Origin of the sequence: Streptomyces sp. NPDC001401 (assembly GCF_042895385.1) — a bacterium.
Taxonomy (GTDB): domain Bacteria; phylum Actinomycetota; class Actinomycetes; order Streptomycetales; family Streptomycetaceae; genus Streptomyces.
The window spans coordinates 1462262-1517376 of sequence record NZ_JBIAWI010000001.1; the positions used below are offsets into that span (position 1 = coordinate 1462262).

The following is a 55115-nucleotide window of genomic DNA, read 5'->3' on the forward strand; positions in this document are numbered from 1 at the left end:
GAGCCCGACGAGGCGTTCGCGACCCTCAGGCAGTACGCACGCCGACGCCGACTCCCGGTGAACCGGGTCGCGCAGGCGGTGATCGAGCGGGTGGCGGACGACGAGCTGCGCCGGGAAGGGCCGGGCGGGTCCGGAGAATCGTCGTAGAAACCTCAATGAACCCTCATCCACCAGCGCGTATGACGGAGAGCCACCGTAACGGAACCTGGCGTCATTCAGCCTCTAGGATCTGGCGCTCATCCGAACTAGAGTCTTCTCAGACGGCCCCAGCCCCCGGCCAGTCCCAAACCTCCCGCGCCGGTCGCCGGGTTACTCCCGCAGCCCGTGCGCGCGCGGTTGAGGACCAGCCCGGTCGGCGGCTTCGGGGGGAGCAGGCCGCCGACCGGGCCAGGTGCAGCCAGGCCCCGGTGAGGGCAATCAGAGACCCGCTCCGGCGAGGTACGCCGAAACGATCACATTCGCCGCGCAGCCGCGGCTGAACCTCCCGCGCCGGTCACCGGGTCACTCAGCCCTGCCTCCCGATCCCCGCGCCGGAGATCCCGGCCAACCCGCTCTTCTGCTGGGGGTCCGGGGGTCATCCCCCGGGAAAAAGCAGCACTCCCGCAGCCCGTGCGCGCGCGGTTGAGGACCAGCCCGGTCGGCGGCTTCGGGGGGAGCAGGCCGCCGACCGGGCCAGGTGCAGCCAGGCCCCGGTGAGGGCAATCAGAGACCCGCTCCGGCGAGGTACGCCGAAACGATCACACTCGCCGCGCAGCCGCGGCTGAACCCCCCGCGCAGGTCACCGGGCTACTCAGCCCTGCCTCCCGATGTCCGCGCCCGCGATCCCGGCCAACCTGCTCTTCTGCTGGGGGCCCGGTCAGGGCAATCACAGACCCGTTCCGGTGAGGTATGCCGAGACGATCACGTTCGCCGTGTAGCTGTGGCTGTCCCGGTCGAAGGTGCCCCCGCAGGTGATCAGGCGAAGCTCGGCGTGCCCCGGCCGGTGCTGGCCGTAGGCCTGCCGGGGGTCGAAGCGGTCGCGGTCCTGGACCTGGACGTCGTCGACGGTGAACTCGGCGACCTTGCCGTCGTCGCGGATGACGCGGACGGTCTCGCCGGGCCGCATGGCGCTCAGCTTGTAGAAGACGGCGGGCCGGGTCCGGGTGTCGACGTGGCCCACCATCAGCGCGGCTCCGGCGGCCCCCGGTCTGGTCCCGGCCGCGTACCACCCCACGGCGCCCGCCTGGTCGAAGGGCGGCGGATCGATCGCCCCCTGCCGGTCCAGGCCACGGGCCACCACGGGCGCCTGGACGCCCAGGTCGGGAATGTCGATGCGCTGCGGCAGCGCGTCCCCCAACGGGCGGGCCGCAGGCGGGAGTTCCGCATCCGGCGGCCGTCCGACCGCGGCCATGTCGCCGGTGACGGTCGCGGATATGCCCTGCCCTACGTCGGTCACCTGCCGCCCCCACATCCACAGCCCGAGCAGCAGCACCGCCCAGGCCAGGCCCATCAGAAGACGCCCGGAGCCGGAGGAGTGTTCGTCGTCGGACATGGGGTCAGTCCGTTCCGCGGCTCCGGCGCGCGCTCAGAACCGCCACGGCGGCCGCGGCGACGCCCACGAGCACCAGCCCGGTGACCGCCTGCGCCGCGCCGGGTCCGGCCTCCCGGACATCCACGGAGGCGAAGTGCGTGGAGCCACCGCCGCCCGCGTGGACGGGGGCGACGGGGGACGCGTGGGCAGTGGGCCAGGCAGACGACTGCGACTGGGACTGCGACTGGGACTGGGACTGCGATACGACGGTGATGCTGCCCGTGATCACGGCGCCGGCGCAGGTGACCTTCACGTCGTAGAGACCGGGCGCGGCGGACGCGCGGACCCTGGTGGCCCCGGTGAGGGTGCCGTCGGCGCCCGCGAGCCGTGCGTCCGTGACGAATGCCCTGGACGTGGCGCCGGCCGCCTTCGCGGAGCACCCGGCCACCCGGAGCGTGACATCGGTGCCAGGGGCGGGGGACGACGGAGTCACCGTGATGCCCGCACCGCCCCCGTCGGCCGCGTACACCGGCGGGGTGAGGGCGCAGACGGCCAGGAGCCCTGTACAGAGAGTGAGACGTAGTGAGCCCATCGTGAAACCTCCAGACAACTGGAGGCTCCCCCTCCGACCCTGGCCCCGCATCCTCATTCGGGGCCTTATTACTCCATATGGGTTGATAAAGGTTTATAGGCCGAGAAAGGTTTCAGATCGGGTCGGATCCGGTCGCCGGTGTCCATGCGGTCGCCGATCACCGCGCTGGTCTCGGAATCGCGGCGAAAGCCCTGGTCCAGCCGACGGTATTCATCCTGATGAATGAATACCATGGCCGTCTCGTAGACAGACAGAGCAGGAGTCCGCACCCATGACCCAGCGCAAGCCCATCGAATCGTGGCTCACCGACATGGACGGGGTGCTGATGCATGAGGGCATCCCGGTGCCCGGCGCGGACGCTTTCATCAAGAAGCTCCGCGAATCGAGTCGTCCGTTCCTGGTCCTCACGAACAACTCGATCTACACCGCGCGTGACCTCCACGCCCGGCTGAACAGGATCGGCCTCGATGTGCCGGCGGAGAACATCTGGACCTCTGCCCTGGCCACCGCCAGCTTCCTGGACAACCAACATCCCGGCGGCACCGCCTACGTGATCGGCGAGGCCGGCCTGACGACGGCCCTGCACGACGCCGGTTACGTACTGACTGACTCCGACCCCGATTTCGTGATCCTGGGCGAAACCCGGACGTACTCCTTCGAGGCTCTGACCAAGGCCATCCGCTTGATCAACGGCGGCGCCCGCTTCATCGCCACCAACCCGGACAACACCGGGCCCTCCTCGGAGGGTGTCCTCCCGGCGACCGGATCCGTCGCCGCGCTGATCACCAAGGCGACCGGCAAGGAGCCGTACTTCGTCGGCAAGCCGAATCCGCTGATGATGCGGACCGCGCTGAACACCATCGGAGCCCACTCGGAGACCAGCGCCATGATCGGCGACCGCATGGACACGGACGTACTGGCCGGACTGGAGGCCGGCATGGAGACCTTCCTCGTGCTGACCGGACTGACGGCCAAGTCCGACGTCGATCGCTACCCCTACCGGCCGACGAAGGTCGTGGACTCCATCGCTGACCTCGTCGACCTCGTCTGACCGCCACAGCACCTGGGCCCGCCGCAGGAGCGGGCCGTGCTGGCGGTGAGCTCGAGGAATCAGCTGCCGGTGGCTTGCTTCCAGGCCTCGACGTACGACGACAGGTTCTTGTCGATCTCGGTCCAGTCCGGCTCGAAGATCTCGACGCCGTCCATCAGCCTGGCCAGGGCGGTCGCGTTGGCGTCGCCGGCCTTGATGTCCTGACGTGCGGCGAAGCCGCCACCGATCTCGCTGATCTGCTGCTGGGCCGACCGACTCAGCATGAAGTCGAGGAGCTTCTTGCCGTTGGCGGAGTGCGGCGCCTTGGTGACCAGCCCGGCCGCGTACGGCAGCGCGAAGCTGGTCGGCTTCCCGCCCTCCTTCGCCGGGAACCAGATGCCGAGGCCGGGCATGGTCTTCGACTGGGCGTAGTTCATCTGGACGTCGCCGTTCGCGACGAGCAGCTCGCCCTTGTCGACCTTGGGCGCGAGCTTGCCGGTGGAGGCGGAGGGGCCGACGTTGTTGGCCTGGAGCTTGCCGAGGTAGTCCAGGGCGGCCTTCTCGCCGCCGAAGTCGTGCATGGCCTTGATGAGGACGGCGGTTCCGTCGCCTGCGACGCCGGGGGTGGAGTACTGGATCTTGTTCTTGTACGCCGGCTCGAGCAGCTCCTGCCAGGTGGTCGGGGCCTGCTTCAGCTCCTTCTTGTTGTAGACGAACCCGAAGTAGTTGTTGACGACGGAGGTCCACGTCCCGTCGGTCGCCCTGCCGGCGCCGTCGACCTGGTCCGATCCCTTCGGGGCGTACTTCTGCAACAGGCCCTTGCTGTCGGCCTGTTGGATGAAGGGCGGGAGCGTGACGAGCACGTCGGCCTGCGGGTTGCTCTTCTCGCGGACGGCTCGCTGCACCATCTCGCCGGAGCCGCCCTCGACGTACTTCACCTTGATGCCGGTCTGCTTCTGGAAGTCGGCGAAGACCTTGTCGTACCAGCCGTCGCCGTTCTCGCCCTTGAGGCCGTCGGCGCTGTAGACGGTGACGACGTTCGCGTCGGAGGCGGCTGAGGTGCCGGAGCAGGCGGTGAGCAGGGGGCTTGCGAGGAGGGAGAGGGCAAGGGCGAGCTTGTGACCGTTTCTGGGCATGGCGGGATGAACTCCTTGCGCTGGAAAGGTGACTGGCAGGGTGACTGGAAGCGTGGTCGGTCAGCGGTACGCGGCTCTGGTGCGGACGCGGGAGACGGCGAGCAGGACGATCAGGGTCGCCGCCATCAGCACCATCGCCAGGGCGGAGCCGGCGAAGAGGGCGCCCCGGTCGGTGGCGGCGTAGATCAGGACGGGCAGCGGGGTCCAGTCGGGCGGGTAGAGCATGACGGTGGCGCTCAACTCGCCCATGGACAGGGCGAAGCAGAGGCCCGCGGCGGCGGTGAGGGACGGCAGGAGCAGGGGGAGCCTGATCCGCCACAGGACGTACGCCGGCCGTCCGCCCAGCGAGGCGGCGGCCTGCTCGTACGCGGGGTCGAGCCGGGTGATCGCCGCCGAGACCGACTGGTACGCGAAGGCGGTCACCAGGACGGTGTGGGCGAGGACCACGATCCACCGGGTGCCGTTGAGCAGCATCGGCGGCCGGGAGAAGGCGACCAGGACCGCCAGACCGACCACGACGGACGGCACGGCGACCGGCAGCACGAACAGGGCGTCCAGCACACGGCGCAGCGGCCTGGGCAGGGCGTGCGCGGCGAGCGCGGCCCAGGTGCCGACGGCGAGCGCGAGCAGGCTCGCCGCGAGGGCGGTGACAAGGCTGGTGGTGAGGGCCTGCAGGGCCTCGCCGCGGGTGGCCGCATCGTAGTGGGCGGTGCTGAGGCCGGACGGGAGGACGCCCGACCAGTTGGTGGCGAAGGAGGCGCCGAGGACGACGAGGAGGGGCAGCACGAACAGGGGCAGGAAGAGCACGAAGAACACGGCCCATACGGCCCACTTCGCCCCGCGGCTATGCACCAGCACGACGGCTCACCACCCGGTACAGGCCGTAGAGGCCCACGGAAACAAGGACGTTGACGACGGCGACCACACAGGCGCCCGGGTAGTCGGACTCCAGGATCGCCTTGCTGTACACGAGCATCGGCAGGGTCGTGACGCCTTTCGCGCCGGTGAACAGCACGATCCCGAACTCGTTGAGGCTGAGCACCAGCACAAGACTCCCGCCGGCGGCGAGCGCGGGCAGCGCCTCGGGCAGCACGATCCGCCGCACGATGCGGGGTGCACGGGCACCGAGGCTCGAAGCCGCCTCCAACTGGGCGGTGTCCAGTTGCGAGAAGGCGGCGAGCAGCGGCCGCATCACGAAGGGCGTGAAGTAGGTGACCTCGGCGAGGAGCACGCCCCATGGGGTGGTGAGGAACTGGAAGGAGCCGACGATGCCGGTCGTGCCGTAGACGAACAGCAGGGCGAGGGTGATGAGGAAGGACGGAAAGGAGAGGTAGACGTCGACGAATCCGGCAACCGCCTTCGCCCCGGGAAACGGCACGAAGGCGATGACCAGCGCGAGCGCGAACCCGAGAACCAGACAACCGACGGTGGAGGCGAGGGCCAGCCACACGGTGGTCCAGAGAGCGTGCCGGAAGGCCTCCGAGGCGAAGACGTCGGCGTACGGCTGGAGGGAGGTGCCGCCGGTGTCGGGGCGGAAGGACTGCTGAAGGACGAGGGCAAGGGGGTAAAGGAAGAAGAGGCCAAGCAAAACGACTGGCGGGAGGGCACCCACCCAGGGGCGCGGGGAACTGCGCGACCAGCCACGACGCACTCGCAGCGACCGAACAACCTTAGTCACGGCTCCCCCCTGCGGCCAGCAGCACCGCGTCGTCGGGTGCGAAGTGCAGTGTTACCGCGTCCCCGTGCGCGGGAGGGTCCTTCAGCTCCCGTACGTCGGCCATGACCCGGTGGCCGTCGACGTCGACGTAGAGCCGATGGGTGGACCCCCGCCACTGGATCTCGCGCACCGTGCCCGCGAGTTGGTTGGGCCCGTCGCCGAGGCCGACGAGATGCGGCCGTACGCACAAGGTGTCCGCGACTTCCGGAGCCTGTCCCGACACCTTGATCCGCCGCCCGCCGAAGAAGACCCCCTCCTCCCCCACGGTCACCGGCAGCAGATTCGCGCCGCCCACGAAGGACGCCGTGAACTCGTCGGCCGGCGCCCGGTACAGCTCCCTCGGCGTCCCGCAGGCGCGCAACCGCGCCTTGTCCATGACGGCGATCCGGTCGGCCAGGGTGAGGGCCTCCACCTGGTCGTGGGTGACGTAGAGGATCGAGACTTCGGGCAACTCCCGGTGCAGACGGGCCAGTTCGGCGAGCATGCCGGAGCGGAGGCGGGCGTCGAGTGCGGAGAGGGGCTCGTCGAGGAGGAGTACGCCGGGCCGTATGGCAAGCGCGCGGGCGATCGCGACGCGTTGCTGCTGGCCGCCGGAGAGCTCCCGGGGGTGGCGGCGCGCGTAGGCGGCCATCCCGGTCATGTCCAGCGCCTGCGCCACCCGCCCGCGGATCTCGCCCTTCGCGACCTTCTGGGCCTTGAGCCCGAACGCCACGTTCTCCTCGACCCGCAGGTGCGGGAAGAGCGCGTACTGCTGCACCACCATCCCGACGCCCCGCCGGTACGGCGGCAGGTCCGTCACATCGCGCCCGCCGAGGAACACCCGCCCGGAGGCGGGCCGCACGAACCCGGCGACCGCCCGCAGCGCGGTGGTCTTCCCGGACCCGGACGGCCCGAGCAGCGCCATCACCTCGCCGGGTTCGACGGTGAGGTCGAGGGCGTCGAGGACGACGTTCCCGTCGTAGGCGACGGTGACGGAGTCGAAGCGGATGCCGCTGTTCATGCGAGCACGCCCGGCAACTCGGCCACGGAGCCGAGCACATGGGTCGCCCCGGCCGCCCGCAGCGCGTCCGCGTCGTGCGCCCCGGTCCGCACACCGGCGACCACGCCCGCGCCCGCGCGGACACCGCTGAGCATGTCGTACGAGGTGTCGCCGACGACGGCGATCTGCTGCACCCCGTCCGCGGCCGCCGTGCGCAGGAACGCGGTGAGGACCATGTCGGGATACGGGCGGCCCCGGCCCCCGGCGTCGGCGGGGCACAGCGTCAGCTCCACCAGGTCCTGCCAGCCGAGTGCGGCGAGGATCGCGTCCTGGGTGGTGCGCGCGAAGCCGGTGGTCAGTACGACGGTGCGGCCCTGCGCATTGAGTTCCTCGATGGCCTCGCGTGCGCCGGGGAGGGCGGCGACCCGCCCGCCGTCGACGAGTTCGGCGTAGGCCTCCTCGAAGGCCTTGTTGGCCTGCTGCGCCCTCGTCTCGTCCCCGAACAGGTGCCGGAAGACGGAGATCTTGGACTCGCCCATGGTGGCGCGGACGTAATCCAGCATCGAGTCGGGATCGGTGTCCAGCCGTCGTGCCGCCGCCGCGAAGGCCTGCTCGACGAGGCCGCCGTCGGCGACGGTGGTGCCGGCCATGTCGAGGACGACGAGCCGGATGTCGTGGGCATCGTGCGTGTCCGTGGTCAACTTCCTCACCAGCCAAGTTCGTTCGCGGTGGTTTCGGCTATCGCGGGCGAGCAGGTCATGCCGCGGCCGCCGGGCCCCGTGACCAGCCACACCCCGTCGCCCACCTGCTGCCGGTGCACGACCCGCGCCGGGTCGGTGCACTGCGCGTACACACCCGCCCAACGGCGCCGGATCCTCGGCAGCGGGCGGCCGAGGAGGGACTCGACGACCTCGGTGAGGTGCTCGTAGGGGTCTTCGAGGGTGTCGAAGGCGAAGGGGTGCCCGTACTCGTGGGTGTCGCCGATGGTCAGGCCGCCGTCGGCGCGCTGGACCATCAGCAGCTGCATTCGGTGGTCCCGTGCCGTGGGGGTCTGCGGCTGCCGGGCGTTGAGCTCGTCGAGGGCCGTGGATGCATAGGCGGGGTAGTAGCGGAAGCTGTCCGCGTCCGCGACCGACGTGGTGAGCGGCTCGCCCAGCGGGTCGGTCTGCATCATCTGCAGGCGTACGCGGCGAACGGGCAGGCCGGGTCCGGCGAGTTCGCGGACGAGTCCGCTGAGCCAGGCGCCGGTGCACAGGACGACGGCGTCGGCGTGGTGCACCTCCCCGTGATCGTCCCTGACCGTCCCCGCACCGGTCACCTCGCGCACTTCCCTTCCCGGCAGGAAGGTGTAGTTGGGCGACTTCAACAGCTCGGCTCGCAGGGCGAGTTGGGCGGTACGGGGTTCGACGGCCGCGTCGCGTTCGCAGTACAGAGCGGCGGTGAACTCGCCGCGCAGGGCGGGGTTCAGGGCGCGGGCCTCGGCGGGTGTGAGGAGCTTGTAGCCACGGGCCGCGGAGTCCTCTCGCGCTACGGCGGCCTCGGCGACGGCGAGTTCGAGGTCGCCGCGGACAGGGGTCAGTGACCCGTTCGCACGGAAGCCGAGGCCGGGCACGCGCCCGCCGATCTCCTCCCACAACTCCCGTGCCCGCAGGGCGGTTTCGAGCTCCTCGCCGCCCGCTCGCCCACTCACCCAGATCTGCCCGAAGTTGCGCAGCGAGGCGCCGCGGGCCTCGGCCTCGCGCTCGATCTGCACGACCTCGTGGCCGCGTTCCACTGCCTGCCAGGCGTGCATGGTGCCCACCACGCCTGCTCCGACGACTGTCACTTTCACGGCGGTCACGCTCCTCGCGCAGGGGGAACCGGAGGAATCCGGCCGACAACGAGAGCCTGAACGAGCCATCACGTTTGGGCTAGACCCGTTATCTTTTCGTGATCCCAAAGGAGGGTGGCCGATGGGGTGGGCTCAGCCCTGGAGATGGGTGGTGAAGGAGAAGCGGTCCCCGCGATAGAGCGTCCGCACCCGCTCCAACGGCCGTCCGGCCGTATCCCTGGACACCCGGTGAATGAGCAGCATCGGAAGGGCCGGCGGGGTCCCGATGAGCAGGGCCTCGCGGGGCGTGGCCAGCACCGTTTCGATCCGTTCGTCGGCGTCGCCGAAGGTGATGCCGCGGTCGTGGAGGTAGCCGTAGAAGGAGGAGTCGGGCTCGAAGTCGGTGTCGAGGCGAGGGACACGGGCCACGGCGACGTACGTGCTCTCCAGGCCGACCCGTTCCTCGTCCGCCAGCAGCACGCGCTCCAGGTGCCAGACGGGTTCGCCGCGTTGGAGGCCGGTCTCGGCGGCGAGGGCGTCGGGGCAGGGGAAGCGGTCGAGGGTGACGAGGCTGCGGCCGGGGGTGCGGCCCTGCCGTCGTACGCCCTCGGTGTAGCTGGCGAGGGAGAGCGGCTGTTCCAGCTTGGGCCCCGCGACGACGGTGCCGCGCCCCTGTCGCCGCAGCTTGCCCTCCAGCACCAGCTCGCGCAGCGCCTGCCGTACGGTCTCCCGCGCGACCCCGTACTCCTCCGAGAGGTCGCGCTCGGTGGGGATGAGGTCCCCCTCCCCCAGCTCGCGGACGAGGTGGTCGATCCGCGCCTTCACCGCGTAGTACTTCGGGATACGGCCGTGCTCCGGGATGCCGGAGCGGACGGGGGCGCCGGGGGCCTGGTCGTTCGGGTAGTCCACGTGAGCGATCGTCGCAGACGCCGGGGGCCGGCTCAGCGGCGCCTGCGGGCCAGCAGCACGGCGCCGCCGGTGACGCAGAGGACGGCGGTGGCGGCGAGGGCCCCGCCGGGGGTGACGAGTCCGGTGCGGGCGAGTTCGTCGGCGAAGGGGAGGCGTGGGCTGCGGCTGGGCGGGGTGCTGCCGGTTCCCGTGGTGGTCGGGGCGGGCGTGGGGGTGGCGCTCGTGTCGTTCTGGATGCGGAAGGCGTAGTCGTTGGACTGCCCGACCCAGTCGCCGTCGTCGCCCCGCCGCTGGACGACGGCGGCGTCGGCGGTGACCCCGTTGGGTGCGGTGTCCGAGGTGAGGGCGAGGCGGACCTTCACGCTGACGGTCTTTCCGGCGCCGACCGAGAAGCCGGGGAAGCCGTCGTCGAAGGCGCCGACCAGTTCGTCCTCGTCGGTGGTCTCGAAGCGGACGGGGTGCGGGCGGGTGCCCTCGTAGAACTCCAGATGGGGCTGCGAGGGCCGCAGCTCGTGCTTGTCGTCGACGAGGACGACGACCGGGTGGATGTTTCCGCAGGTCCGGGTGGTGGTGTTGGTGAGGTCCAGATACCAGATGCCGTATCCGCCGCCCGCTTCGTAGGTGTCGGGGCCGCCGTGGATGCGGGTGGTGAGGGGGAAACGGCGGTCGTCCTGGGCGGCGCAGGTGGGGTCTGCCTTCCGGACCGGGTCGGGAGCCGCGTGCGCCGGGGGCGCCGCGGGGAGGAGGGCGGCTGCCGCCAGGAAGAGGGAGACGGGCGTGCAGAGTCGCATAGACACGTGACTCTGCCGGGTCCCGGCGAGCGGGGAGCGGTGCCGCTCCGTACGGCCCGTCAGATCCGCTCGTTCAGCGCAGCGCCCTGAAGGGGCGCGGGGCTGTATCAATTTGCGGCTCCGCCGCGTGGGCGCGACCAGCCACGATGGTGCCGCAGACGATCGACAGCACACCCTGCGGAGCGTCCCTCAGCCGTCGGCCCGTCCGAACAGCGGCGCCAGCACCAGCTGTGCCGCCCCCTCGGCGATCCCGCCGGAGGCGACCCGCACCGGCACCGTGTCCTCGCCGAGGCGCCGGGCGCACTCGTCGAGGACGGCACGCACCCCTCGCAGGAAGGCGTCCGGGGCGGCTTCGACGGTACGGCCGCCGAGGAGCACGAGGTCGATGTCGAGCAGCGCGACCAGGTTGCCGGCGCCGATACCGAGCACACGCGCCGCCTCGTCCACCTCGCCGCGCGCCACCGCGGCCAGACACAGCGCCTCGACGCAGCCGCGGTTGCCACAGCCGCACGGCGGCCCGTCCAGCTGGACCACCTGGTGCCCGAACTCCCCGGCCCCGGTACGGGCGCCCCGGTGCACGGCGCCGCCGATGACCAGCCCGGCGCCGAGCCCCGTACCGAGATGCAGATAGGCGAAGGACCCGCCCTCGCCCCCGACGGCGAGTCCCAGCGCGGCCGCGTTGGTGTCCTTGTCGACGACGACCGGCCCGCCGAGCCGCCGCGCGAGCGCGTCCCGCAGAGGGAAACCGTCCCACTCGGGGAACCCCGTCACGCGGTGCAGGACACCCCGGGTGTGATCGAGGGGGCCAGGGAGAGCGACACCGACGCCGAGGAGAGGCGCCGTGAGGAGGGCCCCCGCAAGCGATCCCGTCTCCCCCGCCACCGCGGACAGCACCTCCTCCGCGCCCGCCCCGAGGTCCAGCGAGGTGCGCCGCTCCCCCACGACGGCCCCCGTGAGATCGACCAGTACCGCCCGCAATCCGTCCCGGTCCAGGTGCAGGCCGACCGCGTGGCCCGCCTCGGGCACCAGCCGCAGCACCGTACGGGGCTTGCCTCCCGTCGAGGCGCGGCGCCCCGCCTCCGTCACGAGACCCTCGTCCCGCAGCCGGGCGGTGATCTTGCTGACGGCCTGCGGGGTCAGCCCGGTCCGCTCGGCGAGTTCGAGCCGGCTGATGCCGTCCGCACCGGCCGTGCGCAGCAGATCGAGCACGAGCGCCATGTTGTGGCTGCGCAGCGCCGGCAGGTTCGCACCGTCGGCCGTCATCCTCTTCACACTGCCATCTTCCTCGCCCTGCCATCCTCTTCGCCCTGCCATCCTCCTCACCTTGCATTCTCCCTTCCGCTTGCGCTTTGGCAACAGCGTTGCGAAAGTGGAGGACATGACTGGACGCACGACTCGCACCCCCCTCCGCGTGGGCCTCGTCGGCTACGGCCTCGCGGGCTCCGTCTTCCACGCCCCGCTGATCGCCGCCACCGAGGGCCTCGCCCTCGACACGGTGGTCACCTCGAACCCGGAGCGGCAGCAGCAGGCCCGCGCCGAGTTCCCGGACGTACGCGTCGCGGCGACCCCCGACGAGCTGTTCGAGCGCGCCGCCGAACTGGACCTGATCGTCGTCGCGTCCCCGAACAAGACCCACGTCCCGCTGGCGACCACCGCCCTGAAGGCCGGCCTCCCGGTCGTCGTGGACAAGCCCGTCGCCGGCACGGCGGCCGAGGCACGCGAGCTGGCCGCCCTCGCCGAGGACCGCGGCCTGCTCCTCTCCGTCTTCCAGAACCGCCGCTGGGACAACGACTTCCTGACCCTGCGAGGACTGCTGGCCGAGGGCGAGTTGGGCGACGTATGGCGCTTCGAGTCCCGCTTCGAGCGCTGGCGTCCGCAGCCGAAGGGCGGCTGGCGCGAGTCCGGCGACCCGGCAGAGATCGGAGGTCTGCTCTACGACCTCGGCAGCCATGTCGTCGACCAGGCGCTGGTCCTCTTCGGCCCGGCGGCGCAGGTCTACGCCGAGTCGGACATCCGCCGCCCGGGCGCCGAGACGGACGACGACACGTTCATCGCGATCACGCACACGGGCGGCGTCCGCTCCCACCTGTACGTCTCCGCGACGACTGCCCAACTCGGCCCGCGTTTCCGGGTGTTGGGCTCGCAGGCGGGTTACGTCAAGTACGGCCTCGATCCCCAGGAGGCGGCCCTGCGAGAAGGCAGGCGTCCGGCGACGTCGGCCGACTGGGGCACGGAACCCGAGTCGCTGTGGGGCCGCGTCGGATCCGGCGACTCCCCGCTGACCGGCGGCGGCCGACCCGAGCCCACCCTCCCGGGCGACTACCCCGCGTACTATGCGGCCGTGACCAGGGCCCTCAACGAAGACGGTCCCAACCCGGTGACCGCTCTCGAGGCGGCCGCAGCCCTCGACGTGCTCGAGGCGGCCCGCCGTTCGGCCCGCGACGGAGTGGCGGTGGCGCTGTGACGCACAACCAGGAGATCACCCCGAAGTTCCACCCGGAACTCACCCCGCCTCTGGAGGAACTGGAGGCGCAGGAACGGCACCTGGTCTTCAGCCAGTTCACCTACGACGACGCCTGGGCGCTGGGTTCCCTGCTCGTGGAGATGGCCCGCGAGCGCCAGGCCCCGGTCGCGATCGACATCCACCGCGCGGGCCAGCAGCTCTTCCACGCGGCGCTCCCCGGCTCCACCCCCGACAACGACGCCTGGATCGCCCGCAAGCGCCGCGTCGTCGAACGCTTCGGCTCCGCCTCCTACCTGGTCGGCGCCCGCTTCCGCGCCAAGGGCAGCACCTTCGAGGACTCCTCCCGCCTGAACCCCGACGAGTACGCGGCCCACGGCGGCTCCTTCCCGATCAACGTCCTGGGTGTAGGCGTGATCGGCGCGGTCACGGTCTCCGGCCTACCCCAACTGGCAGACCACCGCTTCGTGGTCGAAGCCCTGGAGGAGTTCCTGCACAAGGGCTGACCCTTTTGGGGGCGCGGGGAACTGCGCGTTTTTAGGGGCGCGGGGAACTGCGCGAGCAACCACAACGCACCCGCAGTCGCAGAACAAGCGCAGTCCCCCACCCTTTAGGCGTCCTTGAACTCCTGCCGTTGCCGACCAAGCCCCGAAATCTCCAACTCCACAACATCCCCGGCCCGCAAAAACGGCTTCGGCTCAGGCGCACCCAGAGCAACCCCCGCCGGCGTCCCCGTATTGATGACATCCCCGGGGTACAGCGTCATGAACTGGCTGACATACCGCACAACCTCCCCCACGGAAAAGATCTGCTCAGCCGTAGTCCCGTCCTGCTTCAACTCCCCGTTGACCCAAAGCTTCAACGACAGATCCTGTGGATCAACAACCTCATCCGCCGTCACCAACCACGGCCCCAGCGGATTGAACGTCTCGCAGTTCTTCCCCTTGTCCCACGTCCCGCCCCGCTCGATCTGGAACTCCCGCTCGGACACGTCGTGCGCGACCGCGTACCCGGCGACGTACGCCAGCGGATCCTCGTCGTCCGACAGATACCGGGCCGTACGCCCGATGACGACGGCGAGCTCGACCTCCCAGTCCGTCTTCACCGACCGGCGAGGGACCAGCACCGTGTCGTAGGGCCCGACCACCGTGTCCGCGGCCTTGAAGAAGATCACCGGCTCGGCGGGCGGCTCGGCCCCGGTCTCGCGCGCGTGGTCGTGGTAGTTCAGCCCGATGCACACGATCTTGCCGATCCGTGCGAGGGGCGGACCGACACGCAGCCCGGTGGCATCCAGCGCGGGCAGCTCGCCGGCGTCGGCGGCGGCGCGGATCCGGCCGAGCGCCGCGTCGTCGGCGAGCAACGTCCCGTCGATGTCGGTCACGACACCGGACAGATCCCGCAGAACCCCCTCGGCGTCGAGCAGCGCAGGCGTCTCCGATCCCGCCGTACCGACTCGCAGCAGCTTCATGATCACAATCTCCCTCGATCGCGGGGCGCCGACCGATGGGTGCAGCCATCGGAGGACTGGTCGATCCTCCAAGGTCAGCGTCCAGTCCGCAATACCCGGTTCACGGACTGGACCGTAACCACTGGATCAGAAGCGTGAGCACCGTCTCACGAGTAGAGCACCGCCCGCTCGACGGCGCTCCACGCCGTACTGGTCACCACATACAGCGCGGCCGCCAGCGGCACCACCGCCACCGTGAACAGCGTGAAGAAGGACATGAACGGCATGACCTTGCTGACCGCCCCGAGCCCCGGCACCGACTCGCCGCCCTGCACGGAGACGGGGTTGCCGGCAACCATCATCCGCTTCGTCCGCCGATAGTTGAACGCTGCGACAACCGCGACGAAGACGAACAGCCCGAGATAAACCAGCCCCGCACCGCCGAACACCCCACCACCCCCGAGCGCATCCGCCCACCGCCCGCTCAGCGGCGCCGCAAACAACTGATGAGCGAGCAGCCCATTGCTCTCCCCGCCGATCGTCGTGCTGGAGAACAGGTGGTACAGCAGGAAGAACGCCGGCAGCTGCAGCAGAGACGGCAGGCACCCGGACACCGGCGACACCTTCTCCTCGGCATGCAGCTCCAGCACCGCCTTCTGGAGCTTCTCGGGGTCCTTCTTGTGCTGCTTCCGCAGCTCGGCGATCTTCGGTTGCAGCGCGGTACGGGCCTTCTGCCCGCGTGCGGCGGCCCGGGACAGGGGATGCACGAGCAGTCGTACGAGAGCGGTGAACAGGATGATGGCGGCGGCCGCCGCCGAGGCGCCGAACAACGGCTGGAGCAGGTCGGCGAAGTGTCCGACCAGGTCGGCGAACACAGAGAAGACGGACATGGGTGAGCCCTCCGGGGGTCTCGTCGTGCCGGTACTGGGACATGGCGGCATGACGACCCGCGCGGGGTCACTTATGTGTGCGGGTGAGCCCTACGCGGCGGTCGCCGGAAGGGCGGATCCGGGCGCCCGGGGCCGGGTGCGCCCCTTGGCGTCGGGGTCGCGTTGGGACAGGAAGGCCGTGCGGCGGGCCCGGTCGCGGATGGCCGTACGCACCCGCGTGGGCGGCACCGCGGGCGCGCAGCGCGCGGTCAGCAGAGCGCAGGCGGCGAGTGCGGAGCCGGCCGCGGCGGTAGCGGCGAGCGCGACGGTGGCGGTGAGGCTGCCGGTGTCGAGCAGGGCGACCTGGAGGAGCAGGAGGAGGAGTACGGCGGCAAGGCGCGCGTTGACCCAGTTGCGGATCATGCTTCACTCCCCCCTCTCGTATGACCTCGTACGACGTGGTACGACCTCGTACGACTATTCGCCTGCCCTCGTTTATACCTGACCGGTCTCCACGGAATGCTCCCCGGGCTGCTCAATGGGTTCAAGCAGCCGCCTGGGCCTGAGCAGCGCCCGGCTGACCGGATCTGCCGGGTCCGGATCGAGTCCGGGTCCCGGCTCCACGAGGACGTCCTCCACCGGTACGACGGTTGCGCAGGCGGGGCATTCGCCGTACGGCCCGAGTTCGGTGCCGCAGTCCGCGTGCCGGAAGTAGCGCAGTTGGGTCTCCATGTAGTGCTCGCGGCCCCAGAGGCCGAGGGAGCGGAGGGTCGGCCACAGGGCGATACCGCGCTCGGTGATGACGTACTCGTCCCGCGGCGGCGACTCCTGATACCGCCGCTTCTCCAGGATCCCCTCCGCCGTGAGCGCCTGGAGGCGGGCGGCGAGGACCGCGCGCGGGATGCCGAGGTGGAGGAGGAAGTCGTTGTAGCGGCGGACGCCGTAGAGCGCGTCGCGGATGACGAGCAGCGTCCACCGCTCGCCGATGATCTCCAGCGCGCGGGCGATGGAGCACTCCTGTGTCGCGTAGTCCTTGCCGAGTGCCATGACTCCCACTGTAACCATTTTTCGAGGTCTTGGTTCAGTGAACGAACCTACGGTGCTACGGTTCAGGACATGGCTAGGTTCAATGAACGAACTCTCACCGGCACCGAGGCGCAGGACGCCGTCGGCGACGCGCCTCGTACAAAGCAGCCGGCACCCCACGCGGAGGCGCCCCCGCACCCCCGCGCCACCCTCGCCCTGACCAGCGCGGCGACGGCCGTGACCCTGATGACGTACACCGCCCCGGTGGTCACGCTCCGGGACACCGCCATCGCCCTGCACACCCCGCTCTCCGCACAGGCCTGGCTCATCAACGGCACCCCGCTGGGCCTCGCCGCACTGCTTCTGGTCGTCGGCAGCCTGGCCGACGACTACGGCCGCCGCCGGATCTTCCTCATCGGCACCCTCACCCTCGGCATCACCACGGCCCTCGGCGCCCTGGCCTCCTCCACGCTGCAGTTCACGCTGGCCCGTATCGCACAGGGCGCGGCGAGCGCGGCGATCCTGGCGAGCAGCCTGGGCCTGCTGGTCCACGCCTTCCCGACGCCACGGGGCCGACTGCACGCGACGGGCGTGTGGGGAGCCTTCGTGAGCGGCGGCATCGCGGCGGGGCCACTGCTGGCGGGCGCGTTGCCCGACTGGCGGGCGGCATACGGCGTGCTGGGCGCGGCGGCGGTGATCGTGGCGGCTCTTGGGACGCGGACGTTGACGGAATCCCGCTCACCGAGGGGCGGCCGCCCGGACATCCTGGGCGCACTGGCCTTCGGCCTGGCGCTGGTGTCCCTGGTCGCCGCCCTCACTCTCGGCCGGGACGGCTGGCTGCGCCCGGAGGTGGGCCTGCTGTTCCTGGCGGCGGTGGTGCTGGTGGGCGTGTTCGCACTGGTGGAACACCGCACCACGACCCCGATGATCGACCTGAGCCTGCTGCGCCGCCCGGGCTTCCTGGCCTCGTCCGCCGGCGGCCTGTTCACGGGCCTCGCGGTGATCGGCCTCTTCAGCTTCCTCCCGGTGCTGTTCCAGCAGGTGCTCGGCCTGTCCCCCATGGACACGGCCTGGCTGTTCCTCCTCTGGTCCGGCCTGTCCTTCACTGTGGCGCTGCAGGCCAAGCGCCTCGCGGGCCGCGTCCCGCCCCGCCAGCAGCTGGCCGTCGGCTTCGCCCTGCACGCGGCGGGCGTCCTGACCATGCTCGGCGCGATCGACTCGGGCTCCTGGCAGCGCCTCCTCCCCGGGCTGATCCTGGGCGGCATCGGCAGCGGCCTCCTGAACGCCGCCCTGCCCCTGCTGTCGGTGGAGTCGGTACCGGCGGCCCGCGCGGCCATGGGCTCGGGCGCCCAGCAGACCTTCCGCTACATCGGCTCCTGCGCGGGCGTCGCCCTGACGATCGCGATCGTCACGTCCACGAACGGCGGCCTGGGACACGGCGCGAACATCGCGCTGCTGGTGTCGGCGGGACTGGCCCTGCTGGCGGCGGTCGCCGTACTGGTGCTGCGCGAGCGGACGGTCCGGGCGTGACCCGACGAAGCTCGACAAGGGCTCAACAGCAGCTCAACGCGGGGCTCAACGGGGCCGCATGGAAACGAGCTTGCCCCAGACGACCAGCCGGTACCTGGAGGTGTACTCCGGAGTGCAGGTCGTCAGCGTGATGTAGTAGCCCGGCTCGGAATACCCGTACGCGGGCCTGACGATCGAGCGCGGAATCGGCCGTACGACACCCGAGTCGCGAGCCGAGGTCTGCGGCAGCGTCCTGTCGACGGCGTACGTGTACGTCGCGGCCCTGGTCTCCACCTCGACGACGTCCTTGGCCCGCAGCCGGTTGATGTACCGGAAGGGTTCCCCGTGGGTGTTCCGGTGCCCCGCGAGGGCGAAGTTCCCTGCCTGGCCCGGCTGCCCGGTCCCGCGGTAGTGGCCGACGTACCCCTTGTTGAGGACGTCCTGCTTGCTGACGCCCTCGGCGACGGGGACGCGCAGGCCCAGGCGCGGGATGGTGAGGATGGCGTAGGCCTGGGACCAGTCGGGGCGGGACTGCCGGGCGGTGGCGGCCTGTTGGCGGGTACGGGTGCCGGCGCCGGTGCCGCTGTTCGGCCGGGGGGACGCCGACGGGACGGCCGTACCGGCGCCGCCATCCCCGTTGCCGGTGGTCCCGTCACCCCACTCCCGCTCCAGCGCCTCCACCTTCCGCTCGGCGCCGCGCCGGGCCTCGCGGTTGGTCCACCACAGCTGATGCACGACGAGCAGCAGGAGTACGAGGCCTACGGTGACGAGGAGTTCGCCGCCGGTCCACAGCGCATGCCGGCGTCGCGCGCGCTGCCGCCGGGTGGTCTGCTGCACGACGGGCACCCGCATCCGTACGCCTCCTTCGCCGGGCCGCCAGCACCATAGGGGGCACATCTGCAAGTAACCAGGCGTAAGCAGTGTTCGGCACTTCGTACAAAGGTTTTCGAAAGGGCTGAGAAAGGGCTGTCGCAGCTCTCGACAACCCCATGCGTCACACCCGATGCTTCGTCGTGCCATGAGTGGCATGGCTGGCATGAACGGGACATGCAGCGAAGCGGAGTAGCCATGATCCGACGCAGAACCCTGCTGACCGCAGCGGGCGGCACCCTCCTCGGCAGCGCCCTGGCGACCGGCACCGCACGCGCGGACGCCACGATCGCCGTCAACCCCGGGACGTCGTACGGCACTTGGGAGGGCTGGGGCACCTCCCTGGCCTGGTGGGCCAATGTGTTCGGCGCCCGGGACGACTTCGCCGACATCTTCTTCACCACCAAGTCGACGACGTACAACGGCACCTCGCTCCCCGGCCTGGGCCTGAACATCGCCCGCTACAACCTGGGCGGATGCAGCTGGAACACGGTGAGCGGCGAGAGCATGGTCGCCTCCGCCAACATCCCCTCCTTCAAGCAGATCGAGGGCTACTGGCAGGACTGGAACAACGAGGACCCGACGTCCTCGGCGTGGAAGTGGACGGCGGACGCCACCCAGCGCGCGATGCTGGTGAAGGCGACGGCACGCGGCGCCACCACCGAGCTGTTCGCCAACTCCCCCATGTGGTGGATGTGCCTGAACCACAACCCGTCCGGCGCCTCGGACGGCGGCAACAACCTCCAGTCCTGGAACTACCGCCAGCACGCCTCCCACCTGGCGGCGGTGGCCCTCTACGCGAAGAACAACTGGGGCGTGAACTTCGCAACGGTGGAGGCCTTCAACGAGCCGAGCTCCAGCTGGTGGACGGCGACGGGCACGCAAGAGGGCTGCCACATGGACTCGACGGTCCAGTCGGCCGTACTGCCGTATGTCCGAAGCGAGTTGGACAAACGCGGCCTGACGTCGACGAAGATCTCGGCCTCGGACGAGACGAGCTACGACCTCGCCCGTACGACGTGGAACTCCTTCTCGTCGACGACGAAGGGGTATGTGAACCGGGTCAACGTCCACGGCTACCAGGGCTCGGGCGGTCGTAGGGACTTGTTGTACACCGATGTCGTGACAACGGCCGGCAAAGCCCTCTGGAACTCCGAGACCGGCGACAACGACGGCACGGGCTACACCCTCGCCTTCAACCTCCTCTACGACTTCCGCTGGCTGCACCCCACCGCCTGGGTCTACTGGCAGGTCATGGACCCGTCCACGAACTGGGCGATGATCGCGTACGACGCGAGCACGCTGCAGGCGGGCGCGGTGCAGACGAAGTACTACACAATGGCGCAGTTCAGCCGCCACATCCGCCCGGGCATGAAGATCCTCGACACGGGCGTGAGCAACGCGGTGGCGGCGTACGACGCGAGCGCGAAGCGCCTGGTGATAGTGGCGCTGAACACCTCGTCCTCCGCCCAGACCCTGACCTTCAACCTCTCCAACTTCACCACCGTGACAGGCGGTTCGGGCGGTCTGGTCCCGCGCTGGAACACGGTCACGACGGGCGGCGACCTGTACAAGTCGTACTCGGACACGCACTTGAGCGGGAAGAGCGTGTCGGTGTCGTTCGCGGGGAAGGCGGTGCAGACGTTGCAGATCGACGGGGTGACGATCTGACGCCGTCGCCGTCCGCTCCCTCCGGGAGGATGCCTGCCGGGCTGGTGGCACTGGCGCTCGGCGGTTTCGGGATAGGCCTGACCGAGTTCGTGATCGCGGGGCTCCTGCCGCAGGTGGGCCGGAGCCTCGCCGTGTCCGAGGCAGCGGCGGGCCGGCTGATCTCCGGATACGCCCTGACGGTCGCGGTCGGCGCGATAGCGCTGACGGCCGCAACGGCCGCCCTGCCCCGCAAGCCCGTCCTGACCGGGCTGTTGCTGCTGTTCGTCCTCGGCAACCTCATCTCCGCCCTCGCGCCGGACTACCGGGTGATGATGCTGGGACGGGTGATCGCCGCGTTGTGCCACGGCTCGTTCTTCGGCATCGGCTCCCTCGTCGCCCGCCGCATGGTCGCCCCGGAACGGGCGTCGAGAGCGGTGGCGGTGATGTTCGCCGGCCTGACGGTCGCGAACGTGCTCGGAGTCCCCTTCGGTGCCTTGATCGGCGAACGCTGGGGCTGGCGCGCGACGTTCTGGGCGATCACCGGGATCGGCGTGGTCGCGGCGGTGGCGATCGCGGCGCTGGTACCCGGGTGGGCGGGGAAGGCCGGGGTGGAGGGTGGTGCAGCGGGCGCACTCTCCGCCCAGTTACGGGCCATGCGCTCCGCGCAGGTATGGCTGACCCTCGCGGCGACCGCCCTCAGCTACGGCGGAATGTTCGGCGCGTTCAGCTACCTCGCGTACACCTTCACCGAAGTCACCGGCTTCTCGGACACGGACGTGGCCTGGCTGCTGGTCATCTACGGCAGCGGCCTGGTCCTCGGCAACCTGATCGGCGGCCAGGGCGCGGACCGCAACCGCGACCTGACCCTGATCGCGTCCCTGGCCGCACTGGCCACCACCCTCGCCGTATTCGGCCTGCTGGCAGGCAGCCCAGCCGCCTCCGTGGCCCTGGTCTTCCTCACGGGAGTGTTCGGCTTCGCCCCGGTCCCCGGCCTGATCACCCGTGTCACGGACCACGCCCACGGAGTCCCGCTGGCGGCGAGCGCGAACGTATCGGCATCGAATGTGGGCAATGCGCTGGGGGCGTGGCTGGGCGGGGTGGCCATCAGCGCGGGATTCGGTTACACGGCTCCGCTGTACGTCGGGGCGGCGATCGTCCTGGCGGGCCTGGGGACGATGCTGTTCGCGGCGCACGGGACGCCCGGGCAGGAGGGGCAATGGTGAGCCATCTCCCGATCCCGCCCTTTGACCAGCACATACCTCTTCTTCGTCAGTGATGGGCAGTACGGTTTCCCTCATGCGCCCCGACACGCCTGCCGAGAACGTCGACCACACCGCCGAAGCGGCCCGCCTGGAGCGAACCGCCGGCCTCTACCCCGAGGACGCCGAAGCCCTGCTCCTCCAGGCCGCGGCCCACCTGGAACTGTCCGGCGACCGCCCCGCCGCGACCACGCTCTACGACCGCCTGCTGTCGTCCCAGGCGGGCCTGGAGAACCCCTACCTGGTACGGGCCCTCAAGGCCTCGAACCTCTGGGAGTACGGCCACGAGGCCGAGGCCCGAGCGATCATCGACGGCGTCAGGGCGGGCTCCCCGCGCGACCCGGCCCCCTGGGTGATCGTCGCGGAGGCCCTGGAGTCCCACGACGAGCTGGAAGCGGCCCAGGAGACGTTCACGGAGGGGGCGAGTTTGCTCCTGACGGGCGTGGAAGAGCCCCCGTACTCGACACATCCGCTGCTGTTCGGCCGCCACAGGGTTCGGCGGATGCTGGGGGTCGCCCACGACGAGTGGGACACGGTGGCAGACCTGCTGCATTCGTCTCCGGTCTCGTTGGACGAGCTGCACGACCCGAAGCGGGTGTGGTCGCTGGGGTCGGACAATCCCGCGGAACTGGCGGCGGAGATCTCGCGGCTGCGGGCGGAGTTGGGGACGTATCGGGAGGCGTTGTCGCGCCCGTTCCCGGTGGCGGTGCTGCACTGGCCGGCGGGGGAACTGGCGGAGCTGGTTGAGGCGTACCCGACGCTGGCGGTGGAGTACCCCTCGCACGAGGAGCACCTGACGACGATAGAGGGGTCCCTGCGGGAGCTTGCGGCCTCCGGAACGCCGAACCTGGGGATCGTAACGGGGACGGTGCCGTCGTACGAGGCCTTCGCGGCGTCGGAGGGGGCTTCGCCGGGGGAGGCAGAGTTGCTGCCGCAGTATGCGACGACGCTGGCGGCTCGGGGGCGGGCTGTGGAGTGGCCGCCGCAGCGGGGGGCGGTCTGCTGGTGCGGTTCGGGACGGGTCTACGAGGGGTGCCACGGCGCGTAGCCGTATCGGCCGCCTGGCCGCCCGTCAGCCGCCTTCACCCTCGTCGAAGCGGCGCCGGGCGGCCTCGATGCGCTGGAAGTACCGATACGTCCACACGCACATCCCATCAACAGTCGCCAGCAGCCCCTGCCCCGCCTCGGTGAGGGTGTACTCCACCCGCGGCGGAACGGTCGGATACACCCGCCGCTCAACGAGCCCATTGCGCTCCATCATGCGCAGATTCTGGGTGAGCATCTTGTGGCTGACGCCCTCGACTTCGTTCCGCAACTCGCTGAATCGCAAGGTGCGTTCGCCAAGAGCCTCGATGATCAGCAACGCCCACTTGTTGGCGACGTCGGAAAAGATCTCCCGACCGAGTGAGTCGGCGCGCCGCAGATCCGCATCGGCATCCGCTTCCTCGCCCAAACCCCTGACCTGCTTGGTCACCATAAGGTTCCCCAGTCACTGAAAAGTGCGTTCTTCCATGTCAGAGCTCACTCTCCTATGGTTCCAAAGTAACCACAAGAGAGCACAGCACGCAGGAGAAGAACAACATGCCCATCACCCTGGTGAACCCGGCCGGACTACCCAAGATCGACGTCTACAGTCAGGTGTCGATCGCAACCGGCTCGAAGCTCATCTACATAGCCGGCCAGGTCGCCTGGAACGCCGAGGGCACCACCATCGGCAAAGCCGACCTCGCCACCCAGGTAGAACAGTGCTACCTCAACATCGCCACGGCCCTGACCGAGGCCGGCGCCTCCTTCACCGACGTAGCAAAGCTGACCTTCTACGTCGTCGACTGGACCCCGGACAAGATGCCCGCGCTGCTGGAGGGAGTGTCTCGAGCATCCGCAAAACTGGGGGTCACTCCGACTCCACCGACCACACTGCTGGGCGTCGCGGCGCTGGATGTCCCTGACCACCTGGTCGAGATCGAGGCGACCGCAGTTCTCGACTGAACCCTCACCCAGCGCAAACCGCTAAACCAACTCGGCGTGCCCCGAACTGCTGACGCGCTCACGCCCCCGGTCAACTGCCCAGCCCTCGGCACTCCTGCCCGCCCTGAGGCGGACCGCGGGGCACGACACTGCAAAAGAAGCGGGCAGCAATCCTGTCTGAAAACGATCACCTTTCAGCAGAAGAGCTTCGCTTGTCAGTGACTGCTGTTAGAACTGATCCATATCGGCGCTCGCAAGCGCGAACGAGGACCACGAGGGATCAGAGGAGCGGTCGTGACGGAACCGGGGGGCCAGTCGAAGCCGATTGCGGGTGTCTACGAAAAGCTGATCACCCGCGGCGTGCACGACGAGCTACGGCAGTTCGAGGCTGCAGGCTGGAAAGCCATCGATGCCGAGGTCAGCGCCGAGTCCACGCCTCACGTTCTGGCTCGATACATCGGTGACGCCGTCGGGCGTCGACTGAGCCAGGTCGCCCCCGAAGATCAGGTCACCGTCGCCAACCAAATCCTGGAATCCTTGACTTCGGGTGTACCGGATCCGGACGAAACGGAGGCCGTGGGCACCATCGTCGAGGGCCCGCGGCAACTCCTCGCCCTCGCCAAGCAAGAAGCTCCAGGCGCCTACTCTCTCCGTCCCTTGACACCTCTGTCCGAAACATCCCTCATCACGAACTCCCCCGAAGACCCCAATCTCGGCGCAGAGTTGCGGGCCGAGCTCGCGACCGCAGACCGTATCGATCTGCTCTGCGCGTTCGTGAAGTGGTACGGCATCCGCGTTCTGGAAGACTCACTGCGCGCCGCGAGGGAACGGGGCATACCGATCCGCGTCATCACGACGACCTACATGGGTGCCACCGACCGGCACGCGCTCGACCGCCTCGTTCGTGATTTCGGTGCCACCGTAAAGGTCAACTACGAGACCCGATCCACGCGGCTGCATGCGAAGGCCTGGCTGTTTCGACGCGAGACCGGCTTCGACACCGCGTACGTCGGCAGCTCGAACCTCTCGAAGGCCGCACTCCTGGACGGCTTGGAGTGGAACGTACGCCTGTCGTCCGTTGCCACTCCAGCAGTACTGAACAAGTTCGAGGCCACCTTCGACGCGTACTGGAACGACACGGCATTCGAGCTCTACGATCCGGATCGCGACGCGCTCAAGTTGGACGAAGCTCTGGGCGTGGCAGGCGGCCCGACGTCCGGCCAAGATTCCAAAATCAGCCTCTCGGGCCTTGAGGTTCGGCCGTACCCGCACCAGGCAGACATGCTGGAGCGGCTGCGCGTTGAGCGCGAAGTCCGCGGTCATCATCACAACCTGCTGGTCGCCGCGACCGGAACAGGCAAGACCGTCATGGCGGCCCTCGACTACCGCAATCTGCACAAGCAGTGGGGCGGCAAGCAGTACCCGCGGCTGCTCTTCGTGGCGCACCGCAAAGAGATCCTGAAGCAGTCGCTGCGCAAGTACCGTGAAGTGCTCGATGACGCGTCTTTCGGTGAACCGCTCTTCAGCGGCGAGCTACCGCGCGACTGGCAGCACGTCTTTGCCAGTGTCCACTCGCTGACCGACCAGCGACTCGACCAGTTCGACCCGGAGCACTTCGACATCATCGTCGTCGACGAGTTCCATCACGCTACAGCTACGACGTATCGCCGCGTACTCAACCACTTCAAGCCGAAACAGCTCCTTGGCCTGACCGCTACTCCCGAGCGTGCCGACGGGCTCAACGTGCAGGACGAGTTCTTCGAAGGCAGGATCGCCGCCGAGATGCGACTGTGGGAGGCACTCGACAACGACCTCTTGTGCCCGTTCCACTACTTCGGTGTGCCTGACGGGACGGACCTCACTCGCCTCAACTGGCGTTCAGGGACGTACGACCAGAGCCAACTCGGCGACTTCTTCTCCGCCGACCATGCCCGGGCTCGCATCGTCATCAAGCAGGTGCGAGACAAGGTATCCGACCCGATGAGCATGCGGGCGCTCGGCTTTTGCGTCACCAGGAAGCACGCTCACTTCATGGCGCAGTGCTTCCAGAAAGCAGGCTTCAAGGCTGAGGCCTTGGACAGCGAGTCGAAGCCCGAAACCCGTGACCGAATCCTGTCCGAACTCAAGGCGGGACAGATCCAGGTCATCTTCTCCGTGGACCTGTTCAACGAGGGCTTGGACATCCCCGACGTCGATACGCTGCTGCTCCTCCGTCCGACGAACAGCGCCACCGTCTTCCTGCAACAACTCGGCCGAGGCCTGCGCCGTACACAGGACAAGCCCGTGCTCACGGTGCTCGACTTCATCGGCCAGCATCGCGCTGAGTTCCGGTTCGAAGAGCAGTTCCGCGCCATGACGAACCTGTCGCGCAACCGGCTCCTTGAGCACGCTGAGCACGACTTCCCTCTACTCCCGTCGGGCTGCCAGATCATCCTTGAGGGCAAGTCCAAGGACCTCGTGCTGGGCAACATCCGCACCCAGATCAAGGCAACTGTCCAAACCCTGTCCAAGGAAGTCAGGGTCTTCAATACGCCGTACCTCGCCGACTACCTCAGGGAAAGCCGCCGCGAGATCAAGGAGCTGTACAAGTCGAGCAACTCATGGACATCCGTCCTGCGCCGCGCCGGCTTGGCGGACCAGCCTGAACAGGCAGATGAGGAAGGGCTGTTGAAGCGCGTGCAGGCGTTCCTACACGTCGACGACCTCGAGCGGCGTGACACGTACACCCGCGTGCTGAGCGATGACGCGCCGACGTATGAGGCTCTGAGCCCGAAAGACAAGACGTACGCACGCATGCTCTTCTTCAACCTCTGGGACAAAGCCGGTGGTTTCGACTCCTACGCGCAAGGCCTTGAATCACTCCGTGAGCAGCGAGCCTTCCGTAGCGAACTGCGGCAGGTGCTCGACCACGTGATGGGCCAAGCCGACCACTTCCCCATTCCCCTGGAGGGCCCGCACGCGCACATCCCACTGAAGATCCACAGCGCGTACAACCGCTCGGAGATCCTGGCCGCACTTGGCGTCGCCCGCCTCGGCGGGCAGATGCCTGGTTCCTTCGCGCAGGGCGTCCTGTGGGACGAGCCGAACAACACAGACGCGCTGTTGATCACTCTTGAGAAGAACGAGAAGGACTTCTCTCCCACCGTCCGGTACAAGGACTACGCGTTGAGCCCTTCTCTCTTCCACTGGGAGTCACAGAGCACGACCGCCGATACCTCGCCCACCGGTCTCCGCTATCAACAGCACGCCCAACGCGGCAGCCACGTGCTGCTGTTCATGCGGCGCTACAAGGACACCGACATCGGCAAGGCCCAGCCTTGGATGCTGCTCGGCCCTGCGACCTATGTCCGGCACGAGGGCAGCAAGCCCATGGCCATCACCTGGCAGCTGCATCATGAGCTGCCTGCGGATGTGTGGTCGTACTCCGCCATCGCCGCGGGTTAGAGGACTCGACGACCGTCATGCGACCTCGCTGATCTCAGCCTCAAAGTGAGTCTGGGCTCGGTCAAGTACGTCATCGGGGTCATGCCCGTGTGCATGCAGCCAGTGCAGTACGTCGGCCATGACCCCGATGGCGGCCTCTTCTGCCGCTGTCATGCTCAGCAGACTGCCGCCCCCAGCCATGGCCCTACCGCGCGGAAGTGACCAGGATCCGTACAGATCAAGGATCGCCTCGGCGCGCGTGCAGCGGGGACCGTTCGTCTGACTGCAGGCGGCGGAGGCATCAACAGCAAGCTCACACCACACCACTTTGGAGTCGCCGCGAAGGATCACACCCCACCGGTGGTCCGTCATGGCGTCGACGAGCGCCATCCCCCGCCCTGACTCCGAGACGGTGCTGGCTGCAAGCAAGGTGGGCAACGCCCGCGTATCAGGATCCTCAACTTCCAGGCGTAGATACGGCTCGCTGAGCGCCACTCGCAGCGTTACGGGTGTTCCCTCGCCGACATGCCGAATGACGTTGGTCACCAGCTCTGTTACGCAGATCTGCGCTGCGTCTACGTGATCGGGCAGCCCCCACAGGATGAGCCGAAGCTTCAACATCCGCCTCAACTGGGCGACTTCATTCGGATGGGCAATGAACGTGTGCAGCAAGGGCTCTCGTCCGACGCGAGCGCTCACGTAGATCATCTTCGACCACCTTTCACGCGCACCGTTGCGCACTGTGTATCGGGCGATGACTCCCAGTGACAGAGTTGCAGTGACAGTCCCTTCATGCAACGTGCACGAAGGGATTCCCTCTTTAGGGTGATTGGCCTTTCGCCCCCCTTCCGATGGGATGGACCTTCCGCTAATCCACGAGGAGTTGACATGGCCGGATCCCCCACGGCTCGGCGTCGCCGACTTGCGATCGAGCTCAAGCGGCTACGCGAGGAGAGCGGCCTTACCTGTAGTCAGGTAGGCAAGGAGTTGGACTGGAGTAGCTCCAAGGTCAGCCGCATGGAGACGGGGCAGGGGCGCGTCCAGCCCTCAGACGTCGACGCTGTATGCCGCTTCTACCAGGCCTCCGAAGAACTACGTGATCTCCTGAAGTCGCTGGCCAAGGACTCCAAGACAAAGGGGTGGTGGCACGCTCACGGCGATGCGATCCCCACCTGGTTCTCTGTCTACGTCGGCCTTGAGCAGGCTGTTTCCAACCTGCGTAGCTACCAAGCAGAGTTCATCCCGGGCCTGCTGCAAACAGATGGGTACGCAGCCGAGCAGTGCCGCGCGTGGGTCGACCACACCCCCGAGGACATTCAGCGCATGGTCGACGTCCGGATGCGTCGCCAAGAGCTGCTCACCAGCGAGAGTGCACCCGACCTGTGGGCCGTTGTTCACCAGAGTGCACTGCAGCACGTGGTCGGCAGCCGCCAGGTCATGGCCCGCCAACTCGAACGTATGCTGGAAATCAGTAAGTTGAAGAACGTGACCATCCAGGTCCTACCGTTCGATGCGGGCGCCTACCCCACCACCGGGTCGTACACGATCCTCGGCTTCCCGGAGCAGGAGGACCCAGACGTGGTCTACCGAGAGGGGCTTACAGATTCGGTCTACCTCGAAGAACCCAAGGACGTGGCTCTCTACACAAAGGCGTTCGACCACCTCAGGGCCTTGGCAATGAGCCCTCAGCGCTCGACCTTGCTGATCTCGAGACTCCTGGAGGAGCACTCCCGATGATGCCGCCATCCAGCATCCAGTGGCACAAGAGCAGCTATAGCAACGGCATGGGGGGTGAGTGCTTGGAAGTAGCCGCACTCGCTGAAGCAGTCGCCATCCGCGACTCCAAGGTCACCTCGGGGCCGCAGCTCATACTGAGCACTGCTGCATGGCACGGCTTCATACGGGCCCTACCCCCCCACACCGGCAGGAACTCACTAACTGACCGGCTGCCGCGGATCACGAATGATCTCACCAGCGCGCTGCAGGAAGGCAGCGTGCGCCAGCACCATCTCATCTCTAGCCTGGTCAAATCGGGGCCAATCTGCGCTTACACCTGAGGAACTCGCGCTCGCCATATGCAGCAAGGTGCGCACCGTGGCTACCGACTTGCCTGTCAGCGCATGGGCCAAAAAATTTGCCCCATTTGGCCCCCATAGCGCCAATTGACTGGTCTTACTAAGACCAGTTGCTGGCATCCGGCCACACTTCGAGAGCGACATCTGCCATCTCGGCTTGCCTCTCGCGAATTCCCTCGGGCCTCCACCGACTGTTATCAAAGTCCCACAGTCGGTCGATTCTGGTTTCAGAAGAGACAAGGAGCGCCGAATTCTGATAGATGTGAGCCTTCTCAGGGTAGGTGCGATTTGCGATATTCTGATTCTTCCTGCCGCTGAGCAATGTCAGATTTCCAAGTCGGTGAACCAGTGCCTCGTGCTCTTCCAGTCGAACTTCCTGCTCAGGTTTCTGAGGGTAAATATTCTCGACGTGTACTTTTCCAGGACCGGCTACGGTGAGTTCGTCAATGCCGGCCTTAAAGCGTAGATTAGCCTCGACCTTCTCTAGGATATGTCGCGCTTGCGAACCTTTTGCGAGCGACCGTTCTTCAAATTCTGCCCTGAATGTGTCATTGTCGGGAATCCAGCCACAGACACGTCGCATGATTGAGGAGCACCCGGCACCGCCAGAGAATTCCTTAGCCACTCCGAAGATATTCTCTTCGAGTGCTGTAGATTCTCTGTTTCCGATCACTGTCCATCGCACGTAGTAACTCAAGCATGCCTCGACGAGATCCTGCAGCTCGGTGTAGTCGTTTCTCTCAGATGCGGCCAGCAACAATGGATGCAACGCATCTGCGCTCAGCGCCTTAATGTCCGTCAATGCATTGTCAAATTCCTCAACCCCGGTTGAGCAATGAATCAAGTCTACATACCGCAGAGAGGCGCTCTCTAGCTCTGCCGCGAACGCTTTGGGGGAATATGCCTGTGGTTTTTTGGAAAACTCCTTAGCAAGCTCTTCTTTGATTGTGGCATAGAGACTGTGCGACTTTACGTCACCATGTCGCGCCACCCAAAAATGCCGCAGGAACCTTTCGATTTCTTCCCGCTTTTCGAAGCTGTCAAGCAGCACCCGCCAGGTGTCGTTTACTCGCTGCTTTGAAGGTTCATCTCGACACTCCGCCATTAGGAAATTACGAACAAGGTCCACGGTTGAGAGGTCTTTGCCGCGCGAGTTGATAGTCTCGAATACTTCGTTGGCGTCACTTGATGTTGGAGTCTGGATCTCAACGAATACGAGTCCTTTAATTAGGCACTCGTACAGCGAGTCGAGCCAGTCAAAGCGTGAGTCGTCGTCTGGAATTGATGAGAGTTCGGAGCTGATTTTACTCTCGAAGTTAGAATACGCCTCTCGGATCAGCCTGTGTGACGGACGCTTTCCCTCTTCAACTCCTCTTGTGCTTCCTGATGTTTCACTCCAGTCCTGCACGAAATCACGGAAAAAGTCTCGATCGAAAAGGGACAACACCAAGAAGTATTGCATTGGTTCCCGACGGCCAGCTTTTCTCGCGATATAGTCGCGTTGCATGTTATTTGCTATGGCTCGGGATTCGAGGGACCCCATCCGCCAAAGGATGTCGCGAATTACCGCTATTAGAATCGTTGATGTGGTCAGGCGTTGCTGTCCATCAAGTAGCGACCTACTTTTGACGGCCTCGTCGGTGATGGTGACTATTGGGCCTATGAAGTACTCTGATGCCGACTCCTTGCCCGTCTCCCTGGCGATCCTGAACTTCTGGATATCTTCCCAGTAAGTGTCCACTTCTTTCTTGGACCACGCGTACTGGCGTTGACTGTCGTTGGGAACTGTCACGACTGGATTGTTGGCGCCAATTAGCTGGCCGAGGGTCTGACGTGCAGCATGCTTGATGATGGCCATGGCTATCTCCGAGGAAACGGACGCTTGGGTGCCTGATCGTATCGCTGGCGGACGTCGTATGGCTACTTTCCAACGGGCCTGACAGCAGCTTGCGTTGGGGCCGGCACTGCGCTGCGACGCCTGTAGTTAGCGGCCTGCGGGCCATACTTCGATGTTCCGGGCCCAGGGCAGTCACCTTGGTGCTACCGTCGCAATACTCGTAGGGCGCTCGGCTCGGCCAGCCATGCATCAAGGGAAAACATGAGCTTTTCAAGTGAGAACACTGCCACCCATCACTTGCACACTTTGCTTTCCAGGGTGAAGGCGTCGGGGAAGTCTAACTATGTGGAAGGGTGGGCCACTGTACTTGGGGCCGAGTGGGGGTCGGTGGAATTTGTGAAACGCCATGGTGAAGTCGTTAACTTGATGGTAGCCACAATCGAACAGCTGGACTCTCTCCCGGAGCGTCCTCGGGAGCGTTCTCTCCGCTATGTCAATTCATGGTGGCATTCCATTGTTCAGCCACACCTGAACTGGACCGACTCTGGCAGGCCGGCTGAAGGAATCATTCAGCAAGACATGCTAGACCACCTCGAATCAGCCGCAGACATCATTGCCGGCAGTCTAGTGGGGTCAACCGCAGCACCGCGTGGTGTCGATCTCCAAGGAATTGTAGAGCAGTGTCGTGAGTGGTTGGACCTTCTGCAGGGCATGGAAGAATCGGAAATCTCGGGTCCTGTCAGAGATGGTTTGATCTCGCAACTTGAGCATCTCATTTGGCTGGTCCAGAATGCCGATCTATTTGGCGGGGCTCGCGTTTCCGCAGAGGCGAGTCGCATAATTGGATCCTTGGCTCAGGCGTCGGCGACTATGGAAAACGCAACTCCGGAGACGGTTAGCCGCTGGAAGAAGAGGTGGGTGGCTTTCATCGCTGTCTGTGTAGCATTTAATGGCGGCGCGTCGGTGGTTCAGGAGTCGATTACGTCTGGCACCGCCATCGTTAAAGAAATTACGGGAGTGGTGAGCGATATTCAGGGAAATAATTAGGGATCCGTGAATTAGTTCGGTGGAATCTTGACGGCCCAACCAAGCCATCGTGGCTGCGGCGCGCGATAAAGAGCTCCGCGCCCTTGTTGAGAGCGGACCTCTGTGCTGCGTGATCCTGAAGCGGCATGGACTTCTGGCCCCTCGATGCGAAGTGCGGGAGGAGCGGTCGGTGAGGTCTGACGGGCAGGTCAGATGGTCTGCGAGAGGCGCGGACGGTAGCCCTGGATGATGGGGTTGCTACTCCGCTGCTGTACCGCATGTGAGAGCGGTTCTGGGAGGCTGCTCGGCTGCGCAGCCTCCCAGAGATACGAGGACAGTCGTTGGCCACACCTCGACGTCCGTCGACGGCAACGCCGACTACACCTTCGTCAAGGCATCTCGGAAGATCAACTCTCTGGTCGAGGAACGGAGCCAGTGGCCGGAACGGGGCATGAGCGTCAACTGACAGTTCGCTGCTGGCAGGGGCGAACCCCGGGTTGCGGGCGCTGCTCCAGCCCCGGACGAGATGGTGTGGCGGGGCAACCCATCGACGTTCCTACAGTTCAGCGTCGCAAGATCAACGCGTCGTACAACGGCGCGTCGAGAAACGGCAGTACCTCCCCAAACCACTCGTAACCCCATGACTCGTAGAGCGCGCGGACCTTGGGGTGGTCCCGCTCGACGAGAAGTGTGACGCGCTCCTCGGGCCGGTCGCGCAACAGCTCATCGTGGATCTGTTGTGCGGTAGCCGAGCCGCGAACCTTCTCGACGACCATGAGCTCTGATAGTGCGAACGTGCGTGAACCGGTCTCCGCCGTGGCCCCGTCGGGTACCGGGGTGCGTATCCCGTTCCACCAGCGTGTTGTCTCCTGCAGCGTGCATCCGTACGCGTAGCCGACGGGGATGTCATCGATGTAGCCCACAACCGCGGCGAACCCGGGTACCTCGGTGTTCCAGCCGAGCCGCTCGTCGAACCTCTCGACCCGGTGGAACTCCTCGCTCAACCGGTCCGCGTAGATCTCGGCATACACCTCGAGGAGTTGCTGCCGGATATCGCCCAGGCCGACTGCATCCCTGCGTTCCAGCCGCAGCCCTTCCATTTCATGCTCCCGTCTGTCGAGTCTGTTCCAGGAAGTGTGCGGCCGCCGGAACCTGAGCATGTCGCTGGAAGTGCAGCCGCAGGTCACCCAGCTTTCCCCTGACTCGCTCGCTTTGCACGCGTCCCGCGAGGGCCACTGCTCCGCAGGCTTGCGCGGCAGCGTGCTCGATGTCGCCGTCGTCGAGGAGCGCTTGAGCGTATTGGGCCGTGTAGTAGACCCGGTTGCGCTCGAATCGAGGTTCAAGCATCTGGAGTGCAGAGGCGGTGAGTTGCTCGGCTCGCCGGTATTGGCCGAGTGCCTGATGCGCAGCACCTGCGAGGCCGGTCAGCTCTGCCGGGGTGAGAAACGACAGCCAGGCCGCGGGCTGGCCTTGAGTTCGCTCGTATGCCGTCTCGGCTCGGGCGAGAGATCGCTGGGCGCGTGTGCGGTCTCCGGTTCGGGCATGGCCGACGGCCTGTCGGCAGTGAAACAACGCCATCAGCCATGCATCGCTCTTCGCCTGTCGGGTTTCGACGGCTGCGCGGCCGATGCGCAAGGCTTCCCTGTCCCGGTCGAGGAGGCGCGCCTGCATCGCGAGGTTGGACCACACCCGGGCTTGCAACATGCCGTCCCCAGACAGCATGCCGGCCTGCAAGGCCTCGTTGTACAGATTGGTTGCGTCTGCCTGCCGGCCGGCGTCGTACGCAAACCATCCGGCGGAAGCGGCCAGATCACCCATGGCTGAGTACAGCAGGCGCTCGACGCGGTCGCCGTAGGTGCAGTGGTTGACGGCGTATTGAACGCGGCGAAGGGCTTGGGAGGCAGCGTCGTGCAAGGCGCCGCCGCCCAGGGCGTGGTCGTACTTGTACAGGGTCGGAACGATGGCTCGAATGCGCTCAACGTCGCTGGTGCCAAGACGGCCAGCGGACGGGATGAGTTCCAAGCTGAGGGTCGCGAGCAGTCCAACCGCGATGAACTCCCTTCGCGGAATGGCATGTTGATCGGAGACGCCCGTCGACCGGTCGGCCGGAGGCGGGACGCGGGAGGACTTGCGTGGGACGAATCCCATGTCTTGCGGGCTTCGGCCGAAGATGTGCTGGAGGGGCAGCAGGTAACGCGGCCACGGCCACTGCACCTCGCCCGCGATCCACCGACGCACATGGCGATCAGTGCAGTTGGCGGGGTTACCGAAGCGGTCCTCGGCTGTTCTGTTCACCGTCTCCGCGAGCTGCTCATGGGTGTAGCCGAACTCGGCTAACAGGGCTTCGAGCCTGGTGTTCCTCTTCGCGGCCACGTGTGCTCCCTCGCCCAACTGGTCCCTCGACGGTAGTCCTACCGGCATCCACCGCTTGGTAAAACTGTCCGGTCGTCCGTGAGTAACTCAGCAAGATCTGTCCTCATGGCCATCAGGGCACTTCCGGTTTCCTCATAAACGTGACCAGCGCACTCAACTGAGGGAGCCACATTGCTGACGCCAGCCGACATGGACAGACTGATCTCTGAGTGGCTCGCCCGCGCGCATCCGGTGCCGCAACGGGCCCGGGCGGAGTGGTCGAACCAGGGCGTGGCGCTGCTCCCGCTCGGCGACCTGTTCGCCGCAGTTCGACTGCCCGGCGACCTGGTATGCGCCGTTGTCGGCTGTGAGGAACCCGACCAAGTGGCGATCGCCCTGGATGAACTGCTGCACGGCCCCGTCATCCATGACCACCGGAGCACGGGAGCCACGTACTACGCCCTGATCAACTGGGGTGCGGGCGTGATCCAGCAGGTGGACCAGGACGAGGATGCGCCGTGCCTCGGCAAGGGCACCTACCTCGGGGTCCCCCGCATCGACCGCCGCAAACCGCCCGGAACCTACTGGGCGGTGCCACCGCGATACGACGGCGACCTGTGCCGCCCAAGCGCTGTGCGCTCCCTCGTCTCTACGGGCCGAAGGAAGCTGGCGCAGCACGCCACTGCGTGACTTCAACCCTTTCGGACTTCCTCCGCCGCTTCGCAAGTGATCAGCCACGCGAGCTCGTCCGGCGGCGGGGCACAAAATCCCTCTCCCCGAGCACTCGACAGGCATATCGGCACTCAGGGAGAGGGCTACCCGAAGGTCCTCCAACCATGAGGTGAATCCGTGCTCCACACAACCCCGTCAGCGCCGCGAACGACCACGAAGGGAGCGACGCGATGACCACCGCCGTAGCCACCAAATCGCGTACCGGCCGCTCCCTCGTCCCCGCCGACGACTTCGACATGCTCGCCGCCTTCTGCACCGACGAGTACGGCCTCGAACGCAGCGTCGCCGATCGCGTCGTAGACCAGGCGCTCGCCCTGGTCCACGTGATGGGCTCGACAGGCGAGGGCGCCACCATGGCCCCCTCCCAGCAGGTCGATCCCGGATGGCACACGCTCATCCTGCACACCGACTGGTACGCCAACTGGTGCCAGGAGCAGTTCGGTTACTTCCTGCACCACCAACCGAACAGCAAGACCCGCACCCACGGGCTCATGACGGATGTCGTCGGGAAGATCCGTGCGGCCGGCTTCGAGGTCGACGAACGGCTGTGGGGTACGGCCGCCGACTGCAACCCGCCTGCCTGCTGCGGCGACGGCCCCTGCTGCTGAGCAGCACCCGCTTCCTCACCACAGCGGGTCGACCCTCCTCCGGGTCGGCCCGCTCCCCTCCCCTGCCCCCAGAACGGACTTACTCCTGTGTCCCTGACCGAGCTGACCGCGACCAGCAGAGTGACCGTGTTCCCCCTCGAAAGCCTCACCGTCGCCTACACCACCCAGTCCACCGACGAGCGGTGCCTGGGCGACATCGGACTCGTCACCATCGTCGACGAACACAGCGACGGCGACGAGTTGTGGCGTCTGGCGCGGAACCTCGGTGGCCGTAACTCCGATGGAGAACAAGCCCGTTGGATCCTCACCCAGGCAAGCCGCGCCCGGATGATCGCCACGTACACCGACCTGCCGGGCGCTACCTGGACGGCATACATCCGCCGGCGCTTCGCCCTCGACGCGCTCTTCGCGAACCACGACGTCCTCATGACCGGCCGGGTCGAGTTGCCACACCTTTGAGCATTGCGCGTTGGAGACGCGTCGGCCGATCTGCGCCAAAAGAACCCCCCAACAGAATGGACGATGTGAGAGGCGCTCAGGGCCTTCGCCTTCGGGTGACGAGGAGCAGGGTGCAGCAGACGACGGAGCAGGCCAGTCCTGCGTACAGCAGGGGTGCAGTCCAGAACCACACCGCTGGGCCCACTACGAACTCGTCTCCTCCGGCGTGGACATCACCGACGCTGACGAACTCGCCCTGCATGGCAAGGCCTTCAACGCCCTTGACAGCGCCGCGAGTTACGGAGACGCAGCCAAGGAGCTGATCGGCAAAGCATTGGCGTTCTGGAACAACGAATGACCCAGCCGCCGCGAGGCAGCGATTACTCCGGCTGCTCATAGGTGATTGAGACCGGCGACAAACCACTGAAACCGGCCTGTTCCACCCACCGCGCCCCAGCCTCAAGCGATCAACGCGCCACCGTCTCAAGAGTCCAGTCCAGCGACATTGCCGACTTGGTCGTAGTGGACGCAGTGAACATGGTGCCGCCGGAATCGGTCTGCAACTCGACGGAGCCGCCGCACTGTACGTCTGTGGCCTGCCCCTTGGCGGGCTGGATACGAATCGGCCCCTCACCCCGGCACGTCAGAGTGAGCTTGCCAGCCACTCCCGGGGTGTTGTCGGCACCGAAGTGGACGGGGGTCCCGGCGACCAGGCGCAGCCCTGTCCCGGAGGCAGTCACAGGCAGAGCCGATGCCGTATGGGCCGGGCCGGCCGTCGCGGACGGGTGAGCAGAAGCGGTGGATTGGTGTGCCGGGTGAGCGCTGCATCCCGCGAGTGCCACACCGGCAGCCAGAACCACCCAAGTGGCAGGCACACGCTTCATGAAATGGTCTCTCAGTACTTGATACGGATGGAGCGGGGAGGCGCGGTCAGAGTACCCGAGCCAATGGTTTTGACATTGCAAGGGGCGACGATCTCGGTCTTCTTCCAAGGAATCCGACGTCATGCCCGCTTGCGCGCAATTCCCGCGCACCGCACAGGATGCGCAATCTGCTGCAATTCTGAGTGCACCCTGCCCCGCACACGCCCCTGGATCTCCAACCAGCACAGAGGGAGGGCGACATGACGCTGAGGCTCATCGGCACGACCAGCGACGACGGCGACTGCCCTACCCGGTACGACATCGAGGAGACGTGCTGAGCGCGCCTGTACAGGCGATGCGGCGAGGCAGCTACTGACCCGCTGGATGGAGTCCTTTCAGGTTCGCCCTCGATGCCAGACCAAGAGTCCCCGCCCCTCAGGCATGTCGCCCCCCCACTGCCCCTATGGCTGCGGGAAGGCCCAACTCCGCCGCGAAATGGAAGAAAAGGGGCCATCCGCTGCTCCAAACCTTTTCGGAAAGATGTCGCATACTAATTCATTTCGCGGCCTCGACCAAGATCAAACATGTGTTACATTGCCTTCCGACCACATAAAAGAACTAGGGGGAAGTGCATGAACTCGCGTTTTCGCGTCGCAACGGCAGTTGCATCTGCCGCTCTGCTGCCCTTTTTGACCGCCGCCAGCGCAAGCGCTGCGGATGCGCACCAGACCACGGCAAAGACGGCGTTCGACTGCCCGCACGACGGGTACGTCACCAACTGGGACGTCTGCACAAAGCTCAGCAACGGAACTCTTCAGATGGACGAAACCGAGAAGGGTACCTACATAACGACTTCGTACGAAAAGACGGCGGGGTCGGCCATTTCCTGCAAGGTGGGATACCTCAGGAACGGAACGAACCACTGGAGCGCCACCAAAACGTGCAAGACTTCCCTGATCGCGGATGAGTCGTGGACTCCGTCCGCCACGTGCAACCCTGACGTTGGCCTTCTCTTCGCGGGTGGAAGCACGTTCCAGACGCCGCCTACGCGGAAGTGCTAGCAGTTACCGACGCCGATAGAACCCATCTCGACGAAGAGTAGTTCTGGCCGGCCAGGGAATTTCGGCGTTGTCCGGTAGTTCCCTCACGCCCCCTTGCTGCGTTTTTGCAAGGGGGCGCTGCACTTCATAGGACAATGACCGCAGGGAGTCAATATGTTGGAAGCTGTATTCAGAGGGCACTCGGCTTTCATTTTCACCGCAATCACCGTTTCATTCCTTTTTGGTCTCGCCGTCTTCCTGATATCGAGAAACAAGACGGATCGCCCCAGATATTTGGCACTCTGGTGCGCGTCAATGTCGGGCGTTGCATTCTTGACACTGTGGTCCGACGGCGGGAGTCAAGGGCCTGGCACTTGTGTTGTAAACCTTAAACTGCTCGAACCCTTCAGCACAGAACAGGGGATATTGAACTTCCTCATGTTCACGCCTGTGGGGTTCTTCGGCGCACTCGCTACCCGCCAAGTGCTAGCCGGTTTTGCGTCTGGAGTGGCTCTGTCTGCCGCTATCGAGACTGCCCAGGGCGCCATGCCAGCCATAGGACGGGCATGTGACACCAGTGATCTCCTGGCTAATTCGGTCGGCGGCCTTCTTGGGGCACTCGTCGCCTTCTTTCTCATTCGAATCAGCCGTGCAAATCTTGCTCCTTGGAGGCCGCGCGCTTTCAGGACCGTCGTGGCATGCGGGAGTTTCGCCGCGATTCTCGGTATCGTCTGGGCAAGTTCCATTCAGCCTCGCGTCGTGGCAGCCACTGAGGCGGTGGCATCAGCCGACAGCGCTCAGCGGCAGGCTGTCGATGACGCTGTCCATCAGGCATTCGGCGACCACTATGCGATTGGCAACATCCGGTTTTCCTCCTCGCCGGACGGCGACAGCGGCACCGTGATGGCGAGTCTGCCAGTGGGGTTCGTGCAGGTTAACTGGCCAGAACGTAACGAGATCACAGCCAGCCTTGACATGTCGGACAGCGGGAAGCCGTCAGGTTTCCCGGTACCAGGCGCTCCGGCACATGTCACAAGCTCCGAGCAAGCAACGCAAGTCGCGACCAAGTATGCACAGAAGCACTTTCCCTGGGGTGTACCGCAGACTCGTGTGAAAGCTTCCGCAGTTGGCGATAATGCGTCTCTAGGTTGGCTTGTCAGCTGGCGCCGTTACCACAATGACGTTCTTATGCCCATGCGTCTCGATGTACAGATCGATCGCTCGGGCCACGTTTCTCAACTGTCAACCAGACAAGCACCTGACGTCGCTGTACCTCCAGTTCGCGTCAACAACAAGAAGACGGCTGAACTTGCCATGAATGCCGTTCCGGGATGCCGCAAGGTGGATGTTGGTGACTTGTTCGCCATGCGTACTGAAAGCAAATGGCAGGCTGTTTGGCGTGTTGTAGTCACGTGCAAAGACTCGACTACACTCATGAACATAAATGCAACTTCCGGCGCGATCGAAACGAAAGAGAAGAACTCAAGCCGTGGCTGACGACTCCGATAACCACCGCGGGCCCGCCTACGCGCCGATCTCGTTGCCGCCAGGAGCCTTTCCGTACTTGTAGCGGCTGATCAGAAGCAGGGCGGAGCAGACGGCGGAGCAGGCCAGACCTGCGTACAGCAGAGGCGCGGCCCAGAACCACACCATTTCGGTGCTGTGGCCGCTGGTCCAGTGGCAGGTGATGGACGGGGGGAAGCCGTCCACGCTCACCGACGTCAGCCTGAAGTCCCGTCCTGCATCCATGTACACGCCGTCGCCGGTCTTGTCCGCGCAGACGTCGAGCGGGCTCGTGAAGGCGAGCCCGTAGACGGTTCCTGCCCCATATGCGGCGATCGCTGCCACGATGCCGATCACGGCCCAGCGGGCCGGCTGCGAGGGCTTCCTCCTGGTCACCCACACCGCGAACGGCAATGTCCCAACGGCGAAGAGGAGGGCAGTGATTGCCGGCGGGCCGAGGGATGCGAACAGAGACGCCATGCACCCTGACGGTACTTCGAGCGGAGGAAGCATTGCTGGTTCGCCCGGTACTCAGGCCGTCGGACGGTCTCCGACGAGGCGTGCTGCGCCAGGTTGCCGCCGAACGCGTTGCACCAGTCGTCGAGCTGACCGCCGGGGAGAAGGTGCGGGCGTTCCTTACAGGAAGTTTACATCTGCATCCAGCCGGATCGACGGGCGCCACACGGGCGCCACACGTTGTCCGCCGGCTCAATCGCCAGACGTCGAGGCCGCCCTCTTCCACCTTTCGGGCAGAAGTCAGCACCCCCGCCTCGTACTTCCGGCCGATCTGCCGGGCGCCGTCGGCCACCTATGCTGCGCTGCGTAATCTTGAGAACGTCCGTGAGCGAAACCCCCCACCGGGTAGACCAGTTCACCCGAGCGAACTCGAAGGACCAGCAAACGTGTCGTTGAAGAACAGTCGTCTCAGGCTTGCCTCCGTGGCCCTCGTCGTGGCGGTCTCCGGCCTGGCCATGGCGGGCCCGGCCATGGCGGCCACGCAGCAGACCGTCGTGGGAGCGCCCGCGGGTGCACAGCAGGAGCAGGCGCCCGCCATACCCACCTCCTTCGTGGACCTGCCCACGAGTGCCCTCCCGGCTGCAGGCTCGCAGCACGTGTTCACGGTCACCTACCGCAACGATTCGTCGGCGGACCGGACCGCCGCTCCCCAGCTCCTCGTTGAGTCCCCGGACGCGGGACCGTTCCTGGCTCCGTCGGACATCAAGCTGGAGCGCCTCAAGGCGGACGGCTGCTGGGAGGCCGTACAGGTCGGCACCCAGACCGGCACGCTGTTCACCGACCTCTCGACCGCGCAGCGCACGCTGCACGCGGGCGAGACCCTCACCCAGGTCTACCGGCTCACCGTCGTCAACCCGCAGGCCAAGGGCACGGTGGCCCCGAGGGTGGCGCTCTTCGGCTGAGCCGCCATGTATGTGGATGGCCCGGCGGCGGTACTTTGGGCGAATGGACCGAAATGCCCTCGTCCAGTTCGTCCGTGCCCGCCGGCTGGCCGTCCTGGCCACCACCTCGGCCGGCGGGCATCCGCAGGCCGAGGTGGTCGGGATCGCGGCTACCGATGAGGGCGACCTCGTCTTCGATACGACGCGGGCGTCCCGTAAGTTCGCCAATCTCTGTCGGCAGCCGCGCGTGGCCCTGGTCATCGGGTTCGACTGGGGGGACGAGCAGACCGTCCAACTCGAGGGCGTGGCAGCCGAGGTCGCACAGGACGACCCGGCCGTGGCCGCGTACTACGAGCAGCTTCCGAGCGGGCGGGAGCGGGCGGCGTGGCCGGACATCGTCTACGTCCGGGTCCGGCCGGACTGGGGGCGGTACAGCGATTACCGGCCGGGGAGTTCGGGAGTGCAGGAGATCTCGATGCCCTGAGCCCCTCAGCCCGAACAGCCGAAACGGCCCGTCGGAGAAACCGACGGACCGTCACGAAGGATCGAGGTCAGCCTCGCCCCTTGTCGCACGCGGTAATGGCATGGGCCTGCCTGACCCCCGCCCGCTGGAGAGCCTGCTGGCAGTGCAGCACCTCGTCGCCACATGCTGACTCCACCTTGGGCCCAATGGTGTAGCCCTTGCTGTCAAGGTACTTCATGCACTGGTATGCATAATCTGTGCCAGCCTGTGCCGGAGCGGCAGCGAGCAGGGGAATGCCCGCCGCGGCAATGGCAGCAGCAGCAAGTGTTGCCAACTTCCGCATATACAACCCTATTCTTCTCATCGAGCATGAATTTCTTCACGGAGGGGCATTCACAGCACCGCCACACTTTTGGCCAGCACAATGAGATTCTTGGCCAAATGGTCGTTGCCTGTCGCCCGTTCGTGAGGCCGCATCAATCGGCGGCAATGCCAACATAGGCCAGGGGCACATCAAATGTACAATTTGCTGACCGCCCAGCTGGAGTGTCAGGCGTTGCTACTCAGGCGGACTCCGTTGGCGGAGGTGTCGAAGACCGGCCGGTACTTGCGCCATTGCGCGTCCGGCGCGGAGAGATAGATCACGTACTGGGTGCCGTCGGCGCCAGCGAAAGCCAAATCCGCCGCCCGGTACTTCCGCGCCGTGCCGTTGAAGGTGAACTCCCAGTACCCGGCGGGTCGTCCCCTGAAGGTTGTTGCGGACATCCTCACCCTTTCATATCCGGGATTGTCACGACGGGTCTGGCCCTCTTCCGTCTCACGCCAGTGCCGCAACGGATCGGTGCCTGCGAACTCAATGACGTTGACGCTCAGGCGCACCAAACCCGACGGGTCTATATAGGCGACTTCGCCACCGGCCAATGTCTTGCTGCTCCAGCCGTCCGGTACAGGCAAGGAGAGGCCGCTGTCCGCCTTTTCGAAGTGGTATCCGGCGGGCAGTGACGGCAGCGTGGGGCCGGCACTCGGAGGGGTGGAGGAGGCAGCGGCCCCGGCCGCGTGGGTACTCCGCCTATCGGCACTGCCCTTGACCCACCACACTGCGCCCCCTGCCACGCAGGCGGCGAGCGTCCCCGCCAAGGCCGCCCGCAGCACCATACGGTGGCGCTTGCCGCTGCTCTTTCGGGCGGGAGGTGCGAGGTCGCCGGCGCCGTTCGGCCGCGTGGGTGGGTCGAAGGGAGATGTCCGCGTGGCCGTGACATCGCCCAGGCGGCGTTCGACCTCGTGCACGTCCATGCGCTGTTCCGGCTCCTTGAGGAGCAGGCCGTCGATCACCGGAGCCAGGTCTCCGGCGCTGCGCAGGGGCTCGTACGAATCGGTTGCGATGGCGTACGCGGTCTCGATGGGGGTGTCGCGCTGGAACGGGTGCCGGCCCTCGACCGCCGTGTACAGCGTCGCTCCCAGGGCCCACAGATCGCTGGCGGGGCCGGGCCCGGTGCTCGTGCTTCTGAGGCGTTCGGGCGCCAGGTAGCGGATGGAGCCGATCAGCTCGCCGGACTTGGTCAGGGAGGACGTTCCCGACTCCATTGCGATCCCGAAGTCGGTGAGGACGATCCGCCCGTCGTCGGCCAGCAGAACGTTGGCGGGTTTCACGTCCCGGTGCAGGACCCCGGCGTTGTGGGCGGCGCGCAACGCGGCGGCCATGGCGCGGCCGATCCGGGCGGCCTCGTGGGGCGGCAGCGCACCACGGCGCTTCAGGACGTCGCTGAGCGTGGCCGAAGGGATGTACTCCATGACGATGCACGGCAGCCCCTCGTCGTCGACGACGTCATGCACCACGATCACGTTGGGATGCGTGATCCGGGCCGCACTGCGGGCCTCGCGCCGGGTGCGCTCGTGGAGCGTGCGGACCTCGTCGTCGTGCAGGTGCGGCGGGATGTGCAGCTTCTTCACGGCGACATGGCGGCCGAGCAGCTTGTCCTCGGCACGCCACACGGTGCCCATGCCGCCGCTGCCCACCCGCTCGACCAGCAGGTACCGGCCGGCGACGAGCCGCCCAAGATCGGACACCGTGTCTCCTTCTATCCCCCTGATCCCCCTGATCGCCTTCCGATCTCCTTCTGCGCTTCCCATTCGCGAATGAGGGAGATCGAAAAGGCACGATAACTCATTCGACCGAATGGGCGCGGGTTAGCCTCGGGGCACATCAGTCAAAGCGGTAGGAGGCAGGCATGGCCAAGGTTCCCAGTGCGGTGGTCGCCGCGAGCGGGCTCGTGGGTGGGTACGGCGTGGCCCGCTGGACCAAGAAGCGGCAACTGGGCGGGGCAGTGCTGGCCGTCGCGGGGGCCGCGGCCGCGGCGCAGTGGCGGCAGCAGGCCGGTGGGAAGGCGGCGGGGGCGTTGACCGCTGCGTATGTTGCCGCCTTTGGGGCGTCTCATCCTTTGGCCAAGAAGGTGGGGGCGTGGCCTGCGGTGTTGGGGGTGGCCGGTGCGGTGGCGTTGGTGTCTTGGGCGGTGGCCGACCGGCAGGGGTAGCTCCGCCGGGTGGCGGGGATGGGTTGTGTTTTGTCTGCGGCGCCGCTGTGGCTGGTCGCGCAGTTCCCCGCGCCCCTTCAAGATCAGGCCCGGTGCCGCTGCACCCCAGTCAAGACCAGGCCGGTGCCCCTGCACCCCAGTCAAGACCAGGCCGGTGCCCCTGCACCCCAGTTTTCGTTATCGGGGTCCGTCCTGCCCGTCTCCGGCGCATGCATGTGACACGACAGATCAGCCGCCGCACCATGCTCAAGGCCACCGGTGCCGCTGCCGGGGCCGTCGGGATCGGGGCGGGTGTCGGTGCGGGCCCCGCAGCGGCCGCCGGTACGTCCTACGCACACCCCGGGCTGCTGCACACCGGCGCCGACCTCGCCCGTATGGCCGCCAAGGTGAAGGCGGGCGCCGCGCCCTACACCGCCGGTTACGCCAAGCTGACCGCCAACCGGCATGCGCAGAGCGGCTGGACGGCCAATCCGCAGGCGGTCGTGTACCGCGGTGCGGGCAGCCCGCAGAACTACCAGATCCTCTACAACGACATCCACGCCGCGTACCAGAACGCCCTGCGCTACCACGTCAGCGGCGACAGCGCCCACGCCGACACCGCCGTGGCGATCCTCAACGCCTGGTCGGCAAAGCTCACCCAGGTCGCCGGCAGCGCGGACCGGTTCCTGGCCGCGGGGCTGTACGGGTACCAGTTCGCCAACGCCGCCGAACTCGTCCGCCACCACGGCGACTTCGACCTCGGCCGGTTCCAGGAGATGCTGAGCAAGGACTTCGGCGCGGTCAGCGACGACTTCCTCGTCCGGCACAACGGCGCCGTCGTCTCCAACTACTGGACCAACTGGGACCTCGCCAACATGGCCTGCGTCCTGGCCACCGGCATCTTCTGCGACGACAAGGCCCAAGTCGCCCGCGCCGTCGACTACTTCAAGCACGGCGCCGGGCTCGGAGCGATCAAGAACGCCATCCCGGTCGTGTACGGCGACGGGCTCGCCGAGTGGCTGGAGGCCGGCCGCGACCAGGGGCACGCGCTGCTCGGGGTCGGGCTGATGGGCACCTTCTGCGAGATGGCCTGGAACCAGGGGATCGACCTCTACGGCTACGACGACAACCGCTTCCTCAAGGGCGCGCAGTACGTGGCCAAGTGGAGCATGGGCGGGGAGGTGTCGTACACCGCCAACACCCGCCGGAAGGGGGCGATCGGCGGGTGGTCCGGCAGCGAGACCGCGACCGACGCCGCCGGGGTGGACCCGAACTTCCAGCGGCCGATCTGGGCGATGATCGCCAACCACTACACCAAGCGGCGGGGGCTGTCCGCGACCTATCTCACGCAGATCGCCGCCAAGTCCGCACCCGAGGGGGGTGGCGGAGACTACGGGCCCAACAGCGGCGGGTTCGACCAGCTGGGGTTCGGGACGCTGGCGTTCACTCGGGACAGGGCGGCGGACCCGGCGGCCACGCCTGCGCCCGCTGCTTCGGCCTCGACGTCCGGTGCCGGCTCGGATCCTCGGCCCCAGAGTGCGGCCACGGCGTCTGCATCCGCCTCGCCGGCCGGGGGCGATCTTGCGGCCACGGGGTCCAATGACGCCATCGGGTGGGCTGCGGCTGCGGGGATCACGACCCTGGCTGGGGGGCTGCTTCTGGTGCGGCGGCGGGAACGGGTTCGGCGCGGCGGGGCTGAGTAGCGCCGCACGTTGTCGTGCACGGGTGGGGGCGCGCAGCCCGGCGCTTTGCGGGGTGCCGCCTGCGCCCACCCGTGCCGCCCTAGGCGGCACGAATGCCCGCAGGCTACGCACGGCTGCACCCAGGCTAGGCAAGGCGCCCGCAGGCTACGCAGGGCTACACGCCCTTATGCCCCCAGTGCCCGCGAAACCGTATAGATCAACAACCCCGCCAGTGAGCCGACCACCGTGCCGTTGATTCGGATGAACTGCAGGTCGCGGCCGATGTGGGCCTCGATCTTGCGGGTCGTGTGCTCGGCGTCCCAGCCGGCCACGGTGTCGGTGATCAGGGAGGTGATCTCCTTGCGGTAGGTCGTGACCACGTACACCGCCGCGCCTTCCACCCAGCCGTCGACCTTGGCCTGCAGCTTCGGCTCGACCGCCATCCGCGCGCCCAGCGACAGCAGCGAGGCCCGCACGCGCAGCCGCAGCTCGCTGCGCTCGTCCTCCGCCGCCGAGACGATCATGGATCGTACGGCGGTCCAGGCGGACGCGATCAGGTCCTGCACCTCACCCCGCCCCAGCACCTCGCCCTTGAGGCGCTCCACCCGTGCCCGCGTCTCCGTGTCGGACTGCAGGTCGGAGGCGAAGTCGGTGAGGAAGCGGTCGAGGGCGCCGCGGGCCGGGTGGGAGGGCATGTCGCGCATCTCGGTGACGAAGCGCAGCAGTTCCTTGTAGACGCGCTCGCCGACCCTCTTGTCGACGAAACGGGGGGTCCAGCCGGGGGCTCCGCCCTGGACGGCGTCCATGATCTCGGTGTCGTGCCAGACCAGCCAGTCGTGCGCGCGCGTGACGATCAGGTCGACGACCCGCTTGTGGCCGCCGTCCGCAACGACCTTCTCCAGCATCTTCCCGATGCCGGGCGCGATCTCCTGGGCGTCCGCGCGCCGGGTGATCGCCTCGCCGACCACCGCCTGGACGTCCGAGTCCCGCAGGACGGTCAGCGCACCCCGCAGGGCCGCCGACAGCTCCGCCGTCACCCGGTCCGCATGGTCGGGCACGCCGAGCCACGCGCCGAGCCGGCTGCCGATGCCGACGGCGCGCAGACGCTGCCGTACGACGTCCTCGGAGAGGAAGTTCTCGCCGACGAACTCGCCCAGCGACACCCCGAGCTGGTCCTTCTTGGTCGGGATGATCGCGGTGTGCGGGATCGGCAGTCCCAGCGGGTGCCGGAAGAGGGCGGTGACCGCGAACCAGTCGGCGAGCGCGCCGACCATGCCGGCCTCGGCGGCCGCGGCGACATAGCCCGCCCACGCGCCGGCACCCTCGTGCGAGGCCCATTTGGCGAGGACGTACACCAGCGCCACGAAGAGCAGCAGCCCGGCCGCCGTGAGCTTCATGCGGCGCACCCCGCGCTGCTTCTCCTCGTCGGCGGCGCTGAACGTCGTCATCGCCCGGGCGGCCGCGGCCGGCCGGGCATGCTGAGCTACGGCACTCGCTCCCGGTTCATCCGGATTCGTGCGTTCCATACACTCCACCCGTTCGTGATCCCCTGCACACATTGTCCCTTCCTGACCGACTACTGGAACGGAACAAGAGTTCCCGGCGTCTGTCAGGAGGGGGAAGCTCATCGTGAACTCCGGTGGCCCAAAGGGGGGTCCTGTTCAGCCACCCCTCACCCCATGCCGCATCATGGGGTGATCACTTCGGAGCCTCGGGCTCCCATTCGCCCGAGGAGACCTGCACCGCATGACCAGGCGTCACGGTTATGCCCTGCTTTCCGCGATCATCGCCGTGATCGTGGGCCTTTCGGCCGCCATATACGTCGGTGTCGCGGCCGGCGACGGCAGCGCCAGCACGAACGCCCTGGACAAGGGGGGCGCCCAGCACAACTCCGCCGCCCCCGCCTCCACCGGCATCTGGGTCGGCTCCTGGTCCGCCTCCCCGGCCGGCGCCGAGCCCGGCACCGAGACCTTCGGCACGGCGGGCCGGTCGGTCCGCAACGTCGTGCACACGAGCGTGGGCGGTACGAGCGCCCGTATCACCCTCTCCAACCTCTACGGCCAGACGGCGCTGACCGTCACGCACGCCTCGATCGCCGTGGCCGTCGCCTCCGACACCGCGGCGGCATCCGCGGACACCATGCGGCGGCTGACCTTCGGCGGCAGCACCGCGGTCGTCATCCCGGCCGGACAGCAGGTGTTGAGCGACGCCGTCCGCATCGTCATCCCGCAGGGCAGCGACGTACTGGTCACCACGTACTCCCCCAGCCCGTCCGGCCCGGTCACCTACCACCCGCACGCCCGCCAGATCTCCTACGTCGCCGAGGGCGACCTCACCGAGGACGTGACCGGCACCGGGTACACCGAGCAGACGCCGTTCTGGCGTTACCTCACCGCGCTGGACGTACTGAGCAACGAGTCGGACGGCACCGTCGTCGCCTTCGGCGACTCCCTCACCGACGGCATAACGTCCACGCAGAACGCCAACCACCGCTGGACGGACGTCCTTTCGGAGCGGCTGCGCACGGCCGTCCAGTCCGGCCAGGACCTGCCCCGCTACAGCGTCGTCAACGAGGGCATCAGCGGCAACCAGGTCCTCGCCAGCGGCCTGGGCCGCCCCGCCGACAACCAGAGCGGCCTCGCGCGCTTCTCCCGTGACGCCCTCGCCCGTACGAACGTCAAGGTCATCGTCATCGACCTCGGCGTCAACGACATCCTGCGCAACCCCCGCCTCGCCGACCCGAACAAGATCCTCGACGGCCTGCGCACACTGGTCCGCGAGGCCCACGCCCACGGCATCAAGGTCATCGGCGCGACCCTGATGCCCTTCCAGGGCCACCGGGGATACACCGACGCCCGCGAGGCGGTACGGGAACAGGTCAACGCGGAGATCCGCTCCGGCCGGATCTACGACGCCGTCGTCGACTTCGACAAGGCGCTGAGGGACCCGTACAACCCGCGCCGACTGCGCTCCGACTACGACTCGGGCGACCATCTCCACCCCACCGACAAGGGGTTCGCGAGGATGGCGCAGACCTTCGACCTGAACGAACTGAAGGGCTCGGCACCGGCGGAACTGTAACCGGCGTAGCCTGCGGGCAATCGTGCCGCCTAGGGCGGCACGGGTGGGCGCAGGCGGCACCCAGCCGGCGCCGGTGAGCGAACCCACCGTCAGGCCAGCCCCACCGCCGGTTCACTAGTCGCCGTAACGGCGCCTGTTGCGCTCCTCCCGGCGTTCCCGCTGCCGCTCGCGCCGCTCGTCATGCCATTCCCGGCGCTGCTCGTGCAGATCACGCCGCCACTCGCGGTGGTCCTCGAGCATCCGGTGGTGATCCGAGAGCCCCTCGCCCAGCGGGTGCCCGGCCCCGCGGTCCAGCTTCCCCTGGCGGCGCTCCTCCTTCAGGCGGCGCCGCTCGTCCTTGGTCAGCTTGCGCTCGATGCCGACGCCGCCCCAGAAGGCGAAGCCGTTCACGATCACGCGCGGCGCCCCGGGCTCCCCCGGCACGCCCTCCTCGCGGTGGTCGAACCCGCCCATGATCCCGATGCCGCGCACGACGACCTCGACGCCCGGCGGCACGATGATGTTCACCCCGCCCATGATCGCAACGCAGTTGATCTCGACCTCGTGGTCCGCGAAGTTCGCCTCGCGCAGATCGATCTCGCCGCCGCCCCAGAAGGCGAAGCAGTTGAACACCTTCGGGACGGTCCAGCGCCCCTTGCGCTGGAACCCCGACATCACGGCGACCGCCCACGACGACGACCCCTCGCCGCCGACGATCCGCCCCGCCCAACTCCCGCTCTGCAGCGGCTCCTTGACCAGCGACACGGGAGGCGGCGGGGTGACCCCGGCGGCCGGCAGGTCACGGGTGATCGGCGTCAGTTCGCCGTACGTCCGCGCCTTGTAGGTGGCCTCCAGCCGCTCCTCGAACTCCTCCATGTCGAGACGCCCCTCCGCGAGGGCGTCCCGCAGGACCTCGGCGACTCGTTCACGATCGGCGTCGGATGCGCGAAGCTCCGGGACTGCGGCGTCGTCCGTCATAGACAGCAGCCTACGAGTTCACCCGGCGGGAGGCTACGAGACCGCTTTCTCGGCCTGACCCGGGACAGCGCCCGCGTACATTTTCGCGATCACGGCCTCGATGTCCGGCTCCCGCACCGACAGATCCACCAACGGATACTCCGCCGCGATCCGCGCCACCAGCGCCGCCGCCGACTCCCCCGCCGGGAACGCCAGCCACTGCCGCGGCCCTTCCACCTTCACCACCCGCGCTGGCGCCGCGTCGATCGGCGGCAGCTCCCGCTCCAGGTCCACCACCAGGGTGCGTTCGCTCTCCCCCACCTCGTGCAGCCCGGCGAGCGCACCGTCGTACATGAGCCGCCCGTGGTCGATGACCATGACCCGCGAGCACAACTGCTCGATGTCCTGCAGGTCGTGGGTCGTCAGCAGGACCGTCGTGCCCTGTTCGGCGTTCAACTCCCGCAGGAATCCGCGCACCTTGGCCTTCGAGATCACGTCCAGCCCGATCGTCGGCTCGTCCAGGTACAGCACCTCCGGGTCGTGCAGCAGCGCCGCCGCGATGTCCCCGCGCATCCGCTGGCCCAGCGACAGCTGCCGTACCGGGACGTCCAACAGCTCGCCCAGTTCGAGGAGTTCGACGCAGCGGTCGAGGTTCTCGCGGTAACGGGCGTCCGGGATCCGGTACATGCGGTGCATCAGCTTGTACGAGTCGATCAGCGGCAGGTCCCACCACAGCGTCGTACGCTGCCCGAACACCACCCCGATACGGTGCGCGAGGCGCGTCCGCTCGCGGGAGGGGTCGATGCCGGCGACCCGCAGCCGGCCGCCGGACGGGGTCAGGATTCCCGTCAGCATCTTGATCGTCGTCGACTTGCCGGCGCCGTTCGGCCCGATGTAGCCGACCATCTCGCCGCGCTCCACGGTGAAGGAAATGCCGTCGACGGCCCGCACCTGCCGCCGCTCACGCTTGAGGAAGCCGGTCTTCTTGCGTACGTCGAAGACCTTCTCGACGCGGTCGAGTTCGATGAAGTCGCTGCCCACGTAGTCGCTGTCCACTGTCCGCTAGCTCCCTGTACTCCGATAAGACCGCAGCCCTGCCCGCCATGCCAGCCCCGCCAGCGCACAGCACGCCACCGCCACCAGCGGCGACACGAAGGCCGTCCACCGGGGCAGGTCCAGCGGATACGGCAGGCCCAGCACATACGTCGCCGGCAGCCAGTTGACGAAGGCCAGCGGCAGCACGAAAGTCACCCCGCGCACCAGCTCCGTCGCGAACACCGTCGGCGGGTACTGCAGCAGCGTCGTCCCCCCGTACGTGAACGCGTTCTGCACCTCGGAGGCGTCCTGCGCCACGAACTGGAAGGCCGCCCCCGCGATGAACACCGCAGAGAAGATCGCGCAGCCGCTCACCAGCATCACCGGCATCAGCAGCACCCTCAGCGACGTCCAGTCGATGTCCAGGTGCGCGATCGCGAAGCCGAGCACCAGCGCACCCTGCGTGGTCCGCCCCAGCCGCCGCAGCGCGAACTGGTCGGCGGCCATCTGCGCGAGCACCGGCGCCGGGCGCACCAGCAGCGTGTCCAGCGTGCCGTCGCGCACCCGTCGGCCCAGCCGCTCCATCGACCCGATCAGCATGTCGGCCAGCCCGAACGTGGTGCTGGACACCCCGTACAGGAAGGCGACCTGAGCCAGCGAATAGCCGCCGAGCGCGTCCACGCGGGAGAACATCAGCAGAATCGCGACGAAGTCGAGCGCGGTCGCCGAGAAGTTCGCGAGCGTCGTGATCGCGAAGGAGGCGCGGTAGGCCATCGTGGAACGGATCCACATCGCGGCGATCAGCCCATACGCCCGCAGTCCCTGCCCCATCCGACTGCTCTCACCCACCCTGCACCACCACCCTCCGCGTGGCGACCGCCTGCACCATCCGCCCGGCCGCCAGCAGCGCCACCGCCCACGTGGCCTGGAAGACGTAGGTGCCCAGCGGGTCGGCGTGCCCGAGGAACACATCCGCGGGCGCCTGCAGCAGCGACGACCACGGCAGGGCCCGCACGACCTCGCCGAGCGCACCCGGGAACACGTTCAGCGGCAACACCATGCCCGAGCAGAACCAGCCGACCAGCCATCCCAGCTGCGTCACACCCGTGCCGTCCATCAACCAGAACGTGCTCAGCGCCATCAGATAGCGGATCCCGAAGCTGACCAGCATCGCGAGCAGCACGGAGACCAGGAAGGCGGCCCAGGTCGTCACGTCCGACGGCAACGCCATGTCGAAGAACAGCGCACCGAACACGAAGGGCACCACTCCGCGCCCCAGCAGCTCGAACGCCGCACGCCCCAAGTCGGCGGCCAGCCACCACAGTTGCAGGTCTGCCGGCCGGTACAGATCGATCGCGATGTCTCCCGTGCGGATGCGCTCCATCAGCTCGTTCTCGACGCCCCCGCCGCCGCTCGCCAGCGTCTTGAACAGCGACTGCCCGATCCACACGTAGGTGACGGCCTGCGCCAGGTCGTAGCCCCCTAGATGCGGCCTCTGGTCCCACAGCGCCGTGTACGTGTACACGAGGATCAACCCGAAAACCGTGTTGGTGAACACCCCGGCCGCGGTAGCCGCCCGATACGTCGCGTACCGTCTGAAACCACCCGCCGCGACGGCCGCGTACAACCGTCCCGAGCCCACGTCAGTCAACCTCCCGGACCGCCCGACACCGAAGCGCAGGAGCCTAGTCCGCCGCCAGTGACGCACGCCACGCATTTTCCCGACCGGACGCGTGCCGCGATCCGGGAACGGAACGCATGGTGCGAGAGTCTTCAAGAGGGGGCGCAAATGGCGTACGAGGGCGTACGGGAACGTACGACGCGAAACAGGAGTCCGTGCACGAGATGAGCGACGAGCCGCAGCCGAAGCAGCCGACCCCGGGCTGGGCCCCCAGAGACCCGCAGGCGGCCGACCAGGCGGCCGGTCGGACGGGCGGCCAGGGGGACAGCCAAGGGACCGGCCCAGCGTACGGACCCGGTGACGGAACGAAAACGAAGCGACCCAAGAGGACCGGCTGGCGCCGGCTCATCCCGACCTGGCGCATGGTGCTCGGCACCTTCGTCATCGGCACACTGCTGCTGATCGGCCTGTTCTTCCTCGGCTACTCCCTGGTGAAGATCCCGCCCGCCAACGCCCTCGCCACCAAGCAGGCCAACGTCTACCTCTACGCGGACGGCTCCCAGATCGCCCGCGACGGCGACATCAACCGGGAGAACGTCACGCTCGCCCAGGTCTCCAAGGACGCCCAGCACGCCGTCCTGGCCGCCGAGGACCGCGACTTCTACTCCGAGTCCGCGATCGACCCCAAGGCGATGCTGCGCGCCGTCTGGAACACCGCCACCGGCAAGGGCAAGCAGTCCGGCTCGACGATCACCCAGCAGTACGTCAAGAACTACTACCTGGCGCAGGAACAGACCGTCACCCGCAAGGCCAGGGAGTTCTTCATCTCGATCAAGCTGGACCGCACGGAGTCCAAGGACCAGATCCTCGAGGGCTACCTCAACACCAGCTACTTCGGCCGCAACGCCTACGGCATCCAAGCCGCTGCCCAGGCCTACTACGGCCAGGACGCCACCGCCCTCGACCCGGCCCACGCCGCCTACCTCGCCGCCCTCGTCAACGCCCCCAGCGAGTACGACGTCATCGCACACCCCGAGAACAAGGCGTCGGCCGTGGCCCGCTGGAACTACGTCCTGGACGGCATGGTCAAGAAGGGCTGGCTGACCCAGTCCAAGCGGGCCGGCCTCAAGTTCCCGATGCCGAAGGAACAGACCGTCTCCACCGGCATGTCCGGCCAGCGCGGCTACATCGTCACCGCCATCAGGGACTACCTCACCAAGAACAAGATCGTCTCCGCGGACGACCTCGAGGCCGGCGGCTACCGCATCACCACCACCCTGCAGAAGAGCAAGCAGAACGCCTTCGTGAAGGCCGTCAACGACAAGGTGATGTCCAAGCTCGACAAGAAGAACAACAAGGTCGACAACTACGTCCGCGCGGGCGGCGCCTCCGTCGACCCGAAGACCGGCAAGGTCGTCGCAATGTACGGCGGCATCGACTACGTCAAGCAGTACACGAACGGCGCGACCCGCGGCGACTTCCAGGTCGGCTCCACCTTCAAGCCCTTCGTCTTCACCTCGGCCGTCCAGAACCACTCCACGACACAGGACGGCCAGACCATCACCCCCAACACCTACTACGACGGCACCAACAAGCGCCCCGTACAGGGCTGGTCCGGCGGCAGCTACTCCCCCGCGAACGAGGACGACGTCTCCTACGGCGAAATCAGCGTGCGCACCGCCACCGACAGGTCCGTCAACTCGGTGTACGCACAGATGGCCGTGGACGTGGGCCCCGACAAGGTGAAGGACACGGCGGTCTCCCTCGGCATCCCGTCCGACACCCCCGACCTGACCGGCACCCCCTCCATCGCGCTCGGCGTGAACACCGCCAGCGTCCTCGACATGGCGGAGGCCTACGCGACCCTCGCCAACCACGGCGAGCACGGCGCGTACACGATGATCGACTCGATCACCAAGGACGGCAAGGACGTCGTGGACCTGCCGAAGGACACGACCTCGAAGGCCGTCAGCCGCGAAGCCGCCGACACCACCACCGCCGTCCTCCAGAGCGTCGTCGAGAACGGCACCGCGACCGCCGCCCAGGACGCGGACCGCCCCGCCGCCGGCAAGACCGGTACCGCGGAGGAGGACACCGCCGCCTGGTTCGCCGGCTACACACCCGACCTCGCAACCGTCGTCTCCGTCATGGGCCAGGACCCGGTCACCGCCGCCCACAAGTCGCTGTACGGCGCGATGGGCCTGCCCCGCGTCAACGGCGGCGGCCCGCCCGCCGAGATCTGGGCGCAGTACACCAAGGCCGCCCTGAAGGGGAAGCCGGCCACGGACTTCGACCTCCAGCTGCAGGCCGGCGCCGACGAGTCCGAGCCGCCCGTCACCACCGAGCCCCCGCAGCAGCCGACCACGGGCGGCACGACCAACGGCGGCACGCCCACCACGAACGGCCAGGCCAACCAGGGTCAGACCCAGGGTCAGAACAACGGCGGCACGACGAACGGCGGGACGACCACGGGCGGTACGCCGACCACCGGCGGAACGACGGGCAACACGACGGACGGCGGCACGACGGACGGCGGAACCACCTCGACGGGCGGCACCACCGGAGACACCACAGACGGCGGGACGACGGCCGGCACGGACACCGGAGGCACAACCGGCGACACGACAGCAGGCACCGACACCGGAGGAGCCACAGCTGGCGCAGGCGGCCCAGTGACCTAGTGGTCCAGCAGTCTCTAGTGCCCGGAGGTCGCCTTCAGCCCCACCACGGCGACCAGCAGCAGAGCCACGAAGAAGATCCTGGCGGCGGTGACCGGTTCCCCCAGCACCACCATGCCGAGCACCGCCGCACCGGCCGCCCCGATCCCGACCCACACGCCGTAGGCAGTACCGATGGGGAGGGAACGGGCGGCATACGACAGCAGCAGCATGCTGGCGACGATGCCCGCACCGGTGAGCACGCTCGGCACGAGCCGCGTGAACCCGTCCGTGTACTTCATC

At 67.3% G+C, this 55115-nt stretch carries 55 protein-coding genes and 1 pseudogene (2 of these 56 running past the window's edge); 25 read left to right on the plus strand and 31 right to left on the minus strand.

All coding sequences use genetic code 11. The features are described from left to right. Positions 1-147, plus strand: the final stretch of a protein-coding gene (locus ACFY10_RS06710) for an ANTAR domain-containing protein (protein WP_390663937.1). Its footprint begins 645 nt before the window's first position; 147 of the gene's 792 nt are visible here — the last part of the coding sequence; its start codon lies off the left edge, out of view; its stop codon occupies positions 145-147. Positions 148-865: 718 nt separating this feature from the next. Here ACFY10_RS06710 and ACFY10_RS06715 read toward each other — a convergent pair. From ACFY10_RS06715 to ACFY10_RS06725, 3 genes are all read right to left on the minus strand, one after another. Then, positions 866-1531, minus strand: a complete 666-nt coding sequence (locus ACFY10_RS06715; RefSeq protein WP_390663938.1) for a class F sortase — start codon at positions 1529-1531, stop codon at positions 866-868. A 4-nt stretch (positions 1532-1535) separates the two neighbouring features. Then, positions 1536-2102, minus strand: coding sequence for a hypothetical protein (locus ACFY10_RS06720; protein WP_390663939.1), 567 nt, complete (start codon positions 2100-2102; stop codon positions 1536-1538). 68 nt (positions 2103-2170) lie between these two features. Next, positions 2171-2335 carry a hypothetical protein gene (locus tag ACFY10_RS06725; RefSeq protein ID WP_390663940.1) on the minus strand — a complete coding sequence of 55 codons (165 nt, stop codon included), beginning with the start codon at positions 2333-2335 and terminating at the stop codon, positions 2171-2173. A gap of 38 nt (positions 2336-2373) precedes the next feature. On the opposite strand from ACFY10_RS06725, the gene ACFY10_RS06730 reads away from it, so the two are divergent. Next, positions 2374-3153, plus strand: a complete 780-nt coding sequence (locus ACFY10_RS06730; protein WP_390663941.1) for an HAD-IIA family hydrolase — start codon at positions 2374-2376, stop codon at positions 3151-3153. A 59-nt stretch (positions 3154-3212) separates the two neighbouring features. Here ACFY10_RS06730 and ACFY10_RS06735 read toward each other — a convergent pair whose 3' ends face one another. The 9 genes from ACFY10_RS06735 to ACFY10_RS06775 all read right to left on the minus strand — a co-directional run bounded on the left by ACFY10_RS06735 (position 3213) and on the right by ACFY10_RS06775 (position 11737). After that, positions 3213-4268, minus strand: coding sequence for a 2-aminoethylphosphonate ABC transporter substrate-binding protein (locus tag ACFY10_RS06735; protein WP_390663942.1), 1056 nt, complete (start codon positions 4266-4268; stop codon positions 3213-3215). Between the two features lie 60 nt (positions 4269-4328). Then, positions 4329-5126: an ABC transporter permease gene (locus tag ACFY10_RS06740; RefSeq protein ID WP_390663943.1), complete on the minus strand. Its 798-nt coding sequence runs from the start codon at positions 5124-5126 to the stop codon at positions 4329-4331. Then, positions 5113-5856: a 2-aminoethylphosphonate ABC transporter permease subunit gene (locus tag ACFY10_RS06745; RefSeq protein WP_390663944.1), complete on the minus strand. Its 744-nt coding sequence runs from the start codon at positions 5854-5856 to the stop codon at positions 5113-5115. The genes ACFY10_RS06740 and ACFY10_RS06745 overlap by 14 nt, the downstream gene beginning before the upstream one ends. A gap of 82 nt (positions 5857-5938) precedes the next feature. Then, positions 5939-6985 carry an ABC transporter ATP-binding protein gene (locus tag ACFY10_RS06750; protein WP_390663945.1) on the minus strand — a complete coding sequence of 349 codons (1047 nt, stop codon included), beginning with the start codon at positions 6983-6985 and terminating at the stop codon, positions 5939-5941. Continuing rightward, the gene (locus ACFY10_RS06755; RefSeq protein ID WP_390663946.1) at positions 6982-7674 is read right to left on the minus strand and encodes a phosphonatase-like hydrolase; all 693 of its coding nucleotides are present in this window, start codon (positions 7672-7674) and stop codon (positions 6982-6984) included. Before ACFY10_RS06755 ends, ACFY10_RS06750 begins: the two co-directional genes overlap by 4 nt. Then, positions 7671-8795 (minus strand): TIGR03364 family FAD-dependent oxidoreductase, encoded by a 1125-nt coding sequence (locus ACFY10_RS06760; RefSeq protein ID WP_390663947.1) that lies wholly within the window; start codon positions 8793-8795, stop codon positions 7671-7673. Before ACFY10_RS06760 ends, ACFY10_RS06755 begins: the two co-directional genes overlap by 4 nt. A 132-nt stretch (positions 8796-8927) precedes the next feature. Next, positions 8928-9683 carry a GntR family transcriptional regulator gene (locus tag ACFY10_RS06765; protein WP_390663948.1) on the minus strand — a complete coding sequence of 252 codons (756 nt, stop codon included), beginning with the start codon at positions 9681-9683 and terminating at the stop codon, positions 8928-8930. 32 nt (positions 9684-9715) lie between these two features. Continuing rightward, a complete protein-coding gene (locus ACFY10_RS06770; protein WP_390663949.1) occupies positions 9716-10474 on the minus strand; it encodes a hypothetical protein in 759 nt (252 codons plus the stop codon). A gap of 189 nt (positions 10475-10663) precedes the next feature. After that, the gene (locus tag ACFY10_RS06775; protein ID WP_390664149.1) at positions 10664-11737 is read right to left on the minus strand and encodes an ROK family protein; all 1074 of its coding nucleotides are present in this window, start codon (positions 11735-11737) and stop codon (positions 10664-10666) included. Between the two features lie 115 nt (positions 11738-11852). On the opposite strand from ACFY10_RS06775, the gene ACFY10_RS06780 reads away from it, so the two are divergent. Next, a complete protein-coding gene (locus ACFY10_RS06780; protein WP_390663950.1) occupies positions 11853-12938 on the plus strand; it encodes a Gfo/Idh/MocA family oxidoreductase in 1086 nt (361 codons plus the stop codon). Then, entirely contained in the window at positions 12935-13441 is a 507-nt protein-coding gene (locus tag ACFY10_RS06785; protein WP_390663951.1) for a heme-degrading domain-containing protein, read from the plus strand. The genes ACFY10_RS06780 and ACFY10_RS06785 overlap by 4 nt, the downstream gene beginning before the upstream one ends. A 104-nt stretch (positions 13442-13545) precedes the next feature. On the opposite strand, the gene ACFY10_RS06790 is transcribed toward ACFY10_RS06785, so the two are convergent. From ACFY10_RS06790 to ACFY10_RS06805, 4 genes are all read right to left on the minus strand, one after another. Beyond that, positions 13546-14403 (minus strand): fumarylacetoacetate hydrolase family protein, encoded by an 858-nt coding sequence (locus ACFY10_RS06790; protein ID WP_390663952.1) that lies wholly within the window; start codon positions 14401-14403, stop codon positions 13546-13548. A gap of 146 nt (positions 14404-14549) precedes the next feature. Beyond that, a complete protein-coding gene (locus ACFY10_RS06795; RefSeq protein WP_390663953.1) occupies positions 14550-15272 on the minus strand; it encodes a YidC/Oxa1 family membrane protein insertase in 723 nt (240 codons plus the stop codon). Positions 15273-15362: 90 nt separating this feature from the next. Beyond that, positions 15363-15674: a DUF6412 domain-containing protein gene (locus ACFY10_RS06800; protein WP_390663954.1), complete on the minus strand. Its 312-nt coding sequence runs from the start codon at positions 15672-15674 to the stop codon at positions 15363-15365. Positions 15675-15746: 72 nt separating this feature from the next. After that, a complete protein-coding gene (locus tag ACFY10_RS06805) occupies positions 15747-16298 on the minus strand; it encodes a winged helix-turn-helix transcriptional regulator (protein ID WP_390663955.1) in 552 nt (183 codons plus the stop codon). A gap of 69 nt (positions 16299-16367) precedes the next feature. On the opposite strand from ACFY10_RS06805, the gene ACFY10_RS06810 reads away from it, so the two are divergent. After that, complete coding sequence (locus ACFY10_RS06810) at positions 16368-17807, plus strand: MFS transporter (RefSeq protein WP_390663956.1); 1440 nt, start codon at positions 16368-16370, stop codon at positions 17805-17807. A 45-nt stretch (positions 17808-17852) separates the two neighbouring features. Here ACFY10_RS06810 and ACFY10_RS06815 read toward each other — a convergent pair whose 3' ends face one another. Next, the gene (locus tag ACFY10_RS06815) at positions 17853-18638 is read right to left on the minus strand and encodes a class E sortase (RefSeq protein WP_390663957.1); all 786 of its coding nucleotides are present in this window, start codon (positions 18636-18638) and stop codon (positions 17853-17855) included. Positions 18639-18854: 216 nt separating this feature from the next. Here ACFY10_RS06815 and ACFY10_RS06820 point away from each other — a divergent pair, with 216 nt between their 5' ends. From ACFY10_RS06820 to ACFY10_RS06830, 3 genes are all read left to right on the plus strand, one after another. Further along, positions 18855-20327 (plus strand): beta-1,6-galactanase, encoded by a 1473-nt coding sequence (locus tag ACFY10_RS06820; protein WP_390663958.1) that lies wholly within the window; start codon positions 18855-18857, stop codon positions 20325-20327. A gap of 29 nt (positions 20328-20356) precedes the next feature. Continuing rightward, positions 20357-21529 (plus strand): MFS transporter, encoded by a 1173-nt coding sequence (locus tag ACFY10_RS06825; protein ID WP_390663959.1) that lies wholly within the window; start codon positions 20357-20359, stop codon positions 21527-21529. Between the two features lie 73 nt (positions 21530-21602). Beyond that, positions 21603-22613 carry a YecA family protein gene (locus ACFY10_RS06830; protein WP_390663960.1) on the plus strand — a complete coding sequence of 337 codons (1011 nt, stop codon included), beginning with the start codon at positions 21603-21605 and terminating at the stop codon, positions 22611-22613. Positions 22614-22637: 24 nt separating this feature from the next. Here the strand turns inward: ACFY10_RS06830 and ACFY10_RS06835 are convergent, their stop codons facing one another. Next, on the minus strand, positions 22638-23042 hold the full coding sequence (locus ACFY10_RS06835) for a winged helix-turn-helix transcriptional regulator (RefSeq protein ID WP_390663961.1): 405 nt from the start codon (positions 23040-23042) through the stop codon (positions 22638-22640). 104 nt (positions 23043-23146) lie between these two features. Between ACFY10_RS06835 and ACFY10_RS06840 the strand changes: the two genes are divergently transcribed. Beyond that, on the plus strand, positions 23147-23554 hold the full coding sequence (locus ACFY10_RS06840; RefSeq protein ID WP_390663962.1) for a RidA family protein: 408 nt from the start codon (positions 23147-23149) through the stop codon (positions 23552-23554). A gap of 273 nt (positions 23555-23827) precedes the next feature. Beyond that, positions 23828-26977, plus strand: coding sequence for a DUF3427 domain-containing protein (locus tag ACFY10_RS06845; RefSeq protein WP_390663963.1), 3150 nt, complete (start codon positions 23828-23830; stop codon positions 26975-26977). Between the two features lie 15 nt (positions 26978-26992). On the opposite strand, the gene ACFY10_RS06850 is transcribed toward ACFY10_RS06845, so the two are convergent. Next, positions 26993-27664: an ATP-binding protein gene (locus tag ACFY10_RS06850; protein ID WP_390663964.1), complete on the minus strand. Its 672-nt coding sequence runs from the start codon at positions 27662-27664 to the stop codon at positions 26993-26995. 180 nt (positions 27665-27844) lie between these two features. Here ACFY10_RS06850 and ACFY10_RS06855 point away from each other — a divergent pair, with 180 nt between their 5' ends. Together ACFY10_RS06855 and ACFY10_RS06860 are read left to right on the plus strand one after the other, a co-directional pair. Continuing rightward, complete coding sequence (locus ACFY10_RS06855) at positions 27845-28693, plus strand: helix-turn-helix domain-containing protein (RefSeq protein WP_390663965.1); 849 nt, start codon at positions 27845-27847, stop codon at positions 28691-28693. Continuing rightward, positions 28693-29013 carry a DUF397 domain-containing protein gene (locus ACFY10_RS06860; RefSeq protein WP_390664150.1) on the plus strand — a complete coding sequence of 107 codons (321 nt, stop codon included), beginning with the start codon at positions 28693-28695 and terminating at the stop codon, positions 29011-29013. Before ACFY10_RS06855 ends, ACFY10_RS06860 begins: the two co-directional genes overlap by 1 nt. Positions 29014-29131: 118 nt before the next feature. Here ACFY10_RS06860 and ACFY10_RS06865 read toward each other — a convergent pair whose 3' ends face one another. Then, positions 29132-30889 (minus strand): DUF262 domain-containing protein, encoded by a 1758-nt coding sequence (locus ACFY10_RS06865; protein WP_390663966.1) that lies wholly within the window; start codon positions 30887-30889, stop codon positions 29132-29134. A 240-nt stretch (positions 30890-31129) separates the two neighbouring features. Between ACFY10_RS06865 and ACFY10_RS06870 the strand changes: the two genes are divergently transcribed. Continuing rightward, the gene (locus ACFY10_RS06870; RefSeq protein ID WP_390663967.1) at positions 31130-31915 is read left to right on the plus strand and encodes a hypothetical protein; all 786 of its coding nucleotides are present in this window, start codon (positions 31130-31132) and stop codon (positions 31913-31915) included. A 542-nt stretch (positions 31916-32457) separates the two neighbouring features. Here ACFY10_RS06870 and ACFY10_RS06875 read toward each other — a convergent pair. Both ACFY10_RS06875 and ACFY10_RS06880 read right to left on the minus strand, forming a co-directional pair. Continuing rightward, a complete protein-coding gene (locus tag ACFY10_RS06875) occupies positions 32458-32994 on the minus strand; it encodes an N-acetyltransferase (protein ID WP_390663968.1) in 537 nt (178 codons plus the stop codon). 1 nt (position 32995) lies between these two features. Further along, positions 32996-34267, minus strand: coding sequence for a hypothetical protein (locus tag ACFY10_RS06880; protein ID WP_390663969.1), 1272 nt, complete (start codon positions 34265-34267; stop codon positions 32996-32998). A gap of 189 nt (positions 34268-34456) precedes the next feature. On the opposite strand from ACFY10_RS06880, the gene ACFY10_RS06885 reads away from it, so the two are divergent. The 4 genes from ACFY10_RS06885 to ACFY10_RS06900 all read left to right on the plus strand — a co-directional run bounded on the left by ACFY10_RS06885 (position 34457) and on the right by ACFY10_RS06900 (position 36382). Beyond that, positions 34457-34936 (plus strand): hypothetical protein, encoded by a 480-nt coding sequence (locus tag ACFY10_RS06885; RefSeq protein WP_390663970.1) that lies wholly within the window; start codon positions 34457-34459, stop codon positions 34934-34936. Between the two features lie 212 nt (positions 34937-35148). Next, positions 35149-35586: a hypothetical protein gene (locus ACFY10_RS06890; RefSeq protein ID WP_390663971.1), complete on the plus strand. Its 438-nt coding sequence runs from the start codon at positions 35149-35151 to the stop codon at positions 35584-35586. 87 nt (positions 35587-35673) lie between these two features. Next, positions 35674-36045 carry a hypothetical protein gene (locus tag ACFY10_RS06895; RefSeq protein WP_390663972.1) on the plus strand — a complete coding sequence of 124 codons (372 nt, stop codon included), beginning with the start codon at positions 35674-35676 and terminating at the stop codon, positions 36043-36045. Positions 36046-36250: 205 nt separating this feature from the next. After that, positions 36251-36382, plus strand: a complete 132-nt coding sequence (locus ACFY10_RS06900) for a hypothetical protein (protein ID WP_390663973.1) — start codon at positions 36251-36253, stop codon at positions 36380-36382. Positions 36383-36491: 109 nt separating this feature from the next. On the opposite strand, the gene ACFY10_RS06905 is transcribed toward ACFY10_RS06900, so the two are convergent. After that, entirely contained in the window at positions 36492-36764 is a 273-nt protein-coding gene (locus tag ACFY10_RS06905) for a hypothetical protein (protein WP_390663974.1), read from the minus strand. Between the two features lie 1478 nt (positions 36765-38242). On the opposite strand from ACFY10_RS06905, the pseudogene ACFY10_RS06910 reads away from it, so the two are divergent. Both ACFY10_RS06910 and ACFY10_RS06915 read left to right on the plus strand, forming a co-directional pair. Continuing rightward, a pseudogene (locus ACFY10_RS06910) lies at positions 38243-38548 on the plus strand (VanZ family protein); the annotation flags it as partial. 138 nt (positions 38549-38686) lie between these two features. Further along, entirely contained in the window at positions 38687-39424 is a 738-nt protein-coding gene (locus ACFY10_RS06915) for a hypothetical protein (RefSeq protein ID WP_390664157.1), read from the plus strand. A gap of 27 nt (positions 39425-39451) precedes the next feature. Here ACFY10_RS06915 and ACFY10_RS06920 read toward each other — a convergent pair whose 3' ends face one another. After that, entirely contained in the window at positions 39452-39910 is a 459-nt protein-coding gene (locus tag ACFY10_RS06920; protein WP_390663975.1) for a hypothetical protein, read from the minus strand. Between the two features lie 458 nt (positions 39911-40368). On the opposite strand from ACFY10_RS06920, the gene ACFY10_RS06925 reads away from it, so the two are divergent. Beyond that, on the plus strand, positions 40369-40848 hold the full coding sequence (locus tag ACFY10_RS06925; protein ID WP_390663976.1) for a signal peptide protein: 480 nt from the start codon (positions 40369-40371) through the stop codon (positions 40846-40848). A 43-nt stretch (positions 40849-40891) separates the two neighbouring features. Beyond that, entirely contained in the window at positions 40892-41311 is a 420-nt protein-coding gene (locus tag ACFY10_RS06930) for a pyridoxamine 5'-phosphate oxidase family protein (protein ID WP_390663977.1), read from the plus strand. Between the two features lie 528 nt (positions 41312-41839). On the opposite strand, the gene ACFY10_RS06935 is transcribed toward ACFY10_RS06930, so the two are convergent. Next, a complete protein-coding gene (locus tag ACFY10_RS06935; protein WP_390663978.1) occupies positions 41840-43357 on the minus strand; it encodes a protein kinase in 1518 nt (505 codons plus the stop codon). A 161-nt stretch (positions 43358-43518) separates the two neighbouring features. On the opposite strand from ACFY10_RS06935, the gene ACFY10_RS06940 reads away from it, so the two are divergent. Beyond that, entirely contained in the window at positions 43519-43821 is a 303-nt protein-coding gene (locus tag ACFY10_RS06940) for a hypothetical protein (RefSeq protein ID WP_390663979.1), read from the plus strand. A 242-nt stretch (positions 43822-44063) separates the two neighbouring features. Next, entirely contained in the window at positions 44064-45503 is a 1440-nt protein-coding gene (locus ACFY10_RS06945; protein WP_390664151.1) for an alginate lyase family protein, read from the plus strand. A gap of 164 nt (positions 45504-45667) precedes the next feature. Here ACFY10_RS06945 and ACFY10_RS06950 read toward each other — a convergent pair whose 3' ends face one another. Continuing rightward, positions 45668-47008 carry a DUF445 domain-containing protein gene (locus tag ACFY10_RS06950; RefSeq protein WP_390663980.1) on the minus strand — a complete coding sequence of 447 codons (1341 nt, stop codon included), beginning with the start codon at positions 47006-47008 and terminating at the stop codon, positions 45668-45670. Positions 47009-47228: 220 nt separating this feature from the next. On the opposite strand from ACFY10_RS06950, the gene ACFY10_RS06955 reads away from it, so the two are divergent. Continuing rightward, positions 47229-48563 carry an SGNH/GDSL hydrolase family protein gene (locus ACFY10_RS06955; RefSeq protein ID WP_390663981.1) on the plus strand — a complete coding sequence of 445 codons (1335 nt, stop codon included), beginning with the start codon at positions 47229-47231 and terminating at the stop codon, positions 48561-48563. Positions 48564-48677: 114 nt separating this feature from the next. Here ACFY10_RS06955 and ACFY10_RS06960 read toward each other — a convergent pair whose 3' ends face one another. From ACFY10_RS06960 to ACFY10_RS06975, 4 genes are read right to left on the minus strand one after another with little or no spacing between them, the layout of a single operon-like run. After that, on the minus strand, positions 48678-49520 hold the full coding sequence (locus ACFY10_RS06960) for a DUF1707 domain-containing protein (protein WP_390663982.1): 843 nt from the start codon (positions 49518-49520) through the stop codon (positions 48678-48680). Between the two features lie 33 nt (positions 49521-49553). Next, positions 49554-50555: an ATP-binding cassette domain-containing protein gene (locus tag ACFY10_RS06965; RefSeq protein WP_390663983.1), complete on the minus strand. Its 1002-nt coding sequence runs from the start codon at positions 50553-50555 to the stop codon at positions 49554-49556. 6 nt (positions 50556-50561) lie between these two features. Next, the gene (locus ACFY10_RS06970; protein WP_390664152.1) at positions 50562-51365 is read right to left on the minus strand and encodes an ABC transporter permease; all 804 of its coding nucleotides are present in this window, start codon (positions 51363-51365) and stop codon (positions 50562-50564) included. A gap of 10 nt (positions 51366-51375) precedes the next feature. Next, positions 51376-52176: an ABC transporter permease gene (locus tag ACFY10_RS06975; RefSeq protein WP_390663984.1), complete on the minus strand. Its 801-nt coding sequence runs from the start codon at positions 52174-52176 to the stop codon at positions 51376-51378. 203 nt (positions 52177-52379) lie between these two features. Between ACFY10_RS06975 and ACFY10_RS06980 the strand changes: the two genes are divergently transcribed. Beyond that, positions 52380-54836 carry a transglycosylase domain-containing protein gene (locus ACFY10_RS06980; RefSeq protein WP_390663985.1) on the plus strand — a complete coding sequence of 819 codons (2457 nt, stop codon included), beginning with the start codon at positions 52380-52382 and terminating at the stop codon, positions 54834-54836. 14 nt (positions 54837-54850) lie between these two features. On the opposite strand, the gene ACFY10_RS06985 is transcribed toward ACFY10_RS06980, so the two are convergent. Further along, a protein-coding gene (locus ACFY10_RS06985) for a DMT family transporter (protein WP_390663986.1) crosses the window boundary here: on the minus strand, positions 54851-55115 show its 3' portion. 56 nt of this gene lie beyond the right edge of the window; 265 of the gene's 321 nt are visible here — the last part of the coding sequence; its start codon lies beyond the right edge, outside the window; its stop codon occupies positions 54851-54853.

Excerpts from the sequence above, each read along its gene's own strand:
- ACFY10_RS06715 (WP_390663938.1), bottom strand. The coding sequence starts at position 1,531 with ATGTCCGACGACGAACACTCCTCCGGCTCCGGGCGTCTTCTGATGGGC.
- ACFY10_RS06720 (WP_390663939.1), bottom strand. The coding sequence starts at position 2,102 with ATGGGCTCACTACGTCTCACTCTCTGTACAGGGCTCCTGGCCGTCTGC.
- ACFY10_RS06725 (WP_390663940.1), bottom strand. The coding sequence starts at position 2,335 with ATGGTATTCATTCATCAGGATGAATACCGTCGGCTGGACCAGGGCTTT.
- ACFY10_RS06730 (WP_390663941.1), top strand. The coding sequence starts at position 2,374 with ATGACCCAGCGCAAGCCCATCGAATCGTGGCTCACCGACATGGACGGG.
- ACFY10_RS06735 (WP_390663942.1), bottom strand. The coding sequence starts at position 4,268 with ATGCCCAGAAACGGTCACAAGCTCGCCCTTGCCCTCTCCCTCCTCGCA.
- ACFY10_RS06750 (WP_390663945.1), bottom strand. The coding sequence starts at position 6,985 with ATGAACAGCGGCATCCGCTTCGACTCCGTCACCGTCGCCTACGACGGG.
- ACFY10_RS06770 (WP_390663949.1), bottom strand. The coding sequence starts at position 10,474 with ATGCGACTCTGCACGCCCGTCTCCCTCTTCCTGGCGGCAGCCGCCCTC.
- ACFY10_RS06775 (WP_390664149.1), bottom strand. The coding sequence starts at position 11,737 with ATGACGGCCGACGGTGCGAACCTGCCGGCGCTGCGCAGCCACAACATG.
- ACFY10_RS06780 (WP_390663950.1), top strand. The coding sequence starts at position 11,853 with ATGACTGGACGCACGACTCGCACCCCCCTCCGCGTGGGCCTCGTCGGC.
- ACFY10_RS06790 (WP_390663952.1), bottom strand. The coding sequence starts at position 14,403 with ATGAAGCTGCTGCGAGTCGGTACGGCGGGATCGGAGACGCCTGCGCTG.
- ACFY10_RS06795 (WP_390663953.1), bottom strand. The coding sequence starts at position 15,272 with ATGTCCGTCTTCTCTGTGTTCGCCGACCTGGTCGGACACTTCGCCGAC.
- ACFY10_RS06800 (WP_390663954.1), bottom strand. The coding sequence starts at position 15,674 with ATGATCCGCAACTGGGTCAACGCGCGCCTTGCCGCCGTACTCCTCCTC.
- ACFY10_RS06805 (WP_390663955.1), bottom strand. The coding sequence starts at position 16,298 with ATGGCACTCGGCAAGGACTACGCGACACAGGAGTGCTCCATCGCCCGC.
- ACFY10_RS06810 (WP_390663956.1), top strand. The coding sequence starts at position 16,368 with ATGGCTAGGTTCAATGAACGAACTCTCACCGGCACCGAGGCGCAGGAC.
- ACFY10_RS06815 (WP_390663957.1), bottom strand. The coding sequence starts at position 18,638 with ATGCGGGTGCCCGTCGTGCAGCAGACCACCCGGCGGCAGCGCGCGCGA.
- ACFY10_RS06820 (WP_390663958.1), top strand. The coding sequence starts at position 18,855 with ATGATCCGACGCAGAACCCTGCTGACCGCAGCGGGCGGCACCCTCCTC.
- ACFY10_RS06825 (WP_390663959.1), top strand. The coding sequence starts at position 20,357 with ATGCCTGCCGGGCTGGTGGCACTGGCGCTCGGCGGTTTCGGGATAGGC.
- ACFY10_RS06830 (WP_390663960.1), top strand. The coding sequence starts at position 21,603 with ATGCGCCCCGACACGCCTGCCGAGAACGTCGACCACACCGCCGAAGCG.
- ACFY10_RS06835 (WP_390663961.1), bottom strand. The coding sequence starts at position 23,042 with ATGGTGACCAAGCAGGTCAGGGGTTTGGGCGAGGAAGCGGATGCCGAT.
- ACFY10_RS06840 (WP_390663962.1), top strand. The coding sequence starts at position 23,147 with ATGCCCATCACCCTGGTGAACCCGGCCGGACTACCCAAGATCGACGTC.
- ACFY10_RS06850 (WP_390663964.1), bottom strand. The coding sequence starts at position 27,664 with ATGATCTACGTGAGCGCTCGCGTCGGACGAGAGCCCTTGCTGCACACG.
- ACFY10_RS06855 (WP_390663965.1), top strand. The coding sequence starts at position 27,845 with ATGGCCGGATCCCCCACGGCTCGGCGTCGCCGACTTGCGATCGAGCTC.
- ACFY10_RS06860 (WP_390664150.1), top strand. The coding sequence starts at position 28,693 with ATGCCGCCATCCAGCATCCAGTGGCACAAGAGCAGCTATAGCAACGGC.
- ACFY10_RS06865 (WP_390663966.1), bottom strand. The coding sequence starts at position 30,889 with ATGGCCATCATCAAGCATGCTGCACGTCAGACCCTCGGCCAGCTAATT.
- ACFY10_RS06870 (WP_390663967.1), top strand. The coding sequence starts at position 31,130 with ATGAGCTTTTCAAGTGAGAACACTGCCACCCATCACTTGCACACTTTG.
- ACFY10_RS06875 (WP_390663968.1), bottom strand. The coding sequence starts at position 32,994 with ATGGAAGGGCTGCGGCTGGAACGCAGGGATGCAGTCGGCCTGGGCGAT.
- ACFY10_RS06885 (WP_390663970.1), top strand. The coding sequence starts at position 34,457 with ATGGACAGACTGATCTCTGAGTGGCTCGCCCGCGCGCATCCGGTGCCG.
- ACFY10_RS06890 (WP_390663971.1), top strand. The coding sequence starts at position 35,149 with ATGACCACCGCCGTAGCCACCAAATCGCGTACCGGCCGCTCCCTCGTC.
- ACFY10_RS06920 (WP_390663975.1), bottom strand. The coding sequence starts at position 39,910 with ATGGCGTCTCTGTTCGCATCCCTCGGCCCGCCGGCAATCACTGCCCTC.
- ACFY10_RS06930 (WP_390663977.1), top strand. The coding sequence starts at position 40,892 with ATGGACCGAAATGCCCTCGTCCAGTTCGTCCGTGCCCGCCGGCTGGCC.
- ACFY10_RS06940 (WP_390663979.1), top strand. The coding sequence starts at position 43,519 with ATGGCCAAGGTTCCCAGTGCGGTGGTCGCCGCGAGCGGGCTCGTGGGT.
- ACFY10_RS06945 (WP_390664151.1), top strand. The coding sequence starts at position 44,064 with ATGCTCAAGGCCACCGGTGCCGCTGCCGGGGCCGTCGGGATCGGGGCG.
- ACFY10_RS06950 (WP_390663980.1), bottom strand. The coding sequence starts at position 47,008 with ATGGAACGCACGAATCCGGATGAACCGGGAGCGAGTGCCGTAGCTCAG.
- ACFY10_RS06955 (WP_390663981.1), top strand. The coding sequence starts at position 47,229 with ATGACCAGGCGTCACGGTTATGCCCTGCTTTCCGCGATCATCGCCGTG.
- ACFY10_RS06960 (WP_390663982.1), bottom strand. The coding sequence starts at position 49,520 with ATGACGGACGACGCCGCAGTCCCGGAGCTTCGCGCATCCGACGCCGAT.
- ACFY10_RS06970 (WP_390664152.1), bottom strand. The coding sequence starts at position 51,365 with ATGGGGCAGGGACTGCGGGCGTATGGGCTGATCGCCGCGATGTGGATC.
- ACFY10_RS06980 (WP_390663985.1), top strand. The coding sequence starts at position 52,380 with ATGAGCGACGAGCCGCAGCCGAAGCAGCCGACCCCGGGCTGGGCCCCC.